A 56,937-nucleotide genomic window follows, 5' to 3' on the forward strand; every position below is an offset into this window, starting at 1 on the left:
GGCCTCCGTGGCGTCGACTTGAGTGTGGTAACCCAATCGATACCGGAGGTCCTCACCTTTTTAGCTCACGCCACGCACACAACCTCCGTGGGAAGAACACCTAGTTCGGACAAAAGTGCGTGATAAGTCCTCGCATTGCCACGAAACCTCGCTCTCGAGCCCGGATTGGTTGCATCTGGCTTTAGACCGAAGCGCAAGCCAGTGAAACCCAATCACGGACTCTGACTGGTTCGTCAGCGCACCTGTTATCGCAAAAACAACTACCGCTGCCCCGTCTGCTCCACACGCACCGTCCGCCCCGGGGTGAACTGCCTACTGATCACCCACCCCGAGCAGGCGGCCATGTGGGCCGACGAGTGGTCCGAACGCCGCTCCCCCACGTCACTGAACGGAAGCCTCACACCCGCCCACGTAACCCACGGCGAACGACGGGAAGTGTGGCGGCTCTGTGAAGGTAGCCACGAGTATCGGGCAAGACTCGACAAGGCCACCACCGGCCAGCGCTGCAACATCTGCACCAGCCGAAAGTTCAGCACCGGCGACAACGACCTCGCCACCGTCGAACCACTTCTGGTCTTGGAATTCCGCCCCGAGCGCAACCCGACGGACGTAAGCGACACGTTCGCCAGCGACCACGTCTTCTGGTGGAAGTGCCTGATAAACAAGCAGACCACCCACAAACCGTCCAGAATCGTCGCCAATCCAAGAGCTGCCCTCAATGCCCGAAGAAGACCGAGTGCTCGTCTACCTCCACGCTGCGTAGTGAAAAAAGCATTGCATTGAGGCACTGGGAACCGGCCGTCTGGTTACGAATGGACGCCGATGCACGGAATGGTTGGCCACCCGCGTCTCGCGATATCACTGCCGGAGCTAGCACTATCTCCTCTGCCCTCACAGACCCCGTGATCATATGTTCAAGCTATGAGCATATGATTGACCAATCGCTCGCCCGCTCCTACGCTTGGGAACCGAAGCATGCTTATCCCCTCGGGAGTGAGCAGCCCTCTTCCGGTTCTCAAAGGAGCGACAGATGACGTCATACCCCAACAAGATCGGGGCCCATGGCCTCGTCTGGGCCGGAGGCTGGTCTGAGCCTGAAGCTCGTTTCTCGATTGAATCGACGAAACAGGCTGGCTACGACATCATCGAGATCCTGCTTATGAACCCGGCAAGCATCGATACCAGAATGACGCGCGGGTTGCTCGACGAATTCGACGTGGAAGCGACAGCTTCTCTCGGTCTGGCTCTCGAAACCGATGTCAGCAGTGAGAACCCGGACCGTGTCGCTGCCGGGCGCGCCAAGCTCAGCGAAGCCTTCAAAGTTGCTCGTGATTTCGGTGCCACTTACGTTGGCGGGGTACTTTACGGTGCCCTCGCCAAGTATGCGGCGCCCGTCACGGAGAAGGGGCGTGAGAATTCGATCGACGCTGTTCGCGGACTTTGCGACGAGGCGGCGGATTCAGGAGTCACGCTCGGGCTGGAGATCGTGAACCGCTACGAGTCGAACCTGCTCAATACCGCTCGCCAGGCCGTGGACTATGTGCGTGAGGTCGATCGCCCAAACCTCGTCATACACCTCGACACTTACCACATGAACATCGAGGAACCCGATAACTACAGCGCTGTGCTCGCGTGCGCAGATCTACTCGGATACGTCCACGTCGGAGAGAGCCACCGGGGCTACCTGGGCAGCGGCAGCGTTGATTTCGGCGGCCTGTTCCGTGGCCTCTCGGCCATCGGTTACTCCGGTCCGATCACCTTCGAGAGTTTCTCGTCGAAAGTCGTCATGCCGGAGCTGTCGACGACTCTAGCGATCTGGCGTGATCTCTGGGACGACAGCATGGATCTCGCGACGCAGGCCAGAGCGTTTATCGACGCGCAATTGCGCGGTGTCGCATCGATCGCTCAGCACTGATCTCACCGCTCTCACAGGAAGCCTCGCATGACCGACTCGCAGCACACTTCTGTCTCCGACCTGCTTAGGCGGAGCCATGCGCTTGGCGCAGATCCGCGCTACACCAACTACGGGGGTGGCAACACGTCGGCCAAGGGTACGGTGACCGATCCAGCGACCGGGGAGCAGGTCGAACTGCTCTGGGTCAAGGGCTCCGGAGGCGACCTTGCCACCCTCGAGGAGAAGGGCCTTGCGGTGCTTCGGCGAGACCGTGTGCTCAAGATGAAAGCGGTCTACCCCGGGCCGGATCGTGAAGATGAGATGGTGGCAGCCTTCGACTTCTGCATGTACGGCAAGGGCGGGGCCGCACCATCGATCGACACTTCGATGCACGCGCTGGTTGAGGCGGCCCACGTCGACCACCTGCATCCGGATGCCGGGATCGCGATTGCGACATCCACCGACGGCGAGGCGCTCACTAACACGATCTACGGAGACGCTGTGGTCTGGGTGCCGTGGCGCCGGCCCGGTTTTCAGCTCGGGCTCGACATCGCGGCGATCAAGGAAGCGAATCCCGCAGCGATCGGCTGCATCCTTGGGGGGCACGGTATCAGTGCGTGGGGCGACACGTCAGCAGAGTGCGAGCGCAACTCACTGACCATCATCGAGGCGGCCGAGGCCTACATCGCCAAGCACCGAACCGCGATGCCGTTTGGCGGCGCGCGTGAGGAATTCGGTCCTCTCGATGCAGACGCGCGGCGCACTCGCGCCATCGAACTCGCCCCGACCCTTCGCGCCATAGCGTCAACCGACCGACCGATGGTGGGCCATTTCCATCAGACCGACGAACTCTTCGAATTCATGTCCTCGGTGAAGTTCGAGGAGCTATCTGCTCTTGGCACGAGTTGCCCCGACCACTTCCTTCGCACAAAAGTACGTCCCCTCGTTCTCGACCTCGCCCCGACAGCCGGTCTCGATGAAACCGTCGCACGCCTCAGCGAATTGCATGAAGAATACCGGGAAGAATACCGTCGGTACTACGAGGCCTATGCAACGCCCGAGTCTCCCGCTATGCGCGGGGCCGACCCAGCAATCGTGCTCATACCCGGCGTGGGCATGTTCAGCTACGGCAAAGACAAGCAGACCGCTCGCGTCGCCGGCGAGTACTTTCTCAACACCATCAACGTCATGCGTGGAGCTGAAGCCCTCTCAAGCTACAAGCCGATCCCCGACTCGGAGAAGTTCCGGATCGAGTACTGGTCACTCGAGGAAGCGAAGCTCGCGCGAATGCCCAAACCCAAGCCGCTCGCAACGCGCATTGCGCTCGTCACCGGGGGCGGTCACGGCATCGGCCGGGCGATCGCCCTGCGACTCGCAGCAGAAGGCGCGTGCGTGGTCATCGGCGACCTCAACTACGAAAATGCGGTGTCCGTGTGTGACGAAATCGCCGCCGCCACTGGAGCCACGCAGGTCTCAGATGTCGCCATCCCCATTCGCATGGACGTAAGCGATGTGAGCGAGATCACCACCGGTGTAGGCGACGCGCTTCTCGCGTTCGGAGGGCTGGACCTGATTATCAACAACGCGGGTCTCTCGAAAAGCGCCTCGCTGTTCGAGACCACAACTGCAGACTGGGATCTAATGCACGACGTCATGGCGCGCGGTGCCTTCCTGGTCTCGCGAGAAGCCGCGAAGGTGATGGTGCCGCAGTCGCTTGGAGGCGACATTGTCTATATCTCCTCGAAGAACTCAGTGTTCGCCGGGCCGAATAACGTCGCATACTCCGCCGCCAAGGCAGACCAGGCCCATCAGGTTCGGCTGCTCGCCGCAGAACTGGGTGGGCACGGCATACGGGTCAACGGAATCAACCCGGATGGAGTCGTGCGAGGTTCTGGCATCTTCTCGAGCGGCTGGGGAGCGAGCCGCGCAAAGGTCTACGGTGTGGCAGAGGAGGATCTGGGCGAGTACTACGCGCAGCGCACGCTGCTCAAGCTCGAGGTCGTGCCCGAAGACGTAGCGGCCGCCGTCGTCGCGATCGTAGGTGGGGACCTCGCGAAGACCACGGGCCTCAACATCCCGGTGGACTCGGGTGTCGCAGCGGCTTTCCTCCGCTGACGCCACAACGGGAGTCTCAGTCACCGCAGTCGACCTCGGAGCCAGCAGCGGCCGGCATCTGATTGAGCTACGCGACGAGCACTCGCGCTGAGTTCAGTCGACGAAAAGGCTGCCCTGGGGCTCTTGGCCGTAAACGTTCTGATACCGGTTGAACAGCGTGTCGATTGCCGCGGCGGGTATTGCCAGAGGTGTACCAAGCTGGCGGGAAATGTGCACCGTGCGCGCGACGTCTTCGACCATCACAGCCGCCTTGACCGCATCCCTCGGATCCTTGCCGATCGTGAACGGCCCGTGGTTCTGCATGAGGACCGCTCGCGAGCGGTGCCCGCGGAGAGTCGCGACGATCCCCTCCCCAATCGACTCGTCGCCGATGATGGCGAACGGACCGACCGGAATCGGGCCGCCGAACTCATCGGCCATGCCCGTGATGACGCAGGGAATCTCCTCACCCCGCGCCGCCCAAGCGGTCGCATAGCTCGAATGTGTGTGCACTACGCCGCCTACCTCGTGCATGTGGCGGTAGACGTAGGCGTGGGCTGCAGTGTCACTTGACGGTCTACCGTCGCTGCCTGAGCTACCTTCGACGACCGTGCCGTCACGGTTGCACAGGATCAGGTTGTTGGGAGTGAGGTTCTGGTAGTCAATTCCACTCGCTTTGATGACGAACTGATCGGTCCCGGGGACGCGACCAGAAATGTTGCCTCCCGTCCACATCACGAGGCCGTAACGCACGAGTTCGGAATGAAGTGCCGCGACTGTCGATCGGGTCTCTGTGATGATCGTCGACTCCGTCATGAGGTCGCAATCCCTCTCAGACTCTTGTCGCGCAGATCGAGCAAAGACTTCATAACGCTGCCGAGCGCGCCGTCTGCCGCGAAGCTATCGTGCAAGCTGACAAACTGCTCGTACAGGCGGTCATAGCTTGCAGCGCGGTCGGCATCGGGTCGGTAGACGAGGTCGGTGAAATGCACGAGGACGTCTTGGGCGGCCTCTATGGACGGGAATTCTCCGGCTGCGACGGCGGAGACGATTGCGGCGCCGAGGGCGCTGCCCTGCGTCGTTCTTGTTGTAATCACTTGGCGGCCGAAGATGTCCGCGTATGTCTGCATTATCCAGGGCGCGTGGCTCGGCAACCCGCCAGCCGCGACGATTCGATCGAGCGGTGCGCCGGCATCCTCGATGGACTGCACGATGCGGCGCGCACCGAACGCGGTCGCTTCGACGAGCGCCTTCAGGATGTGGTGCTGTTCTGTGTGAAGCGTCAGGCCGACGATCAATCCAGAAAGCCTCTGATCGATGAGGATCGATCGGTTGCCGTTGAACCAGTCGAGGGCGAGCAGACCGTGTTCGCCTGGGGCGAGCGCGGCCGCTTGAGCGCCGAGGTCGGAGAGTGCTACGTCGACGTTCGGGCGGCCCGCAAGTTTGTCGGCGAACCAGTTGAAGATGTCTCCGACAGCAGACTGGCCGGCCTCGACGGTAATCTTGCCTGGCAGCATCGAGTCATCGAATAGCCCGCACATGCCCTCGATCACCGGGTACACACCGTTCGCAGGTTCGTCGATGACGGTGACGTCGCAAGTGGAGGTGCCCATGACCTTGACGAAGGTGCCGACTCTGGCACCGCCCGCAACACCTGCGGCATGCGCATCGAAGTGTCCAACGGCGACCGGCGTACCGGCCTGAAGTCCTGTGAGTTCCGCCCACTCCGGCGTCACCCGTCCGGCAAGTTCTGTCGTCGGGTAGGCGACGTCGTAAAGGCGCGACCGAACCTCTGCAAGCTCGGGAGCGAGTGCCGTAAGAAACTCGATGTCCGGAAGGCCTCCCCAGCGGTCCGCATAAAGCGCTTTGTGCCCGGCAGCAGTGATGCTGCGCTTCAAGACCGCGGGGCTCGATGTTCCGGTGAGCTCGCCAGCGAGAAAGTCACACAGTTCTACCCAGGATTCCGCGGCAGCGAAGACGTCAGGTGCGATGTTGAGACAGTGCCAGATCTTGGCCCAGAACCACTCGGCCGAATAAGTCCCACCACAGGCTGCGATCATGTCGGGACGCATCCGCCGTGCGGTCGCCGTGATGGCGCTCGCTTCGACATGTGAGGTGTGGTCCTTCCACAGCCATGCATATGCTGCCAGGTTTCCGGCGAAGTTCGGGTGGAACGCTAATGGCTGGCCGTCAGAGTCGACGGGAAGAGGGGTGGAGCCGGTGGTGGCGAAGCCGATGGAGACCACGTCCGATGGATCAAAACCCTCGATCTTCGCGGCGGCCGAAGCGAGTGCGTCGGAAATGGTAATTCTGAGCCCATCGAGGTAGTCGCGGGGGTCCTGCCGTGCAACGTTTGGATCTGTCGCTGAGATGATGACGCCACCCTCACCTGAGCGGTAGTGATACACCGCTTCGACGACTTCGTCACCGTTCTCGAGGTCGACAAGAATGCTGCGGCATGAGCTCGTGCCATAGTCGATCCCCAACGAGTAGCGAGCCATTTCGATCCGTTCATGTTTCGAGAAAGGAGCAGCGAGCGCCGTACTGCGGCGCCCGCTGCTCCGGATATCACCTAGAAGTTGTACTTGCTGATGTTGTCCTTGGTGAAGATCAACGGCTTGTTGTAGTCCACTTCACCATCCTTGCCGACTGTGTACTTGCCGTGCTTTCCTGCATCGACAACCTGGCCTTCTTTTGCCGTGATCTTGCCAGTCGCAAGCTGATACGCGGCAGTCGTTGCGATGTATCCGAGCTCGGCAGGATCCCACATGGCGAATGCCTTCGCGTCGCCCTTGTTGATGAAGTCCTTCACGGAACTCGGAAGGGCAAATCCGGTCGCGAAGACCTTCTTCTGCAGACCGGCGTTGACGATCGCTTGCTCCGCCGCGGGGGCGGATACCGCCGATGACGAAATGATGACCTTGAGGCTCGGGTTCGCCTGGATCAGGTTCAGCGCGATGTCCTGGCTCTTCTGGGCGTCGTCACCCGCGAACTGCACGGTGTCGATGTACTTGAACTTCGAGTACTTCGGGTCCGTATCGATCAGGTGCTTCATGATCTTCACGTGGGCTGCGTGGTTCACAGCCGTCGGCGCTGCCGAGATGAAGGCAACGAGGCCGCCATCCGGCGAGTCAAGCAGCGCCGCGTTGAGCATCGTCTCTGCGGCGAGTTGGTAATCAAGCTGGTTGACGAACAGGTCACGAGCATCGACGGCAGAGTCGGCATCGTAGGTGACGACCTTGATACCTGCTGCGCGAGCCGATTTGAGCGAGGGAGCGACGGCGTCGCCGTCAATGGCACTCACGACGAGCGCTGCCGGCTTCTGCGGGATCGCATTGGTGAGCGTCGAAATCTGATCGGTAGCGGTCGGCTTATCGGATCCGATGTAGTTGAAAGTGAAGCCCTCGTCCTTGGCTGCTGCCTCACCGCCCTTGCGCGCCACCTCGAAGTAAGCGAGGCCAGTGAACTTGGGAGCCATGAATATCTTGATGTCTTTACCGGTGGGGGTTCCACCAGACCCGCTGGTAGGCGCGGTGGAGGAACATCCGGCCATGACGATGATGGTTGCGACGGCAGCGGCGATCCCAATTGCCGTGCGACGTCCTTGTCGAGTACGTGTAAACATGTTGACCTCTCTGTGGTGATACACCGCGTATGCAGCGCTTGGGTTTTCCTGCAGGTACTGAATTGACGAATCGGGCTAGTGCACTGCCTCTTCTCGCACTACGTCCGGTTCGACGCCTACCGCAGGTCTTGATGCCGCGATCTTCTTGCGGACGATGTCGATGACGCGCGGAACCCCGATACTGCACACGAGCAGCGCGCCGATTACGAGGGTCTGGCTGGTGCCAGAGACATTCGCGAGCTTCATCCCGATCTGAATTGTTCCCAGCAGCACAATTGCGAGGAAGACGCCAAGCGCGCGCCCGGAGCCGCCCTTGATGGAGACACCACCCAGAACAACGGCGGTAAGCACAAAGAGGATGCTTCCATCGGCGTTGTCACCGCGTGCGGACTGGTATTGAGCCAACCAGACATAGCCGGCGAGTCCACTCGCCACTCCCGCGAGGGTATAGGCGCCGACGCGCGAGGCAGAGACGGAAAGCCCGGCCATCCGGGATGCGCTGGCGTTGTTGCCGATGGCATAGCTGTTGCGACCAAATCGCGTCGCCACGGTAAGCACAGCGAAGACAACACCGACCACGAGGGCGAGGACGACTGTCATCGGCACGATGCCTACCCATGTTGAACCAAGCGAAACGTAGCTCGGTGGGATGCCGGTCACACCGGCATCCCCGGCAAAGAGATAAGCGATGCCCCGGTATGCGCCCATTGTGCCGAGAGTGACCGCCAGCGACGGAAGTCCAACGACGGCCACCAGTACTCCGTTGAGTGCGCCGAGGAGCCCACAGATCACGAGAACGAGTGGTAGCGCCACTGCGAGTGGTATTCCCAGCTGTGAAAATCGCCCGAGAAGCACGCTTCCGACAGCGAGGGTCGACGCGAGCGAGATGTCGATCTCGCCCTGCAGGATGATTGGGAACAGTCCGAAAGCCATGAGCGCAAAGATCACGAAGAACCCTGCCGAACTCAGCAGGTTTACCGGATCGAGGAAGTACGGCGAAAGGAAGCTCGACCAGATACCGGCGAGCACGATGAGGACGACAAGCAGAAGTTCCCAGCTATACCGGCGGATATTGGACCTCATGACTCGACCTCCATGATGCGGCGACGGGTGCCGCTCCCGACGACCCTGCGCTGCACTATCGCGTCGACCCACACGGCCGCGATGATCGCCGCGCCCTGGATGAGCAATCGGTAGAATTCCTGCACCTCGAGGAGCACGAGGCCGTTATTTATGGTGGCAAGCACAACAGCTCCGATGGCCGCGCCGATGACGCTTCCCGAACCGCCCCAGATGCTGACACCGCCGATAACGACGGCCGCGAGCACCTGCAACTCGATTCCATTGGCAAGCAGGGAGTTAATATTTCCTACCTGGGCGCCAAGCAGGAGTCCTGCAACGGCAGCGATGATACCCGCGCCCATGTATGCGCCGATTACGATACGGGTGCTGTTCAGGCCGTAGAACCGTGCTGCTTTCGGATTCGATCCGTAGGCATAAAGCTTGCGCCCCCATGGTAGCTTCGCCAAAGCGATCGCGATTATGGCGATGATAACGGCAGAGATCCAGACATACGCGGGTAGTCCGAGCCAGATCGTTTTTGCCAGCGTGCTCATCCAAGGCGGCAAGGTGCCGCTCGTGACCTCGGTTGCGTTGGCATAGACAGAAACGAATCCGCGGTAGATCGAGAGTGTTCCGAGCGTGGCAACGATCGACGGGATCTGCAAAACGGTGACGAGGATCCCGTTGATGAACCCGAGGAGCGCCCCGATCACAATTGCCATGAACACGACGAAGGGCTGCAGGCCGTCGTTCTTGCCAGCCAAGTCATAGACGACATAGGCGGTGAGGCCCATGATCGAACCGACCGACAGATCGAGGTTACCGGTCAGGACGACGAGCGATTGGCCGGCCACGGCGATCGCAAGAATCGCTGCGGTGAACAGCACGCTGCGGCCATTCCCAAGCGTGAAGAAGCTCGGCGACAGGACGCTGAAGACGACAACGAGTATCACGAGAAAGACAACGACGCCGAGGAAGCGCACACGAAGCGCTGCACTGCCGCCGGAGAGGCTGAACCTCCTCCTCACGGGGGTAAAAGCGGTCATGAGGTGACTTCAGCTTTCCTGCTGGTCGCCGCGGCGAGAACGTTCTCTTGGTTTGCATCGGCAATGTCGATGTCGGCGACGAGGCGACCGCGCGAGATGACGAGGATGCGATCGCTCACAGCAAGAATTTCGGGCAGGTCAGAGGAGATCATGAGGATCGCGAGTCGCTCTTTGCGAGCAAGGTCGCGCATGATGGTGTGCACTTGGGCCTTCGTGCCGACATCAATGCCGTGCGTCGGCTCATCGAGCAGAAGAACCTTCGGGTTGGTAGCAAGCCAACGGGCAAGTGCCACCTTCTGGCGATTCCCTCCCGAAAGCGAACTCACGAGATCCGAGATGAGTCCCTTGATGCTGAGATCGGTGCGCTGCCGGACCGCAAGCTCGCGCTCACGGGACGGGCGCATGAATCCGAAGCGCGTGAGCCCCTTGAGGCTAGGCAGGGCTACGTTTTCAACGATGGACATGGTCGAGATCACCCCGTCGGCGTCCCGGTCCTCGGGAAGGTACGCGACGCCCAGCGCGCTCATCTGTCCCGGACTCTTCGGTGAGACGAGCTTGCCGTCCACACGCACTTTTCCGGATGGGTGTGCGCCCATCCCGAAAATGGCCTGGGCGATCTCCGAGCGTCCTGATCCGACAAGTCCAGCGACTCCGACGATCTCGCCTTCATACACATCAAAGCTGATGTCATCGAAGGTGCCCGCAAGGCTGAGGCCCGAGACCGAGAGCCGAGCGGAGCCGAGTGCGTCTTCGCGAGCGACGGCTTCGAGCGTGACGGAGCGCCCAACCATCAGTTTGATCATGCTCACGTCGTCGAGTTCGTTCGCAGGCGAGGTCTGCACGTGCTGTCCGTCACGCAACACGGTGATCGTGTCGGCGAGGATGCGCACCTCCTCCATCCGATGCGAGATCCAGACGACCGTCGTGCCTTCCGACTTGAGGCGGCGTACGACCTCATAGAGTTTGCTCGCTTCCCCAGGAGTGAGGGCACTCGTTGGTTCGTCCAGGATGAGGAGTCGAAGATCCGACGAGAGAGCGCGTGCAATCTCGACGTATTGCGATTCCGCAACCGTTAATCCAGCGACGAGAGCGTCAACATCAAGCTCGAAATCGAGACGCTTAAGAAGTTCTCGCGCTTTGTCACGCATGGTCGAAGCACGGACAAAGCCAGACCGCGTCGGGTACTGGCCGGTAAAAATGTTCTCCGCGATCGACAGATGCGGGAAGAGATTGGGATCTTGGTAGACAGCGGCCACCCCAGCAGCACGAGCCTCCAGCGGGCTACGGAAGCGCACGACCTCGCCGTCGAGCAGCAGGTCGCCTGTGTCGGGTTCGAGTAGACCCGTGATGATGCCGACCAGGGTCGACTTACCAGCACCGTTCTCTCCGACGAGGGCATGAATCTCGCCAGGCGCGAGGTCGAAGCTGACATTTGTGAGGGCGTGGACGGCTTCGAAACTCTTGGAGACGCCATTGATCCTGAGTCGCGGAGAACATCCCGCGTTGCGATTACTTTCGCTGTTCGTCACTGTTGAACAGGCCCTTCTGCTGACAGCCGGTTGGTCCTGCTGGACACGGCGAACCATCGTCATCGACAGGCTGACGCTAACAAGATCTTCGCAGACAGTCAAACATCTGCTCAGAGAATGAACATATGTTCACACGGAGACAATGGCCCTACCTGCGGAAGCGACGAAAGTTACATCTCTGCGAGTCTGCGCGCGACGTCTTCGGTGGTGATGAGGACGTTCACGTACCCACCCGCGAGGGCGCCGAAGATGGCTTCTGTCTTATCCGAACCCCCGGCGACCGCGATGACGTTCTTCATCGAGCGAAGTTCCCTGATTTCAATGCCCACCCGCACTTTCTGCAGGTCTGTTGCAAGCACGCGCCCCGACTGGTCGTAAAACTCCCCGATAATGTCTCCGACTGCACCGTCCGCTTGGTAACTTCGAATCTGCTCTTCTTTAACTATGCCATTCTGCATAATCGTTGCGCTTGCGAGTGCGGCGCCCACCCCGATGATGGTGGCGTCCGCCCGGCGAGCCGCTTCAAGCACGCTCGTGACGGCCTGTTCCGATCGCAACGCTGTCGCGACCCTTGGGGTCGATGCCATAAGCGGTGCAGGAATGAACTGGATAAAATCCGAGATGCCATTATTGGTCGCGCCGCTCACCTGGCGCGTGTAGGCCTCGATGCCGCCGGTAAGTGTTGCGAACGTCACTCCGTTGAGGCTTGCCCGCGTCAGGGCGAGCAGGCTTCGGAGCACAGTGTCGCCCCAGCCGACTCCGATGATCGCCCCCGGCGTCAGATAACGTCGCAGATATTGCGCGCCTTCGTGGCCCAGTCGCGAGTTCGTGATCTCGCCAGAGAGCGCCTCGCCCGGCTGAGGGAGGATAACCACCTCGTCGAGACTGAATCGATCCCTGATCGATTGGGACAACTCCAGTCCGCCGATTCCCGAGGTCGCGATCTCGATGGTCACAATTCCCGTCGATCGAGCCCGCTCGAGCAAACGGGCGACCGTCGGACGAGAAACGTGAAGGCGAGCAGCAATCTGCGCTTGGGTCAGATTGTCACGGTAGTAATACCAGGCAACTCTGACGAGTTTCTCGCGTTCGGCGTCCGCTACGTCGCGGGATGCTCCATAAATCTGGGCCAATGAGGTTTCCTTCGTCTCTTGCACTGAATCATAAGGGAATCAAGGCCGTGAGCATATGCTCATGCCCTGAACCGATGTGTGTATAGACTGCTGTTTGCCCCAGGAGGAGACACAGATGTCGAAAGCAGCTCTTGTCATCGGGGACGGCTACATGACCGTCGACGCGATGGCCCCACTCAATGCGCTCGCACCCGACCTCGAACTGCGGTTCCGCGCCGTCAACCCGGATGACCGGCCGGAACTCACGGGAATCCGCGAATATCAAGGCTCCCCCGACGTCATCAGCTCGTGGCTGACAGACGAAAGCGTGCTTGTCGTGCATGCAGCCCCCGTTACGCGAGCCCTGCTCGAAGCCCATCCACACGTGCGGATGGTTGCTTGTCTGCGCGGTGGCCCGGTGAACATCGACGTTGCAGCAGCCCGAGAACTCGGCGTAGTCGTCACGAACACCCCCGGCAAGAACGCAGAGTCCGTAACCGACCTGACTCTGGTCTACATTCATGCCCTCCTCCGCGGGGTCATGGCAGCCCAGAACTCGGTCAAGGAGCGCGCTCGCCTCGGGGAGACCCACCTTGATTCCACATTCGAAGGCGGCAAATGGATTGCGCGCGAGCCGCGCGGCCTCACGATCGGACTGGTGGGTTACGGAGCAATCGGCAAGCTCGTCGCGCGCGAAGCAGAATCTGTCGGAATGACCGTCGTCGCCCACGACCCGTACTTCCTCGGCGAGACAGGCACAGTCGAACTGGTCGATCTCCCAGACCTGGCTGCGCGCAGCGACGTAGTGAGCATCCATGCCAAATACACGCCGGAGACGCACCACCTCATCGACTCCGACTTCGTCATGGCGATGAAGCCGGGCGCGGTGTTCATCAACACCGCACGCGAAGGCCTCGTCGACGAGCAGGCACTCGTTGACGGATTGACGAGCGGTCGCATCTCCGGTCTCGCTCTCGACGTATGCGAGCCGAACGGGCTATGGCCGGTGCTTGCAGTGCTGCCCAACGTGATTCTCACACCGCATCTGGGCGGGGCGACCGTGCAGACACAGCATCGAGGCATCGCGATGGCAATGGCAGACATCCAGTCGTTCCTTGCAGGAGAGCCAGTCGCCCACTTAGTCAGCTGACCCCCGCCGAGCCCATTTATTGCTCGAGTCGTGCGCTATTCGAGATTCCCCTGCCATTCGAAGGGTGATTCCGCGCCACCTCGGGTGAGATCGCCACCCGCTGGGCGTAGAGGACGGAGACCTCGCGCGGATCGGGGTGAGCGGCTGATGGTTTGCACACTCGCCATCGACCTCGTACCCAGAGGCGAGCCGTATATGTATCGCTGGTGACAACTCTGAATGGTGCCGCAGTCTCCGCCCGTAAACATTGTCGGGCAATTCCTGACCAGCTATGATCCTTAACTGAGGTATCCCCATGTTTTCTGCGTTGCGTTCTTGCGTTATCGTTGCGGCGGCGATGGCGCTCTCGCTGAGTGGATGCGCGCCGAACAACGTGAAGCAAGGAGAATCCGGCGCGCTGCCGATAGCAACCGTAACGATTCCTGACGCGATCGGGTTCGTGGCATCGACTGCACTCGAACTCATCGAGGTGACCGGACTGCACGCTCAACTGTTGGCGTCGGATGCGACAACTGTCGACTTGAGCAATCCGGAGACTCTGGAAGTAAAACGGGAGGTTCCCGCTCCAGGAAGTGAAGCTCAGCGCGGCAGCATCGTCACGCTATATGTGCAAGGAAGCCCGTCTATGACCGCATCTGTCTCAGCGCCATCGCTGCGACCGCTGCCTGCACCTAAGCGCACCGCCGCCCCTGAGCCTCCCCCGCCAGCGCCAGCGCCAGCATGCCCAACCGGCCAAGTGGTGTTCAGCGTCCTATCCGGGTGGTTCGCAAACGTCAGCGGGGACCCGCACTCACCCGCCTATTTCGGCTTCGCAGCTGGACTAGTCACAAACCATAGCAATCTGACGGTTCAGATTAGCTTCCCACCAGGCGGCTGGGCTACGGACGACAAAGGGCACAGGCTGGTTCCATTTGCTGGAACCTGGAAGAACGGCACGCCGAACGCTATTCCTCCAGGCGGAAGAGCAACATTCACCTTGAATACCAGCATCGGTTACCCCTTGGATCTCGCTCAGTCCGCTTCGCAGTTCACGACGAACGAAAATGGAGCCAACCTGGCGACGTTCACCTCCGCCGTCCCGGGCGGGTGCTCACATCAGGCATCGATCGTCGACAGCCCACCGGTCGCGGCCGTCGCGCTTGAGTAAGCGGCTGCGACATTTCTTCTGATGCCTCCAACAGCCCACCAACGTTGGTCCGGCAACGAACGCGACGGCCCTGTCCACCGAACGTCGTGTGGCTAATAGTGAGATCGGGAGCCGCTTGTCCGAAGTATGTTGGCAAAACTCGCCCCCACTTCAAACTGGAAATCCGCGTGATTCCGCCTGTCCGGCGATGACAATTTGTCCGAACTAGATTGTCACGTCACACTTTTTGTCACGTGACACCCTAGTTCGGACTTGTGCCACCTAGTTCGGACAAATGATTCTGTTAGGGCCTGTCATGGTCGGCGCACCGCGACGCTGTTCAGTTTGTCCATGAAGCGTTAGCGCCGTCCCCGTGCCTGTTCCGGTCAGAGCGCTCCGGGGGAGCACACAAAGTCTTCATCCTCATTCACCTGCGCCCTCGACCTACTCTCCAACTCAATGTGTGCAGAGGTGGACGATCCTTCGAAACTCTCAGTGACCATCGACACCACTAGCAGCGATTGATGCGACGAGTTGTGTCCTCAGCCGGTGCCGCTGGCGCAGGTTTCCGTCGCAGCGGTTTGACCGTGGATCGAGTCCGGCAGTTGCACGGTCGGCGGCTGGCTCGAACTGGGTTTGGATGTGCTCGTCTTCCCACTGGTTGGCATCGACGATGGCGTCGACGTCGGGCTGGGCGTCTTCACTATGGATCCCTGGTCACCGGCGCCGGTCCCGCCAGTGATGGCGATGGGCTGATCTTTGGCGATCGCCTCGAACAGTACGGACGCCGCAGCGGTATCCGGCACCACGCGATTGGGGTTGTCCGGATCCTCGAGCGACGGGTATTGCAAGAAAGCCACATTGTTCATGTTGATGTCCTTCACCGCCATCGCGATCTGATACATAGTGGTGAGGTTACTCAACTGGTCAGAGAGAAAGACATTCTGGGTCGCTGCCTTCGCCAGTCCCCAGACCTTTGCAGGGTTCGTGAGTGTGCCCGAGCTCCTGATGGTGCGCAGGAGGGCGGAGAAGAACACCATCTGGTTGCTGATCCGGCCAAGATCGCTTCCGTCCCCAACTCCTTCACGGGTGCGGAGAAAATTTGCCGCCTGCTGGCCTTGAAGCGTATGTATGCCCGGGGCGAGATGCAGATTGTCCGAAGCTGGGTCGTCGATGCCTTTACCGCCGATGCACACGGGCACTCCGCCGATCGCGTTCGACATCGCTACGACCCCATTGAACTTGAGCACACCGGCAAACGGGATGCTCTTGATGCCAGTGAGGTCCTGGATCGTCAGCACCGTGCAGGGCAGCCCGCCTGTCGCGAGCGTGGTATTGATCTGTTGCTTCGATTGCGCATATGTCGAACCACCCCCAGGGATTGGGCACGACGGAATATGGATCATCAAGTCGCGCGGGAAACTCACGACGGTCATATTCGAGTGGTCTTGCGCTAGGTGCAGCAGCAGGGTCGTGTCGTTGTTGCCTTCCCCGGAGCTGTCCGTCAAGGGGCCGTAGACGCCGCCCTGTCCGGAACGGGTATCCGTGGCGGTGACCAGAATGTTCACCCCACCCTTGAGCGCGCCAATATCCGGAATCTGCTGCTTCGACTCTCCGACAAGGTGCACCGACTTGTTCGCGCCCTTCGCCAAGTCGAATACGGCGTATGCACCAACCAAGACCGTGCTGACCATAGCGACAGCCGCAACAGAAGCGATGAGCTTCCCGAGTGTCCGCCATGGGTTACGGCGCGGGAGTCGTCCGTGTCGGGCGATCCCAGGTGAGCCGCGCCTCGATCGGGGACGCAATTCGTTCATCAGAGAACTCCAACCATCGAGTCTCGGGGTCTTTCGTGACACGCAACTCCACGCGCAGACTCCGCAACAGCATGGCTACCCGATTCTAACCAGCCGCGCATCCTGCTCGGTGTCATTTCCCGTGGAAGACAAGATGTTCTAGTCTCGCGCGGTGTATCACTGCGCGTACGTCATCACGACGATCTTGCGGCCCTCGTGCAGACCCTGGTCGAAGCGTCGGTGCGCGTCGACGATGTGCTCGAGAAGCCGCGATAGTCGACGACGCTGACTCGGTCGCCGGGGGCGACCGTCGCCGATCGCGGGTCGAGGAAGCCCGCTGCCACCAGAATTCCGCCGGTGCGTGTCGCAGCCAGCAGATCTCTCTGCCCGGGACCGCGGACGAGATCGAGCACGATGTCGACGCCCGCACCGGCGATCCGCTGCTGAAGGGCGGGGCCGTGATCGCCGCGGGCAGTCACGATAACATCCGCAGCGCCGGCGGCACGCAGCGCATCGCTCTTCGAGGCATCCCGTGTGATGGCGATTGGAACCGCACCGATACGGTGGGCGATCTGGAGTGCCGCGCGCCCGACGCTGCCGGATGCCCCGGCGATGAGCACGCGATCGCCGGCGCGCATCCTTGCGGTCTTGACGAGCGCTCCGTACGCCGTGGAAAACCCGACCCAGATCGCCGCCGCCTGCGTGACATCCAGCCCCGCGGGTCGGGGCAGCAGCGCCGTGGCAGGCAACGTGGTGTGCTCGGCGTAGCTGCCGTGGGCAACGGCATCCGGAATCGCCGTGATGATGACAGGGTCGCCCACCTGCAGCGCGGTCACGCCGGGGCCGACGGCGTCGATGACGCCCGTACCTTCGACGCCGATGCGGGAGCGGGTCGGCGAGCCAGGCGTCGGCAGGCGTCGGCAGGCGACCCGAGCGCATCATCGCATCAACGGGATTAACCGCGAACGCCTCGATTCTCACTCGCACCTCGCCCGCGGCAGGATCCGTGAGCGGCTCCCTGATGATCTGCAGGACCTCCACCGCGCCGAGAGATGTCAACCCAAGGTCGTGCCGGGTATGGAGCTATTCGGTCAGGGCGCGCTCGTCCACGTCGAGGCCCAGCCATGTTGCCAACTCGGTGATCTCTGCGTGCACGGCGGCCGTCGCATCCGGCGTGAATGGCGTGTCTTCGTGGATCGCGTTGATACGCAGCACGCCGGCCTTGCGGTCGGCTACCGCGTCGAGCTTTCCGATCAAGCGATCCCCGTGCAGGATCGGCAGCGCGAAATAACCCCACCGACGGGCCGGGACGGGCTTGTACATCTCCAGCAGATATTCGAAGTCGAAGAGATCCTGCGAGCGGATGCGATCGTGGATGAGCCTGTCGAACGGGGACAGCAGCGCGGTGCGCCCCTGAAAGCCCGCGGCCGTCGCATCCGGATCGACGCGCCACTCGAACGTGCTGCCCTCCACGCGCGCGGGCTCACCGGCCTCGCCGACGTCGCCGGGGCGGGCAATGCCGAGCGCGCGCAGCCGACGTTCGTCGCGGATGAGCTTCGCCTGCGCCTCCGGCACCACCTCGATCGCCGCCGGATACACCCGCTCGGCGAGGTCCCACACACGCTGACGTGCGATTCGCCCGACAGCCGCGACCTCACCCCGGCCGTTCAGCAGTTCCAGCATCCTGGTGACATTCTGGTTGTCTGACCAGCCCGAGGTCGCCCACGGCTGCACGCTCGTATCGGCGATGTCCCGCGAAAGCAGGGGGCCCGCCTGCCGCAGTCGGTCGAGCACGTCGCGCCGGAAGGGCTCGTTCACCTCGAGCCATCGACGGTGCGCCGCGAAGGGCGGCCACGTCGACATCGAATCGAGGAGAAGCCCCAGATCGGATGTCGGTCGGATCATCGCGAACGGCGGCTGCCTCGGGTCGTCCTGTGCCTTCAGTTCGAACAGGGTGTGATCGCGCTCGATGGCCTGCTGCAGATGCTCGGGCTGGTGCGACGGGCCCAGCCTGGCGAAAGCAATCAGATCGGCGCTCGGCGCGACGGCGGCGGTCGGGTCCAACTGCAGAAACGTCAGGTGCCTCACGAGCTCGAGCAGATCCGTCGGACGATCGGCGTCGAGCCGTTGCGCGCGGATGGCGATGCGGCGAGCCTCCTGCCGCTTCAGCTGCCGTACTGTCATGAATCCACGCTAGCCGCCCGGCCAATCCCCAGCATGTGCGACAACGAAACAGTTATGATCCGTCTCGTCACTGTGGGCATCCGGCCCGCCTGAATGAGGGAGGTACCGATGTCTGCCTCGCTCGTTCTCGACATCGTTCTTCTGCTCATTCTGGTCGGCTATCTGCTGCACGGGCTGCGCCGCGGCCTGCTGCTGAGCCTCGGCGGAATTCTCGGCATAGCCGCGGGGGCGGTCGCCGCCTTCTTCGTGGTGCCGCTGGTGGTGGCGGGGGTGGCCGACGACGCCTGGCGGGTTCCGCTCGTGCTGCTCGTCGCGCTCATACTGCTGGGGGTCGGCCACGCGCTCGGAAGCGCGGTGGGGCGCATCCTGCGACGCGGGGTCGACCGCACCCCGCTGCGCATCGTCGACCGCATCGCCGGGGGCGTCATCGACGTCGTGGTGGCCGCGCTGCTCATGTCGATGCTGGCGTTCGGTCTGGGTTCGCTCGGCGTTCCGATTCTCTCCACGGCGATCGGATCATCCGCCGTGCTGCAAAGCATCAATCGACTGACGCCGCAGCCGGTGCAGCTGGGGCTCGCGCAGTTGCGTGCTTTGGTGGTTCAGGATGCCAGCGGCCGCGTGCTCGACGTCGCCTCGCCGTACGCGCCCAGCACCCCACCGAACATCAACACCGGCTCGCCGCAACTCATCGCTGCCGCGCAGTCTGTGGTGAAGGTCACGGGCGTCGCGTACGCGTGCAGCCAGACCCAGTCCGGCAGCGGCTTCGTGGTGGCGCCGGGGCGCATCATCACGAATGCACACGTCGTGGCCGGCGTGACGCAGCCTGTTGTGCAGGCATCCGACGGCAGCACCGTGACCGGCGAGGTCGTGTACTTCGACCCGGCGCACGACCTGGCCGTGATCAAGGCCGACGCCCTGACAACACGGCCCCTGGCGCTGGCCGGGAGTCTCAAGGAGGGCGATAAGGCGGTGTTCGACGGCTACCCGCTCGGCGGGCCGTTCCAGTCCAACCCGGCGGCGGTGCGCGGCGTTGCCACCGCGGCCGTGCAAGACATCTACAAGCAGTCCGCCACCCCCCTGCAGATCTACAGCCTGGCCGCCCGCGTGCAGCAGGGAAATTCGGGAGGACCGCTGCTGACGCTCTCCGGAAAGGTTGCGGGTGTGATCTTTGCGAAATCCGCCGACGGTAAGGCGATAGGTTATGCGCTCACGAACCAGGAGCTCGCGCCCGTGGCGGCGAAGGCCAGGGCTGCGACCACGCCTGTCGCCGCGGGGCACTGCACGCGAGGCTAAAAGCAGAGCGGCTGCGCGTCGAGGGGTCGTCGGGCGCGCATCCGCTACCCAAATAAACCGCAGGATGATACTTTAAATAGCACCCACCGAGAGGTTTCCCGCCATGCACAACAACATCGTCCTCGCCGCGAACGGGGCCGATGCGGCCGCGGTCGATGCCCTCACCCAGCGCCACTCCGAGCTCTCCGGCGCGCTGGCGGTGAAGAGCATCCACCTTCTCGACGCCGTCACCGGCCAGGAGCAGACGGCCATCGAGAAGGCCAGGGCCGACCTGACGGCGTGGTGCCGTTCCACCCTGGTGCCCTACCTGCGCCGCGAGGCCGAGGTGCTCTACCCCGCCGTGCGTGTCACCGAGGAGAGCCGCCTGCTCGTGCAGGCCCTCTTCCAGCAGGTGCAGAAGCTGAGCGAGACCGCCGAGGCGATCGAAACGGCGGATGCCTCGCTCGAGCTCGGCGTCACCACCGTGTCACTGCGAGTCGAACTCGGCAGACACCTCGCGGCCGAGACCGAACAGCTGCTGCCGTACCTGGCATTCTCCACGAATGCCGGGCTGTCTGAGCTCTGGGCGCGCCTGACCGAAACGGATGCCGAGGGCGGCGCCGTCGCATCCGTCGGCCCGGGCACGGAGGCTCACGCCGGCGATCACCTGTGCACCTGCGGCATCGAGGACGACAGCGACTTTCCGACGCTCGACGTGCGCGAGGTTCCCCACGCCATTCGTCATGCGACCGTTTTCGGCGCGCTCGAGGCCATCGCGCCCGGCTCCGGTCTGGTACTCATCGCCCCTCACGACCCGTTACCGCTTCTCGCGCAGATCGAACAGCGCTCCCCCGGTCGCTTCAACGTCACGTACCTGATGCGCCAGCCCGACGAGTGCCGGCTGCAACTGCTGCGCCAGAGTTAAAGGCGTGAGCATTTCCTCTGCCTCCTCGGCCCCCGCGCTGCCGTTTCTCGTCATCGGCGGCGCCTGCATCGTCGCCGGCGGCCTCGTCTCGGCGGTTACCGGCCCGCTTGCGCTCTCTCACGGATCCTGGCTCGCCGCCTACCTGGTGCTCGTCGCCGGATGCGCACAGATCGCCCTCGGCGCCCTGCAACAACGCCTCGCGGTGAGCGGCGCCTCGCCGCGCGTGCGCGGTGCGCAACTCGGCCTCTTCAACCTCGGCAACGCCGCGGTGATCATCGGCACGCTTCTCGCCGCGCCCTTTGTCGTGGATGCAGGCGGCCTGCTGCTTGTGGCTGCTCTCGCGGCGTTCCTCATCGCGCTGCGCGGTTCGAGACCGGGCGTGGCCGTCTGGGTCTTTCGCGCACTCGTCATCGTGCTGCTCGCGAGCATCCCCATCGGATTGGTGCTCGCGCACCTGCGTGCCGGCTGACCACCATCATGCGCGGTCTTCCCTAGGATGAAGGCAGACCAAAGGAGCCCGAATGTCAGCAGGATCTGTCCTCTTCATCGGTGGCACGGGAACCATCAGTTCCGCCTGCGTAACCGAAGCCCTCGAACGCGGGCTCGAGGTCACGGTGCTCAACCGCGGCGAATCCAGCAAGCGACCGCTGCCGGCCGACGTCCAGATCGTGCGGGGCGACATCCGCTCACCTGACTCGGTTCGAGACGCTATCGGCGACCGCGAGTTCGACACCGTTGCCGAGTTCGTGGCCTTCACCCCCGAGCATGTCGCCACCGACCTACAACTCTTCGAGGGCCACACCGGGCAATACGTCTTCATCAGCTCGGCCTCGGCGTACCAGACCCCTCCGTCGCGCATGCCCGTGACCGAATCGACCCCGCTGCGCAACCCGTTCTGGCAGTATTCGCGCGACAAGATCGCCTGTGAAGACCTGCTGGTCGAGGCGTACCGCGAGCGCGGTTTTCCGGCCACCATCGTGCGGCCGTCACACACCTACGACCACACCTCCATACCCACCAGCGGCGGCTACACCGACATCGACCGGATGCTGCGCGGAGCCCCCGTCATCGTGCACGGTGACGGCACCACGCAGTGGACCATCACCCACAACACCGACTTCGCCGTGGCATTCACGGGCCTGCTCGGCCGCCCGGAGGCGCTCGGCGAGGCGTTCCACATCACCTCTGACGAGGCGCCCACCTGGGATCAGATCTACACCTGGCTCGCCCACGCAGCCGGGGTCGAGCCGAATCTCGTGCACGTGGCATCCGAGTCGATTGCGAAGGTTCTGCCTGAGATCGGGCCCGGGCTGGTGGGCGACAAGGCGCGCTCGATGGTCTTCGACAACGCCAAGATCAAGGCCCTCGTGCCCGAATACAGGGCGGCCGTGCCCTTCGTACGTGGCGCCCAGCAGATCGTCGACTGGTATCTGGCCGATGCCTCCCGCCAGGTCGTGAACCCCGAACTCGACGCGGCATTCGACCGCCTCGCCGCCCACGCCGCCGCCTTCTGACAGCCCCGGTCGCTGAGCCGCGCTACCGCGGTGAGACGACGTGAATCGACCTTCGCCGACCGCGGGAGGGTCGATTCACGCCGCCTCACCGGAAGATGGCCAGCGGGATGCGAACGGATGCGACGGGTCGGGAACACGAGACGGGCATCCGCGGTTAGAACCAACATGACAACCATCGGACTCATCGGAGCAGGACACATCGGCAGCCAACTCGCACGGCTTGCCATCGCACAGGGGCACGAGGTGGTGCTCAGCAACTCGCGTGGGCCCGAGACTCTTGCCGAGCTCATTGCGGAACTGGGCGAGAACGCCCGCGCGGCGACCGCAGAAGAGGCCGCGCGCGACGGCGAGATAGTGGTCGTCACGATTCCGCTGAAGAACATCGACGCGGTTCCGGTGGAGCCGCTCGCAGGCAAGATCGTCATCGACACGAACAACTACTACCCGCAGCGCGACGGCCAGATCGCCGCGCTCGATGACGAGAGCAGCACGACGGCTGAGCTGCTGCAGGCGCACCTGCCGACCTCCCGCGTCGTCAAGGCGTTCAACCACATCTTCGCGGCAGATCTGACCACGGATGCCACCCCCGCCGGCACACCGGGCCGACGCGCGCTCATCGTGGCCGGCAACGACGCCGAGGCGAAGACCACCGTCGCCTCGCTCATCGACAGCTTCGGCTTCGATGTCGTCGACATCGGCGAGCTCTCCGAGGGCTGGCGCATCCAGCGCGAAACTCCCGGATACACGGGCGCGTTCGACGCCGTCGGGTTGCGCGAGGCGGTCGCCGCCGCCAAACGTTACCGGGACATGTAGCCTCGCGGCACGCTCCCGACCATACTGGAACTCGTGCCAGCTACCTTTCTCGTCGTGCCCCAGTGGCAGGGATCCGGCTCCTCGCGGGCCATGCGCCTCATCGATGGTGCCGAGGCCATTCGCGGTGATCTGCCACGCTCGGCCACCCAGCTTGTCGATGTGCCCCTGGGGGCGGGCGAATCGCTCGATACGGGCATCCGCCGGTTCTCGTCGATCGTGGCGATTCGCGAGCTGGCGGCCGCGAGACTGCACGAGACCAGTGGAGACGTTGTCACCATCGGTGGCGACTGCGGCGCCGACCTGGCAAGCGTTGCCCACGCCGTCGCGGCCCGCGAGCCGGGCAGCGTGGCACTGCTCTGGTTCGATGCGCACGGTGACCTGAATGATGCCGCGTCGTCGACATCCGGGGCATTCGGCGGAATGGCGCTGCGGGCTCTTCTCGGGGACGCTCCCGACGGACTCGCCGCCACACCCCGCGAACGGCTTGCGGCCGAGGCCGTGATTCTGGCAGGCACACGGTCGCTCGACGACGCCGAGAGCGCCTTCATCGACGAGCGCGGCATCCGCATGGTGTCGGTCGACGAGCTCGCCGAACCGGATGCGCTGCTCGCCGCCGTCGCATCCACCGGCGCGACCTCGGTCTACATTCACGTCGACCTCGATGTGCTCGATCCGGCGACCATCTCGGGCGTCGGCTACCCCGAGCCGTTCGGGCTGCAGCCCGAACTGTTGTGCGAGTTGCTGCGGAGTCTGCGAAGCCGTTTCGAACTGGCCGGGGCGTGCGTTGCCGGCTTCGCACCCGAATCACCGGATGCCGCTGCCCGCGATCTGCCTGTCATTCTGCGCGTGCTCGGCGCCCTCACCGCGCCGCTCGGCTGAGCGGCACTGACCGCCTGTAGCCTCGAGGGCATGAGCGAATCGAAGATTCTCACCGAGCGACGCGGCCAGCTGTTTCTCATCGGATTCAACAGGCCCGAGAAGCGCAACGCCGCAGATTATGAGCTACTCACCCAGCTCTCCCTGGCCTATGGCGAGTTCGAGCGCGACGCCGAACTGCGGGTTGCCGTCGTCTACGCGGTCGGCGATCACTTCACGGGCGGACTCGACCTCGCCGATGTCGTGCCTCATGTTGGCCCCGATGGCCTCGACGTCGTTCCGGAGGGCGGCATCAACCCGTGGCAGGTCGACGGCGTACAGCTGTCGAAACCGGTGGTGATGGCTGTTCAGGGCACCTGCCTCACGCTCGGCATCGAGCTCATGCTGGCCAGCGACATCGTGGTGGCCGCCGACTCGGCGACGTTCGGGCAGGTGGAGGTTGCCCGGGGCATCCTGCCGTTCGGCGGCGCCACGATTCGCTTCGCCCGCGCGGCCGGCTGGGGCAATGCGATGCGCTGGATTCTCACGGGCGATACTTTCGATGCCTCCGAGGCGCTGCGCATGGGACTCGTGCAGGAGATTGTGCCACACGGGCAGCAACTCGAGCGTGCCGTGGCTCTCGCCGAGCGCATAGCGGCGCGGGCCCCGCTCGCCGTGCAGGCGACACTCGCCAACGCCCGCCTGGCCGTACGTGAGGGCGACGAGGCCGCAGAGAATGCGCTCGGGCCTGAACTCGTGCGCCTCATGCAGAGCGAGGACGCCCGCATCGGCGTCGAGGCCTTCCTCACCCGCAGCGAGCCCCGCTTCGTCGGCCGCTGAGCCGCCGCGCCGGCGCCCGAGGCGGTAAGCGGATGCCCGGCATACGATGGCGGGAGGGGGAAGCGAAGTCTCTCCCAACCGACAAGAGCACCGTGGGAGCGATGATGACGGCATCCGAATATGACGTGATAGTTATAGGCGCAGGCGCCGTCGGCGAGAACGTGGCCGACCGCGCGGTGCAGGGCGGAATGCGCACGGTCATCGTGGAGAGCGAACTCGTCGGTGGCGAGTGCTCGTACTGGGCCTGCATGCCGTCGAAGGCCCTGTTGCGCAGTGCGGCCCTGTTGCGCGCAGCCGAGAAGGTCGGGGGCGCGCGCGAGGCCGTCACCGGTGAGCTGGACGTGGCCGCAGTGCTCAAGCGGCGCGACACGATGACCAGTAACTGGAAGGACGACGGGCAGGTCGAGTGGCTGAACGGCGCGGGCATCGATCTCGTGCGTGGCCATGCCAGAATCACGGCCCCACGGGAGGTCACCGTGACCGGCGCCGACGGCTCGGTCACGGTGCTGACCGCGAAACACGCCGTCTCGGTGTGCACCGGTTCCGCCTCGCTCCTGCCCGACATCCCGGGCCTCGCCGACGCGCAGCCCTGGACCAGCCGCGACGCCACGAGCGTGAAGGGCGTTCCGACGACGCTGGCCATCATCGGCGGCGGGGTGGTCGCGGCGGAGATGGCAACCGCGTACGCGGGCTTCGGCACCGTCGTGCACCTGATCGCCCGCGGCGCCCTGCTGGCCAACAACGAGCCGTTCGCGGGAGAGCTCGTCGCCGACTCCCTCGAGAAGCTTGGCGTGCACCTGCATCTGGGGGTCTCTCCCACCGAGGTGCATCGCACGCCCGGCCAGACCGTGGCCCTCACCCTCAGTGACGGTGAGGAACTCGTCACCGAAGAGGTGCTGGTGGCAACGGGTCGGGTGCCCCAGACCGGCGATCTGGGCCTCGAAAACATCGGGTTGGCCGCCAATGAGTGGCTGCACGTCGACGACAGCATGCTCGTGCATGGCGCGGACAACAGCGCGCTCGAAGGCGACTGGCTCTATGCCGTCGGAGACGTGAACCATCGTGCGCTGCTCACCCATCAGGGCAAATACCAGGCCCGCATCGCCGGGGACGCGATAGCCGCACGCGCCAAGGGAGTGCGGGTCTCGGGCGATCCGTGGTCGGCGTGCACCGCAACGGCCGACCACCAGTCGGTGCCGCAGGTGACGTTCACCGACCCGGAGGTCGCATCCGTGGGTCTCACGGCGGCGCAGGCCGAGAAGGCCGGCTATCGCACCCGTGTTGTCGACTATGCGATCAGCAACGTGGCGGGCGCCAGCATCAACGCCGACGGCTATGTGGGCCAGGCGCGCATGGTGGTCGACGAGGATCGGCACGTGTTGCTCGGCGTGACCTTCGTGGGGACGGATGTCGGTGAGCTGTTGCACTCGGCGACCATCGCTATCGTCGGCGAGGTGACGATCGACCGGTTGTGGCACGCGGTGCCGTCGTATCCGACGCTCAGCGAAGTGTGGCTGCGGCTGCTCGAAAGCTATGGTCGGCCCACTCCGTGATCCGTGGGGTTCTGAGGGACTCGACGCGCGCGCTCACCCAGCTCGTGTTCGACTCCCCGCTCAGCCGGGCGGGGTACCTGTATGCCACGCTTGTCGGTCTGACGTGGGGATTCATCTGGAGTACCGGTCGCGTCGAGCGCCGGGCCGGCCTCTTCGTGTTTCGCGGCATGCCCAGCTGGGCGTTCGGTCGTGGCGGATCCTGTGTGGGCGCCTGCTACCTGACCGCGCAGAACGTCAGCGACGATGTGCTTGAGCACGAGGCCGTGCACAAGCGACAGTGGCAGCGCTACGGCATGATCTTTCCGCTGCTGTATTTTGTGGCCGGGCGTAATCCGCTGAAGAATCGGTATGAGATCGAGGCGGGCCTCGAGAAGGGCGGATACCTGTGAGCGGCGCACGACGCACCATCGTGATCACCGGTGCGAGCTCGGGAATCGGCGCCATCGCCGCCGCGCGGCTGGCCGATGAGGGGGCGGATGTCGCCGTCGTCGGTCGCAACGCGGAGCGCACGCGGGCCGTCGCCGATCGCGTGAACGGCACGGCGTTCCTCGCCGACTACGACCACCTCGACGATGTGCACGCACTCGCCGCAGCACTGCTGGCGCGCTACGAGCGCATTGACGTGCTGGCCAACAATGCTGGCGGCATCGTGCCGAGGCGCGCCCTCACGGTAGACGGTAACGAGCGCATCATTCAGGCGAATCACCTGGCGCCGTTTCTGCTGACGAATCTGCTGCTGCCGCGGTTGATCGAGTCGGCCACGGCGACGGATGCGCCGGTGCGCGTGGTTTCGACGGCGAGCATGGCGAACCGGTTCGGCCATCTGCGACTCGACGATCTCAACTGGGCGAAGCGAGCCTGGCTGGGCGGATGGCGCGCGTACGGAACCTCGAAGCTCGCGACGATCCTGTTCATCCGCGAACTCGCGGAGCGGATGACGGGCACAGGCGTCTCGGCATATTCGGTACACCCCGGCATCGTGGCCACGAGCTTCGGCATGGGCATCGCGGCGATGCGCGCGGCGAACGCGCTCACGGCCGGGCGTTACGGCATTTCGGCCGCGGAGGGTGCCGCGCCACTGGTGGCGCTGGCGGCATCCGCCCCCGTCGGCGCCCCGAGCGGAACCTACTTCGATCGCCTGAGCGCCAACGGCCGTGTGGTCGCGCAGGCGCACGATGCTCAGCTCGGCCGCGACCTCTGGCGCCTCTCGGCCCAACTCGTCGGCCTCCCCGCCGACTAGCCCCGCCTGTCCGCTCGCCCGCCCCTCCGCCTCTCCTGTCCGAACCAAAACGACGGAGATTGTGGCCCTCTGGGTAGCAAAGGAGCTGTTTCGTGCCCGAACGAGGTGTTTCTCCGTCGTTGTGGCTCGGGGCGCGCGGGGAAGGGTCGGCTGTGGCATGGCCAAGCCGGGATGCGGGTCGGGCGAGCGCGGGGCGCTAGTGGGCGGTGCGCAGGCCGAAGGCAGCGGGGGTGGCCACGGCATCCGGAGCCATACCGACGGTGTCGATGAGGTGGTCGTAGACCGCCGACACCGTGCGGTAGTCGCCCGTGAGCAACGCCCGAGTCGCCCCGGGGCCATCGCACAGCATCTCGGCCGTCCAGGCACGCACGGCGCGGCCGACGGCCTCACCGGGTGCACACGCGGATGCCGTTCCAGGCCTGCCGCTGCGGGCGGCGCGGGGCAACCACGTGATGGTCATGCGCATCGGCGCGGCGAGCAGGGCGACGTCGGACACCCCGTCGGTCTCGATGAACACGCGACCGCGCGCGCACAGCGGAAGCATCGCCAGCTCGGCCTCCAACTCGCTCAGCGACGACTCGTCACCGACGACGAGATACTGCACCCGGTCGTCGTGATGCGCGGTCTGTCCGGTGTGCGCGGCATGGTCTGGCTGATACATATCTTCTTCAGTATAGGCAAGCCTTACCTCAGCTAAAAGACAGCGGCCGATGCTCCCGCCAAACACCCAGCAACGCCGCACCCAGCGACACAGCGCCCAGCGCCACCGGCGCCGCTCACCAGCACGACGGATGCCGCTGCTGCCACCGCACCCGCCGCTCCAGCTGCGCGCCCAGCGCCAGCAGCGTCGCCTCGCCGCCGGGCCGACCGATCAACTGAACCCCCATGGGCAGCCCCTCCTCGGTCATCGAGATCGGCAGGGTGATCGCCGGCACCCCGCTCACATTCACCATTGAGGTGAACGGCGTGTACTGCACCTGCTGCTCGAAGTTGTGCTCGCCATCCTCGGCATCGAAGAAGCCGAGTGGTCGCGGCGTCATCGCCATCGCGGGAGTGAGCACGGCGTCGAAGCGTGAGAGCTGATGAATGAACGAGCGCTCATACGCGGTCAACGCCCCCAGCGACTCGGCCAACTGCCGCGCCGACAGCTCGCGCCCGCGGTGCAGGAGCCATTGCGTCAGCGGCTCAAGCAGGCGCTCCGCCTCGCCCTCCGCCGGGATGTTCGCCGCACCCGCCTGCCAAATGGTGCGGAACGCCGGCGCGTACGTCGCATCCGGCTCGAGCGCGGTCTCTTCCATGCCGTGTCCCATGGCAGTGAACGCCGAGACGGCCTCGTCCAGGGCGGCCCGCGCCTCGGGTGCGATGCGGATGTCGTAAGCATCGTCCCACGCGGAAGTGGTCATCACGCCGAGCTGGTATCGGCCCTCCCCGCGCACCGCCGCCGCGAGCAACGGAGCGCCGTCGCCCGGCGCCCGCAGCGTGTAGTGGTGGTCGATGCGACCGCCCACCCGCGCGATCATGCCGTCGAGCAGTAGCGCGGCATCCGCCACCGTGCGCGCGAGCGGGCCCGCGACCGGAAGCCCCGCGAGCGCGGCAATGCCGCTGCCCCCGGGAACCAGCCCGCGCGACGGCTTCAGGCCGACAAGCCCACATGCCGCTGCGGGAATACGTATGGATCCACCGCCGTCGCTGCCCGGAGCGAACGGCAGCATTCCGGATGCGACGGCCGTCGCAGCCCCGCCGCTGGACCCGCCGGAGCCCCGCGTCACATCCCACGGGTTGCGCGCCGGTGGCGCCGCGAGGCTCTCGGTGTACGCGGGCAGGCCGAACTCGGGGGTGTTGGTCTTGCCCAGGCTCACTCCCCCGGCGGCGTCGAGCGTCTCGACGATCTCGTCGGAGGTGTCGGGCACGAAGTCGGCGAACAGGCGTGACCCGAAGCCGGCGTGTACTCCGGCGCGGAGCCACAGGTCTTTGTCCCCGAACGGCAGCCCCCACAGCGGCGCGGTCTTCGCCACGTCGCGCCGCACGGTGCGCGCACGCTCGCGCGCAGCATCCGGTGTCACCGTCACGAAGGCGCCAAACTCGGGGTTCAGCCGCTCGATGCGGGCGAGATAGTGCTCGGTGAGTTGGACGGGATCGATCTCACCGCGCTGCAGCGCCAGCCATTGTTCGTGGGCGCTCAAGTCATGGAGTTCAGCCATTCTTTGAGGCTACTTGACATCCGGGGGCCAACATGATTGGTTAGTTACATAAGTAACTAACCGACGCACCTTCCGAGGTGCGCAACCGAACCGCACACGAAAGAGGCAACCATGATCGAAGAGGGCAAGCCGATCTTCGTTCAGATTGCGGAGCAGATCGAGAACGACATCATCGGCGGCACCTACCCGGCTGAGACCCAAGTGCCTTCCACCAACGAGTTCGCGGCGTTTCACCGCATCAACCCGGCGACGGCCGGCAAGGGCGTGAATCTGCTCGTGGACGACGGAATCCTCTACAAGAAACGAGGCATCGGCATGTTCGTCGCCGAGGGCGCCCGCGAGCGCCTCATCGCCAAACGCAGCGAAAGCTTCCGCCACGAATTCCTGCAGCCCCTCCTCACCGAGGCGGCAAAGCTCGGAATCACCGCGGAGCAATTGACCGACATGATTCGAAAGGACATCAGCGCATGACCATCACCACAAGCACTCCCGCCGTCGCCGTGCGCGGGCTCACCAAACAATTCGGCAGCTTCACCGCCCTCGACGACATCAGCTTCAGCCTGCAGCCGAACATGATCCACGGGCTGCTGGGCCGCAACGGCGCCGGCAAGACCACCATCATGCAGCTGCTCACCGGCCAGGACTTCATCACGCACGGCGAAGTGAGCGTCTTCGGCGACAAGCCGACCGAGAACGCCCGGGTGCTGCAGCACATCTGCTTCATCAAGGAGAGCCAGAAGTACCCCGACGACTTCAAGCCGAAGCACGTCTTCGCCAGTGCCCCCTGGTTCTTCGAGAACTGGGACGCTGAGTTCGCTGAGCAGCTCGTCAAGGATTTTCGGCTGCCGCTGAATCGCCGCATCAAGAAGCTCTCCCGCGGCCAGCTCTCCGCCGTCGGCGTGATAGTCGGCCTCGCCTCACGGGCGCCACTCACCTTCTTCGACGAGCCCTACCTGGGGCTGGATGCCGTTGCCCGGCAGATCTTCTACGACCGCCTTCTTGCCGACTACGCCGAGCATCCGCGCACCGTGGTCCTTTCGACGCACCTGATCGATGAGGTGGCCAACATGCTCGAGCACGTCATCGTCATCGACGAGGGGCGCATCATTCTCGACGAGGAAGCGGAGGAGCTGCGCGGCTCGGCCACCTCAGTCGTGGGCAAGGCTGCGGCCGTTGACGAGTTCGTGGCCTCTCGCGAGGTCATTCATCGCGAGGCGATCGGAGGGCTGGCATCCGTTACCGTCGGCCGCCTCGATGCCGACGAGCGCCGTGCCGCGGTCGCTGCGGGGCTGGAGCTCTCCCCCGTGTCGCTGCAACAGCTCATCGTGCACATGACCCAGGTCTCGAGCAAGGAATTCGAGGAAAAAGCATGACCACCATCACCGAAACACGACCATTCACCGCGGATGCCCCGCACAGCACGCCGGCCGCCCGCGTCTGGCGGGTGGTGCGGCTGCAGCTGACCAACAAATGGAACACCATCGCCCTGCCGTGGGTGGTTCTCGGCGCCGTCTTCCTGATGAACTACGCGATCTGGCTGCTCATCGCTCAGTCGGCGAGCGCCAATGACAAGTCCGACGCGCTCGAGGGCACCCAATGGTCGGGATCGACGTTCTTCATCTTCATCTACATGATGGTGGTGGCCATCCAGGCCATCAACGTGACGTTCTCGTTCGCGCTGGGATTCAGTGTGACCAGACGGGACTACTACCTGGGCACGGCGCTCACGTGGATTATTCTTTCTGCGGCACTGAGCATCGGCTTCGCCCTGCTCACCTACATCGAGCAGTGGACCGGCGGCTGGGGTCTCGGCGGTCATTTCTTCACGGCCATCTACTTCGACAACCAGAATCCGCTGCTGCGTGTCTTCACGCTCTTCGCCATGTTCCTGTTCTTCTTCTTCGTGGGCACGGCGAGCGCCACGATCTATGTTCGCTGGAAGATCAACGGGATGCTGGTGGCCGGTGCCGTCACGGCGATCCTGCTCATCGGGGCGATGGCCCTGATCGGCCTCACGCACAGCTGGGGTGCCGTGGGCGACTGGTTCGCGACGGTTGGACCGGCTGGCGTGGTGGCGTGGAGCCTGGTGATCACGGTCATCGCGGCCGTCGCGGGTTTCTTCATTCTGCGCAGGGCCACCCCGAAGAGCTAGCCGCTACGCCGCGGCCCGCCCGAATCATCGTGAGACGACGTGGGGGCTACTTCAGGGAGCGCTGCATCAGGATGGTGCCGAGCCAGCGATCGAACTTGAAGCCAACCCGGCCCATGCGCCCGATCTCGACGAAGCCGAAGCGTTCGTGCATCGCAATCGAGGCCTCGGCACCGCGGTCGGCAATCACCGCGATCATCTCCTTGAGCCCCGCCGCCTTGGATCGCTCGATCAGCTCCGCCATGAGCACCGAGCCCAGGCCCTTGCCGGTCGCGGCCGCGCCGAGGTAGATCGAGTTCTCCACCGTGTAGCGGTAGGCCTTCTTCTGCTTCCACGGCGAGACAAGGGCATATCCCAGAATGTGGCCACGCGGCGAGACTGCCACGATGAACGGCATGTTCAGCTTGGCCAGGTAGGCGAACTTGGATCTCCACTCGCGCAGCGTCATCGCATCCTCGTCAAAGGTCACGGTGCTGTTGGCCACGTAGTGGTTGTAGATCTCGCGGATGTCGGGCAGGTCGCCCGCCGCCGCCTCACGAATGGCGTAGTCGAACTGCGGCTCCTCGGCCGGCGGCTTGCGCAGCTCGCGCGGCAGCTCGCGCCGGGGCTGGTATTCCTCTTCAAGCACCGCGGTTCACTTTCAGCACCGTCTTATTCAGCACCGTCTTATTCAGCACCGTCGAATTCTACGCGTGCCGAGCATCCGCTGAACGCGCTTTACGACGCGGGAGGCAGCGACCAGTCGACCGGCGGGGCGCCCTGGTCGGCCAGCAGTGCGTTCGCCCTGCTGTATGGGCGCGAGCCGAAGAACCCCCTGCTGGCAGACAGCGGGCTCGGATGCGCGGACTCGATGATCGGCGTCGCACCCAGCAGCGGCTTCAGCGTGCCCGCATCCCGCCCCCACAGAATGGCCACGAGAGGGCCGTCCCGCTCGACGAGGGTGCGGATCGCGTGCTCGGTCACGGCCTCCCAGCCCTTGCCCCGGTGCGAGGCCGGGGCGCCGGGCCGCACCGTGAGCACCCTGTTCAGGAGCATGACACCGTGCTCGGCCCATCCGGTGAGGTCCCCGTGCACAGGGGTCTCGACCCCGAGATCGCTGCGCAGCTCGGTGTACATATTCGCGAGACTGCGCGGCACCGGCCGCACATGCCTCTCGACAGCGAACGACAGTCCTATCGCGTGCCCCGGCGTCGGGTACGGATCCTGCCCGACGATCAGTACGCGCACGGCCTCGAGCGGGTAGCCGAAGGCCCGCAACACGTTCGCGCCGGCGGGAAGGTATCCGTGCCCTGCGGCCGTCTCGGCACGCAGGAATTCCCCCATCTCATGGATGCGCGCCTCCACCGGAGCGAGTGCGCGCGCCCACCCGGCATCCATCGATCCGTCGGCCGCGAGTTCGGCAAGGGATTTCGGCATCGCGCGGCGCTAGGCGTCGAGCCTGGTCTGCACGGGCGGCAGCGCCGACCAGGGAAAGGTAATCCACTGCGACGTCTTGCGCCAGGTGAAGTCGGGTTCGATCACGCTCTGCGGCTTGCCGTAGAGACATACCGTGCGCACCTCGGCCCCACCGGCGCGCACCAGCTCGACGACCATGGCAAGGGTGCGGCCGGAGTCGGCAACATCGTCGACGAGCAGCACCCGTTTCGAGTGCAGCGCCGCCTCCTCCAGGAGCGGCGGAAGCAGCACGGGTTCCGGCAGCCGCTCGTCGATGCCGGTGTAGAACTCGACGTTCACGGCGCCGCAGCTCTTGACCCCCAGGGCGTACGACATCGCCCCGGCCAGCAGCAGGCCGCCGCGTGCGATGGCGAGAACGACATCCGGTTCGTAGCCGCTTTCGAGAACGGCGGATGCGAGATGCCTGGCCGCCTCGCCGAACTCCAGCCATCCGAGAACCTCTCGGTCACTCTCCGCAATGGTGTCTATTCCGGAGTCGTCAACGTCGAAGGCCATGCACGTTAACGTACTCGCCCGAGGGGCGCGCGCGGGAGGGGAATTAGTGCTCCTTACGAGCTCAGCCCGTTGTACGATCCGAGCATGACGTCAACGAAGACGGGCGTGGCCTCGGGCGCACGCGGCGCGATAGGCATCACCGCGGGCCTGATCGGCTGGCTGTTCCTGGTGGAGATCACCAGCGGCATCCTGCAGGGGTACTACGTGCCGCTCATTCCCGATCTGGTGAAGCATCTCGGCATCCACGACGCCGACTTCAACTGGTTCGAGGCGGCACAGCTGCTGCTCTCCGCGCTGGTGGTTCCGGTCATGGCAAAGCTCGGCGACATGTACGGACACAAGCGCATCCTGCTCGTCTCCACGGTGTTCACTGCCGCGGCGAGTTGGTGGCTGACGATCGCCGGCGATTTCACCACCTTTCTCATCGCCTGGGCCTTGCAGGGCTTCTACGTGGTGTGGCTGCCGCTGGAGGTGGCGCTGATCTTCGAGCGCGGGAGACGCACGAAGATGGGAGCCTCCCGCACCCGCCGCGCGGCCGGGCTGCTCGTGGTGGCGCTGGAGGCGGGGGCGATCATCGGCGCGCTCAGCAGCGGGCGGCTGTTCGGTGCGCTCGGTCACAACGTGACGCTCACGATGATGCTGCCAGCGATCGCCGTCACGCTCGTATTCTTCGCGATTCTGTTCGGAGTGCCCGAGTCGGAACCGCTGCCGGGGCGTCGCCTCGATCTCGTGGGCTTCGTGATTCTCACGCTCGCTCTGCTGCTCATCACATCGGGGCTCACCTTCCTGCGGTTGAACGGTCCCGGTGCCTGGTTCGTGTGGGCGCTCATCGTGGCGGGGCTCCTCATGCTCATCCCGTTCGGCCGGTATGAGCTGAAGCAGGATGATCCGGCCATCGATCTGCGGGTGCTGCGCCAGCCATCCATGTGGCCGGTTCAGCTCACCGCGGGGCTCATCGGCATCAGCCTGCTGGGGGCGCAGGCGCCGCTGAGCACCTATGCGGGTACCAGCCGCTCCACTGGTTACGGGCTGGGACTGGATGCCTCGAGCATCTCGACGCTGATCGGTGCGTACCTGATCTCGATGATCGTCGGCGCGCTGCTGTTCCCGCTCGTCTCGCGACGGGCGAGCCCGCGGGTGGCGCTCATCATCGCCTCATTCCTGGTCGCGGCCGGCTACCTGCTCTTCATCCCGTTCCATCTGGAGACGTGGCAGGTGTTCGTCAATATGGCCATCGCGGGCATCGGATCGGGCGCCCTCGTCGGTGCGCTGCCCGCCGCAGCCGCCGCGGCCGCCCCGCGGGGACAAACCGGCATTGCCGCCGCACTCACGAACACGACCAAGACGGTGGGAGGCTCGTTTGCCTCGGCCGTCTTCGGGGTGGTTCTGGCCTCGGGCGCGCTCGCCGTCACGACCACCGCCGCGAGCCTCGTCGGCTACATGACGGTCTGGATCATCTGCGGCGTTGGCGCACTCGTGGCCGCGGTGCTGCTGTTCTTCGTGCCGAAACTCGCCTTCGCCGACGTAGACGCGGCTCCCGACCTCACTTGACGGCGAGCGGGCCCTTGTGCAGGCGGTATGAGGCGGCCTGGGCCACGGGCTTGACCACGATGAGATCGAGGTCAACGTGTGCGGGGCGCTCGAGCGCGCCCACGATCGTCTCGGCCACGTCCTCGGCCGTCAACGGGTTCTGCACGCCGTCATAGACGGCATCCGCCCGCTGCCTGTCGCCGCCGAACCGCACCAGCGAGAACTCCTCAGTGGCCACCATGCCCGGCGCAACCTCCATCACGCGGATCGGCTCGCCGTTCAGTTCCAGCCGCAGCACCTCGGTGAGTGCGTGCGCCGCGAACTTGGCCGCGTTGTAGCCGCCGCCTCCCGGGTAGGCGGTGAGGCCGGCGGTGGAGGTGACGTTCACGATGTCGGCATGAGCGGCATCCGCGGATGCTGCCTCCCGCAGCAGCGGGAGCAGCGCACTCACCACGCGTTTGACGGCAAGAACATTGATCTCGTACATCCAGCGCCAGTCGTCGACCGAGGAGGCCTCGACGCTGTCGAGCCCGTGCGCACCGCCGGCGTTATTGACCACCGCGTGTATGGGGCCGGTCGCCGCCAGATGATCGCGCAACGCATCCACCTGCTCCTGGCTGGTGAGATCGGCGACGAAGACGGATGCCCCGGTCTCTTTCGCGAGCGCCTCCAGCTTTTCTGCGCGCCGGGCCACGGCCACGACGTCCCAGCCATGCCGACGTAGCAGTCGAGTGGTCGCGGCCCCGATTCCCGAGCTCGCGCCCGTCACTACCGCGCGCCGAGTGGTGGACGTGTTTTCGTGTGCCATCCCCCCATTATTTCGTTTCTTCGCATGGTTTCAGCGCGCTCGTGGGTGGTTACGTCATATTGCGCGAGTATTGCCTCGGCGGCCGCAAGTGCCTACTGTCGGTCTGAGGCGCCCATACCCGCGCGCCGAGACGCATCGAGAAAAAACCAGGAGAGAATCCATGACCGACGCAGCTTCGTGGAAGTTCGAAACCAAGCAGATTCACACCGGGGCCGCACCGGACCCGACCACCAACTCCCGGGCGACGCCGATCTACCAGACCACCTCCTACGTGTTCAACAGTGCCGAGCACGCGCAGAACCTCTTTGCGCTGGCCGAATTCGGCAACATCTACACGCGCATCCAGAACCCGACGACGGCCGTCGTGGAGGACCGCGTCGCGGCGCTCGAGGGCGGCACCGGTGGTCTCGTGCTCTCCTCCGGCATGTCCGCAACGACGTTCTCGGTGCTGAACATCGCCCAGGCCGGCGACCACATCGTCTCCTCGGCTGCCGTCTACGGCGGCACATACAATCTGTTCAAGTACACGCTGGCCAAGCTGGGCATCGAGACCACGTTCATCGAGGACCAGGACAGCGCCGATGAGTGGGCCGCGGCCATCCGCCCGAACACGAAGCTGCTCTTCGCCGAGACCATCGGCAACCCGAAGATCAACGTGCTCGACATCGAGACGGTTGCCGATATCGCGCACTCACACGGCATTCCGCTCATCGTGGACAACACGATCGCCACGCCGTACCTGATCCGCCCGCTCGAGCATGGCGCCGACATCGTCGTGCACGCCGCGACGAAGTTCCTCGGCGGCCACGGCACCGTGATCGCCGGCGTGATTGTCGACGGCGGAAAGTTCGAGTGGTCGAAGAACGTCGAGAAGTTCCCCGGCCTCACGCTGCCCGACCCCTCGTACCACGGCGCCAGCTATACGGCCGCGGTCGGCGACGGCCTGGCCTACATCATCAAGGCCCGTGTGCAGTTGCTGCGCGACCTGGGCTCGGCCATCGCCCCGGCCAGCTCGTGGCAGCTCATCCAGGGCATCGAGACCCTGTCGCTGCGCATCGAACGCCACGTGCAGAACGCGCAGGAGATCGCGGAGTGGCTCGAGAGCCACGACGATGTCGCGAGCGTCTCCTACGCAGGCCTGCCGTCGAGCCCGTGGTACGCGCTGGCTAACAAGTACGCCCCCAAGGGCGTCGGCGCTGTGCTCTCCTTTGAGCTCAAGGGCGGGGTGGATGCCGGCCGCTCGCTGGTCGACAACCTCACCCTGTTCAGCCACCTGGCCAACATCGGTGACGTGCGCAGCCTCGTGATCCACCCGGCCTCCACGACGCACTCGCAGCTCTCCCCCGAGCAGCAGCTCACGGCCGGCGTCACGCCCGGTCTGGTGCGCCTGTCCATCGGTCTGGAGAACATCGACGACCTCAAGGCCGACCTGGAGGCCGGCCTCGCCGCGGCCCGGGCGACCGTGCAGGCCGCGCGCGCCTAGCAACAGAACAACAGAGGGGGCGGATGCGTGCGCATCCGCCCCCTCTGTCGCCCCGCCCGTCCCGCCTCTGCCCCCTGCCCCCTGCCCCCTGCCCCCGGCTGGCATTCCACAACGACGGACTTTTGCAGTCATACGCTCCCGCGCAACAGCAAATTGGCCGGATTCGATGATTTTTCCGTCGTTTTGGATCTCGCCGGGGCGGAGGTGATGGGTTCGCGCGACGGGCGTTTAGACTCAGCGTGACGGCCCCCAGCACTGCAGCGGGTGCGACCGCCCAGAGCGGAGAAGTCTCGATGAGCGACGCGAGCCAAGCGGCACCACCCATGCTGAAGGTCGACGATCTGCGGGTGTCCTATGGCGATCACCTCGCTGTCAACGGCGTGAGTTTTCAGATCGAGCGCGGCGAGATCTTCGGCCTGCTCGGCCCCAACGGCGCCGGCAAGACGAGCACGCTCAGCGCCGTCGAGGGCTTGGTGACACCGCAGTCAGGGCGATCGCTGATAGACGGAATCGACACGGCACGGCATCCGTTGGCCGCGAAGGCCCGGATGGGCGTGCAACTGCAATCCTCCAGCTTCCAGTCGGAATTGACGATCCAGCAGATCGCCGGACTGTATGCGGGACTCTATGGTGTGCGACTCTCGAGCGATCAGATTCGCGAGAGCATGCGCACCATCGGACTCGAGACCGAGCTCGGCAAACGCTTCAAACAGCTCTCCGGGGGGCAACAGCAGCGACTCGCCCTGTTCATCGCCAGCATCCACGACCCGCTGCTGTTGCTGCTGGACGAGCCGACGGCGGGGCTGGATCCACAGTCGCGTCGCGCGCTGTGGCACCGCATCGAGCAATTGCGCGACGCGGGGCGCAGCATCCTGCTGACCACGCACTCGATGGAGGAGGCACAGGCGGTCTGCGATCGCGTCGCGATCATCGATCACGGCGCTGTGCTCACCATCGGAACCCCGGCCGGATTGATAGACAAACACAAAGACGATCCGCGAGTTCTCAAGGCTGCGCACGGCGCGGTCACCCTGGAAGACGTGTTCATCGGACTGACGGGAAGTGAGATTCGTGACTGAGGCAACGGCTTCGCCACCCACGCCTGTCGGCCGGAGAACGCTGGGCCTGGCACTGGGGTCACTTCTTCGTGCGGACGGCATCGTTCTGCTTCGCAACAGGGCATCCGGCTTTGTGGGCATCATTCTTCCGGTCATCATTGTCATCACCACGGGATTGACCGCGAAGAAGACTGCGGCCCTCGGCGGCCCCGAGCTGACCATCGGCCTTGCCCTGACCATCGGGCTGATCACCCCGAGCCTGCTGGGCTACGCCGTCAGCATGGCCCAGGATCGCCACGCCGGCGTTCTGCAGAGACTGCGCGTGACTCCTGCACCGAGTTGGATGATCATCACCAGCCGGCTCATCATCCAGTTGATCGCCAACCTGGTCATGGCCGTCATTGTCGTCATCGTCGGCGTCATCCTGCACGGCCTGAGCCTGAACGTCGGGCAGTACCTGTTGGTCTTTGCCGTCGCGATCCTCGGTGCCGCCGTCTTTCTGGCGATCGGACAAGCCATCGTCGGCCTGGTGAACTCGACGGGCGCCGTCAACGCCATCTGCCGCATCCTGTTTCCCCTGTTGCTGCTGCTCGGGCTGCTCGGCGGAACCGGTCTGCTCGGCGACACCCTCAAAACCATTGCGGATTGGTCCCCCGTCGGTGCTCTGATGACGCTCTTCGCCGACGCCATGATCACGCCGCCGTGGGGCAGCCAGGACACATACTCGCTCGTGGCCTGTGTCGCGTACATCATCGTGTTCGCCTTCGTGGGCATCCGCTGGTTCCGCTGGGACCCCCGCTAGGCCCAGGGCGCCCCCGTAACATGTCGAGGGCAGCCCTCCACTACAGGCAGTATTGACGTATGGATTGGCAGACATCCGCAGACACTGCGCCCTCGAGTTTCATCACGGACTCGCAGGTGCGTTCTCTGCTGGGCAAACCGCCCGTGAGCGGCGCGTGGCGCGAGTCCGACCCGGTCGGAGGGCGCCAGTTCGTGGGGCTCGGCGCCTTCGACTTCGAGGGCGGCGGCTCGTTGCAGTACGCCCGCGTCGCCTACGAGACCTTCGGTGAACTCTCCCTGGCCAAAGACAATGCCCTGCTGGTGCTGCACGCCCTGACCGGAGACAGTCATGTGCTCGGCGCAGCCGGGGCAGGGCATCCGACCCCCGGCTGGTGGAACGGCATCGTCGGCCCTGGCCTTGCCGTCGACACCGACCGCTGGTTCGTGATAGTTCCGAACATGCTCGGGGGGTGCCAGGGAACAACCGGGCCCGCCTCACTCGCTCCCGACGGCTCCGAGTGGGGGGCACGTTTTCCCTTCACGACCATCCGCGACCAGGTGCGCGCCCACGCGTTGCTGGCGGATGCGCTCGGCATCGAGCGCTGGGCGGCAGTAATCGGCGGCTCCATGGGCGGCATGCATGCGCTGGAATGGGCCGTCTCGTATCCGGAGCGGGTGGAACGGGTCGCCATCATCGCGGCTCCTCCGCTAACCACCGCAGACCAGATCGCCCTCAACTCGCTGCAGATCGAGGCGATTCAAACGGATCCGCTTTTTCGCGCCGGCCAGTACTACGAGGCCGAGGATGGCGACGGTCCGCACCGCGGGCTCGCCCTGGCCCGTCGAATGGCCCTGGTGAACTATCGCAGCCCTGCCGAACTCAACGAACGATTTGCGCGCAGTTGGCAGAGCGAGATCAGCCCGCTTGGGCGCGGCGGTCGCTTCGCCGTGGAGTCGTATCTCGACTTTCACGGCAACAAGTTCACGCGTCGCTTCGACGCCAACAGCTACATCACGCTCGTTCAGGCCATGAACTCGCACGACATCGGTCGTGACCGCGGCGGCGTCGAGGCGGCGCTCGGCCGCGCCACCGCCCGCGCCCTCATCGTGGGCATCGATAGCGACCGGTTGTTCCCCGTCGAGGGCCAGGTTGCCATTGCGGCTCAGTTGCGCGGCAATATCGACGGTTCCTCGGCGGTGGTAATAGAGTCAGGGTTCGGGCATGATGGCTTCCTGATCGAGAACGAATTGGTCGGGCGAGAACTGAGCCGTCTGCTGGAGTAAGTGACTGTCGAAGGGGGCCCATGCCGCGCATCCTCAAGGAGCGTGACCGCCTTCTCGCGCAGACGGCCCGCAATGTCGGCCTCATGGCGGTACTCGCCGCGGTGCTCTGCCTGAGCCTGCCCGAATCGCTGCCGCTCGAGCTCTACCTCATTTCCGTGGCGTGCCTGCTTGGCATCGCGCTCGCACTATGGCTGCTGCCGCGGGGGCACACGGTGTCTCTGGCTCTCGTAATCGGAGTGCTTGGCGTTGTCGTGGTGCTGCTTCCGATCCTCTCGCCCCAGGGCACAAATGTTGCGGTCTTTGGTGCCATGGCCGTCGTCTCGGGCGGCTGCGTCGCATCCGTCTCTATCGTGCTTCTCGCGAGCCCGCGCTACTACGGCGTCGCAGCGCTGCTCTTCGCGGCGTCAACATTTTCGCTCGTCGTCACGCAGTTGGAGACGAAAAGCTTTCCACCCGAACCCGTTGCCCTAACTATCGCGGGGTGGCTGGTCTGCGGCATCTGTGGCGTGTGGCTGGGGCGCACGGTCACGCAAACCCTCAAACGCATCGAGAGCGCGAGCCGTGCATACAACGCGGAACGTCGCGCCACCGAGACAGAGGCGCGTCGTCGCCAGGGCGCCCGACTTCTTCACGACACGGTGCTCGCGACGTTGACGCTGCTCGCCCATTCCGGCGTCGGTGTCAGCGCGAATGCCCTGCGCGAACAGGCTGCCGAGGATGCTGCCCTGCTGCGCCAATTGCGTCTCGGGTACACACCCACACCATCCTCCTCCGGGGATTACAAGCTTCAGCCCGTGGAGGAGTCGACCCTGGGCAACACGCTGCGCTCGGTCAAGGCGCGCTTCGAACGTCTCGGCCTCGAGGTCAACTGGCATGGCACCGGGCAGGTTCTGCTGCCCAGCGAAATTCTTGACGCCTTTCTCCTCGCCCTTGCCGAATGCCTCGAGAATGTACGCAGGCACGCCCGCGTCAACGAGGCGCACGTGACCATCACCGACGACGACACCACCGTGCGGGCCATGGTGACGGATGCCGGCATCGGCTTCACGCTGGACTCCATCGACGACGAACGGCTGGGATTCACGGAGTCGATCGTGGCACGGCTTCGCGATGTCGGCGGGAACGCCCGGCTCTTCTCATCACCGGGATCGGGAACGACAGTGGTGCTGGAGGTACCGAAGTGACCATCGCCTCCGACATCAGCCGCCGTCAGACCGCCGGGCGCCTGCGCCGCCTCGGCTTCGGATTCGGTCTTGCCGCGAGCGTTCTGGTTCTGTACCAGTTCGTCAGTTTTCTGCTGCACACGGATTCGTATCCACGGCTTCCGTACAGCATCGCCGCGTGGGCACTTCTTATCGCCGGCATGGTCATCGTCTATGCCACGAACAACCGACGCGCCAGCCAGCTTCCGGCCTGGGCTCTTCCCACGGTCATCTCGATGTGGGCCGCCGCCACCACGCTCGACCTGATCGGCTGCTGGGCGAGAGGCAGTTCCGCCGCGGCGCCGGCAGCGGCCATGGCCGTCGGCGCCGGCCTTCTGCAGGTCGTCACGCACGCCCAGGCGCGCACTATCGCGGTGGCTGCGAGCCTGCTCGGGGCGGCGATCGCCATTGCCTTCGCCCTGCACGGTCTCGACAACCCGCAGCAACTCGCGCTGGCTTATCTCATGATCGGTATTGCCGTTGCCCCGTCCATCCTCGCGGTTTTCTTCGTGCGCTCGCTCGGCATCGCGGCGCAGCTGGAGCTCGACCGCGCGCAGGTGCAAAGCACCGTCTCCTCCCCCGGATTCACCCTGGGGATGCTCGCATCCGAAGAACTCGCGCGACTCGATCTGGATGCCGAACGGCTGCTGGATGAGGTGGCAACCGGCCGTGCGGCGCTGCCGTTGAGACCCGAGACCGCATCGGTCGCCGCCTCGCTGGCAACGGAATTGCGGTTGCACCTGATCGAGGGCAGGCGCGAGACCTGGTTGCACCACGCCGTCTCGGAATCCGCCTTTCTCGGCCCGGCCGTGACCGTGAGCGACTCCGACGGTCTGGCCGGCCTACTCGACTCCGAGCAGCGGGATGGCCTGCTTGCCGCGGTCTGGCTGTTGTTGAGCGACCCGCCACGGCCGGGGCAGTGCGTGAACATCGTCGTGAGTGCACGCGAACGGCAGCTGCCGCACAGCTCCCATGCGTCGGTGAGGGTGCCGATTTCGATATCCGCAACCGGTGTGCCGCGAAGGGGGGTGGACCCCGCGACGTGGCAAGCTATAAGAAAAGTCGGCAGGTACGAGGAATCTATTCGAGACTCGGTTCTGCTCATAGAGATCGAATGTGAAGTCGACAACCCCGCCGACTACGAATCGGAGCCATTGGCGCCGAATGTGAATACGACGAAGGGCAGTCCGTGAACAACGCCGCCAACCCTATCCGCATCGCCATCGTCGACGACCATAAAATGCTCCTCGGAGCATTGACTGAATGGATCCGCAGTGCCGCGGATGACATCAGCATGGTCGCCGCCGTCACGACCTGGCCGGAGTTGCTGACGCATCCGGAATTTCCCGTCGACGTCGTGCTGCTCGACCTCGACCTCAAAGACAACCTGCCCATCTCCCTCAAGATCTCCACCCTGAAGACGACGGGCGTGAACACGGTGCTCATGAGCACGTACTCGGAACCGGCCGTGGTGCGTGAGGCACTCGCCGCCGGCGCCCTCGGCTACCTGGTGAAGAGCGAAGACGCCGAGATGATCGTCGAGGCGATTCGCGCCGCAAACAAGGGCGAATCATTCATCTCCAGCGAGCTCGACCTCGCGCTCAATGCCGGTGAGGTCGGCGGCTCGCCGAAGCTCAGCGCCCAGGAGCGCCGGGTGATGGCGCTGTACGGCGCCGGCGAGCCGGTGAAGTCGGTGGCCTTCCAACTGGGCATCTCCGACGAGACCGCCAAGAGCTACCTCAAGCGCATCCGCGAGAAGTACCGCGTAGCCGGCTACGACGTCGGAACCAAGGTGGCCCTGCGTAAGCGGGCCATTCAGGACGGCATCCTGCTGCAGGGCGACTGAGCCGCAGGCATCCGCTCGATGCCGCCCGCAGGCGGACACACGACGGATGCGGCTTATACCGCGGGCACCGACAGGGTTTCCGGCCGGGTGCCCTGCAGGATCTGGCGCCGACGGCGGCGGTCGATGGAGAAGGTGACCAGAGTCAGCACGATTCCGGCGACGCTGAGTGCACCACCGACCCACACCGGCGAAAGGTAGCCGAATCCCGCGGAGATGGTAAGACCGCCCAGGAACGCACCCGAGGCGTTGGCGATGTTGAGGGCCGAGTGATTGAGTGCCGCGGCGATCGACTGGCTGTCGTGCGCCACATCCATGAGCCGCGTCTGGATGGCCGGCGAGAGCGCCGAGCACGCCGCCGCTATCACGATGAGGAAGGCGAACAGGCCCACGACGGTATGCGCGGTGAGCGCGAGCCCCACCAGCCCGATGAGGAGGGTGATGAAGAAGCCGACGAGGGTCAGCCGCAGGTTGCGGTCGGCACTCCAGCCGCCGACCACGTTGCCGATGGTCATGCCGATGCCCACGACCACGAGGACCACCGGAACCATCGCCGCACCGAGCCCCGTCACATCGGTGACGATCGGCGCGACATAGGTGTAGACGGCGAAGAAGCCGCCGAAGCCGATGGCGCCGATGCCTAAGGCCATCCAGACCTGCAGCCGACGGAATGCACGCAATTCATTGCGCATCGTTGACTGCGGGTTTCCCCGCTGCCACGGCACCAGAGCCGCAACGGCCACGAAGGTGAGTGCGAAGATCGACGCGACCACGAAATAAGCGATGCGCCATCCCTGCACCTGGCCGAGCCAGGTGATGAGCGGAACACCGATGACATTGGCGATGGTGAGGCCGGAGAGCACCAGGGCCACCCCCTGGGCCCGCCTGCCCGGCCCCATGAGAGAGGCCGCGACGAGCGAGGCGATGCCGAAATAGGCGCCGTGAGGCAGCCCACTGAGAAAACGCGCGAGAAGCAGCACGCCAAAGTTCGGGGCCAGCGCCGAGAAGACCGTGCCGACCGTGAACGCCACCAGCAGCCACAGGAGCAGCTTTTTGCGCGGCAGTCGCGCGGCCATCGCGGCAATCGTCGGTGCGCCGACGACGACCCCCAGCGCGTATGCCGAGATCGCCCATCCTGCCTGCGCGTTCGCGTCAGCGGGAGCCGCGGCGTACAGCCGGGGCAGCATGTCGGCGGCAAGGTTGGGCAGCAGCCCCATGGCCACGAACTCGGTGGCGCCGATGCCGAAGCCGCCGAGGGCGAGCGCCAGCAGCGCCAGGCGCACGCGCGCGGCGCTCAGAGCCGGGGTCGGGATCTGGCCTTGGTTGGAGGCGGCGGCTGACGACCGGCTCGACGCGGGCGTGTCACCCGCATCGGCAGGAAAAGTCACTCCCCTACGATAATCGGATCTCGCCGCAAAATCGAATCGATTCGATTACGAATCTCTTAACTCTCGCGACGGGCCTCAAGCGCGGTCTCGAGACGCTGCACCTTGCTCGTGAGCTCACCGCTGTGGCCGGGGCGGATGTCTGCCTTGAGCACGAGCGAGACCCGCGGTCCGAACGCGCCGACGGCATCCGTGGCTCGACGGATCACGTCGAAGACCTCGTCCCACTCCCCCTCGATGGTCGTGAACATCGAGTCGGTGTGATTGGGCAGTCCGGATGCCCGCACGATCTCGACGGCGGCGGCCACCGCGTCGTGCACGGAGGCATCCGGATTGTCAGCGCCCGATGGGGCGACGGAAAACGCAACGAGCATGACTTACTCCCTTTCGTGGTGCCGTACGGCGCGAGAGCGCGCAGGCTTGGATCGAACAGCGGTGAATTGAGCAGCGATGGCAAACGGCCAGACGGATGCCTTCTCGGGGGTGAGCTCGTCGTCGCGTCGCAGCGTCGGCGCACGCCACAGCGCCCAGACGGCCCAGCCGAGCAGCACGAAGAACAGCACATTGCGCACCGTGAGCACGAACACCATGGCCGGGTTCAGCATCAGAATGGCATCGTAGAGGTAGGGGTAGAACGCCTGCGTCAGCGCGGCCATGACGGCAACGAGGATCGCTGGGGTGCGAAACGCCCGACCCTGGTAGGCAAGGCCGAGTACGATCGGCGCCGCGAGCCACACCATGTATTGCGGTGAGCCCACCTTGTTGAAGGCAATCAGCGCCGTCACGAGGGCGAGCGCGAGAGGCGGCAGCACGCGCGTCATGGCCTGCTGGCGCCGTGCAGCGCGGATGCCGATGAGCATGATCGCCACGACCGCGACGGCCTGCAGCGGGCTCATGAGGGCAATGGCCGTGTTGATGCCATCACCGGTGACCTCGAAGGTGTTCAGCGGCTCGTTGTAATAGACGTAGCTGCCCTGCCGGCCCCCGATGGACTCCCACATCCAGATCAGGCTCACCGGCGCCTCCACCTGCAGTCCGCGGTCGCCCTGGGCCGTGACGAAGCTGAACACGTTCGGCCCCGCCCCGAAGGTCAGCGCCAACACCGTGAAGACGGCGCTCGTGGCCACGGCCGCGGTCACGACGCGCCACCGATGGTGAGAGGCGATGACCAGGCTGGCAAGCACCGCCGCCGGCCAGACCTTGATCCAGGTGGCGATGGTGAGCAATACCGTTGCCAGACGCGGGCGCAGCCCCAGCCAGAGCAGGCCGACCATCACGATCGGCACCGACAGCGTGTCGAGACGCGAGAGGGCTATCGGGCCGAGCAGCAGGGTGAAGGCGAGCCACCACCACGCGGCCATCGCATTGCGGCGATGCCGACCGAAGACCAACACCGCGAAGGCCGCGGCGTTCAGAAGCAGCACGAGGGTGAGCCACGAGCCCACGTAGTTCTGCGCGCCGAAGACGAGGGGGATCATGATCGGCACTATCGCGACGATCGGGTACACCCACGGGGCGTCGACGCCCATGACGAAGCCGCCCTGCGCCTGCAGCGCCCACGGGCGGTAGACCGTGGTCACGTCTCCGAGGCGCGCACCCGGCGCCATCAACGCCAGGTAGCCGACGATGAGGTGCACGAGCAGAAACCCGATCCACAGCGTTATCGGATTGACCAGCAGCGCCGCTGCCCTGGCCCGGTCTGCGGGCGCCGCAACGCGGGGAGCGGAGTCGGTCGCCATGCTCGCCATGCTATCGCCCACGACGTAACAGAATGTGTCCCTGACCTTGGCATCAGCGCGGCGAACACGAGAAGCTGTGAAGGTTCACCAGGGAGTTCCTCGCCCGATTCGCCGGCGGCCTCTGAGCCGTCACCCCGCCAGCAGCGCGGCGATCGTCGACGGAAGCGTCTCGGCAATGTCGAGGGCTGCGATCGGGCCGCCCGCGGAGGCACGATCGGCGGCAAGACCGTGCAGCGTTGCCGCTGTCGCCGCAAGAGCGGCGAGGGTCTCGGGATCGCGAGCGATGGCATCCGCGTGCGTGGCCACCAAGGCCCCCAGAATGCCGCCGAGCACATCGCCGCTGCCTGCGGTGGCGAGCCAGCTCGGCCCCGTTGACGAACTGAGGCGTCGGCCTCCGGGCGAGGCGACGAACGTTGTGTGCCCCTTGAGCAGCACCGTCACGCCGAGCGTCTCGGCGGCACGCACCGCCCAGCCGGCCGGATCCGCCGCGATCGAGGAGGCATCGACATCCGTGCCGGCACCGCCCAGCGCCACCGAAAGTTCGCGAAAGTGCGGGGTGATGACCAGCGCCCCGGATGCCTCCCCCACGAGCTCGAGCGCCCCGGCATCCAGCACGGCCGGCACGCCCTCGGCGAGCGCCGAGCGGATGCGTGCGCTCTCCCGAGAAGTGCGGCTCGCGGCGTCCATGCCGGAGCCCGCGAGCCACGCCTGTACCCGCCCGCCCGCCGTGACGATCTCGGGGCGACGCTGCATCACCAGCCGGGTCGGCGTGCCCGCACCGAGATAACGCACCATGCCCACTCCCGTGCGCACGGCCGCCTCGACGCCGAGAACGGCGGCGCCCGGAAAACGGGAGGAGCCGGTGAGCACGCCGAGAACGCCGCGCGAATATTTGTCGTCGTCAGCTGCGGGAACGGCGATCCACTTTCGCGCGTCCTCAGCGCCCCATCGCTGCCATTGCTCGGCCTGCTCCTGTGCTGTCATTCCTTCACGATAGGTTGAAACGCACACGGAAGGTACAGCTATGGGCATCAGCATTCCCGGCAAGGTCGTCGTCTTCGACTATGGCGAGGTGATCTCCGAGGCGCCGAATGCCGCAGAACGGGGCACGCTTCTCGACCTGGCGGGCGTCGCATCCGGCACGGCCGACGAAGCGGCCTTCTGGAGCGCGTACGACCGTCATCGCGACGCGCTCGATCAGGGCACGCTCGGCATCCGCGAGTACTGGGGCGGCATCGCCGACGAACTTGGGGCGCAGTTCTCTCCCGCGCTGATCCATCGGCTGTGGGTCGTCGACTTTCGCAGCTGGCTGAGCATCGATGCCGCGACGCTGGCTGTGCTCACCGATCTCGCAGAGGGCGGCACCCGGCTGGCCCTGCTCTCGAACGCCGGTCGCGACTTCGGCAGCTATTTTCGCTTCGGCGCTCTCGGCGAGCTGTTCGAGGCGGTGTTCGTGAGCGGCGAGCTGGGCATCATCAAGCCTTCCGCCGCCATCTTCGAGCTGGCCATGCGCGAACTCGGAATAACCGCAGGGCAAACGATCTTCATTGATAACAAGGAGGTCAATGTGCGCGGCGCCGAGGCGCTGGGCATCACCGGCCACGTTTTCACCGGTGCGGATGCCTTGCGGGGCTTCCTGACGCGGCTCGCAGAATAGCGGTCGGTCGCGCCGCACCGGCGCATCCGATCCCCGGCAGCACCCGTTCACGTCACACGCTTTACGTCACACGCTTTCGTCACACGCTTTCGCCATCGAGGAGTTCCATGTCCGCCCTGTTCCAGCCGCTCACGATTCGCGGAACCACCTTTCGCAACCGACTCTGGACGGCGCCGATGTGCCAGTACTCCGTGCTCGAGAAGAACGGCGTGCCCACCAATTGGCATCTCGTGCACCTCGGCTCCATCGCTCGCGGCGGAAGCGCCCTCGTGATGGCCGAGGCCACAGCCGTGAGCGCCGAGGGACGCATCTCCGACCAGGACACGGGCCTGTGGAACGACGAGCAGCGCGACGCATGGGCTCCCATCGTTGAGTTCATCCACTCGCAGGGTGCTGCGGCGGGCGTGCAGCTCGCGCACGCCGGTCGCAAGGCCTCCACGTGGCCGGGCTGGGGATTCGAGCGGCACGACACCATGCCCGTCGCCGACGGCGGCTGGCAGACGGTGTCTGCGTCGGCGGATGCCTTCACCGGCTACGACACGCCGCTCGCCCTGGACGCAGCGGGCATCGATGCCGTCGTTGCCGATTTCGAGGCCGCAGCACGGCGTGCAATTGACGCCGGATTCGACGTGATAGAACTTCACGCGGCGCACGGCTATCTGCTGCACCAGTTCCTGTCACCGCTCAGCAACCATCGCGAGGACGAGTATGGCGGCAGCCTGGAGAACCGGGCCCGCCTGCTGTTGCGTCTCGTCGCATCCGTTCGGGGCGTCATCGGCGACGACGTGCCGCTGTTCGTGCGCTTCTCGGCCACCGACTATTCCAGCGGCGGCTGGAACGAGGAGCAGACGGCCATCGTCGCCGGCTGGGCCCATGAGGCCGGCGCCGACCTGTTCGACATCTCCTCCGGCGGCAATGTGGCCGAGGCGACGATTCCGCTCGGCCCCGGATACCAGGTACCGTTCGCCGCGTACGTTCGCAACGAGGCCCACGTGCCGGTGAGCGCTGTCGGCCTGATTACCAGCCCGCAGCAGGCCGAGCAGATCGTGGCCGGCGGGCAGGCGGATGCCGTGAGTCTCGGCCGCGAACTGCTGCGTGACCCGCACTTCGCACTGCGTGCCGCTCACGAACTCGGCGCCGAGATCGAGTGGCCGCCGCAGTACGAGCGGGCGCGCCCCCGCTAGCGGCACACACGGCTGGTTGAGGAGGCGCGCTATCGGCGGCGCGTCGCATCCTGCACCTCACCGACGAGTTCTTCGATGATGTCCTCGAGAAACAACACGCCGACCGTCTCGCCTTCGGCGTCGAAGGCACGGGCCAGGTGCAGCCCCGAGCGACGCATGATGGCCAGGGCATCTTCGAGGTCGCTCTCGGCGAACACCGGCACGAGCTTGCGGATGCGTTTGGCCGGCACCGGCAGCTCGTACCCGGTGTCTTCCAGGTCGAGCACATCCTTGAGGTGCAGATAGCCGGTCGGCGCACCGGCCTCGTCGAGCGTGACGTAGCGCGAGAAACCATAACGTGTCACCTGGCGCTCGACGTCGGCTGGGGTGGCCCGCGCAGCCAGCGTCACCAGCTTGTGCACGTCGACCGCAACGTCGCGCACCTTCTTTTCGGAGAATTCGAACGCCGCAGTGAGGGCGCCGCTACGGTCGGTGAGCACGCCCTCGCGGGTGGACCGATCGACTATCGTGGCCACCTCGTCAAGGGTGAAAGTGCTTGCCGCCTCGTTCTTGGGCTGCACCCGGAACAGCCGCAGCACGCCGTTCGCCGAGGCGTTCAGGGCCACGATGACGGGCTTGACGATGCGCGCGAACCACACCAGCGGCGTGGCGAGAATGAGCGCGGCCCGGTCGGGAACCGAGAACGAGATGTTCTTGGGCACCATCTCGCCGAAGACCACGTGCAGGAACGACACCAGCAGCAGGGCAACGATGAAGGAGATGACCCCTATCGCTGCCGGCGGCAGGCCGGTGAGATTCAGCGGCGCCTCCAACAGGTGGTGAATCGCCGGCTCTGAGACGTTGAGAATCAGCAGCGAGCAGATGGTGATGCCCAGTTGCGTCGTGGCGAGCATGAGTGTCGCGTGCTCCATCGCCCACAGCGCCGTCTTCGCGCTGCGCTTGCCACGCTCGGCGAGCGGTTCGATCTGCGAGCGCCGGGCCGAGATGACGGCGAATTCGGATGCGACGAAGAAGGCGTTGACGAGCAGCAGCACGACAAGCCAGGCGATTCCTGCCCAGTCACTCATGACGCACCCCCTTGATTTCGGAGGCCGGGCCGCCGGCATCCGGGGTATCGGCATCCACGCTGGGGGTGTACCTCAGCCGGTCGATGCGCCGGCCGTCGAGGCGCTCGACGCGCAGGGTGCCGTCGCCGAGGGCCACCTCGTCACCGATCACGGGAAGGCGGCCGAGTTCGTTCATGACGAAGCCCGCGACGGTCTCATACGGGCCGTCGTCTGGAACGGCGACGCCGGCGCGATCGGCGAGCTCGTCGGGGCGCAGCATGCCCGGAAAGGTCATGGAGTCCCGGCCGCGCACGACGCCGGCGCGGCTGCGGTCGTGTTCGTCGGCCACCTCGCCCACGAGTTCCTCGACGAGGTCTTCGAGCGTGGCGACGCCCGAGGTGCCGCCGTATTCGTCTATCACGACGGCCATCTGGTAGCCGCGGCCGCGCAGCTCGCCCAGAAGCGTGTCGAGCGGCATCGTCTCGGGCACGCGCAGCGCCTCGGTCTGCAGTGCGGAGACCGGCACGCTCGCGCGGCGATCACGGGGAACGGCGATGGCCTGCTTGACATGCACGACGCCCACGACATCGTCGACGTCCTCATCCACGACGGGAAAACGGGAGTAGCCGGTTCGTCTGGCCAGGTCGATCACGGTCTGCGCGGGCTCGCCGCGTTTGACGCTGGTCACGCGCGGCCGGGGCGTCATGACATCGGATGCGTCGTGCCCGGCGAACTGCAGGGTGCGGTCCAGGAGCGTGGCGGTATCGGCCTCGAGCAGGCCCGCGCTGGCGGATCGGCGCACCAGGGAAGAGAGTTCCTCGGCGGTGCGCGCCCCGGAGAGCTCCTCTTTCGGCTCAATACCGAGGAGGCGCAGAACGCCGTTGGCGCTGCCGTTGAGCACGGCCACGGTTGGCCGGAAGACGAGAGTAAAGACGGTCTGGAACGGGATGGCGAGCTTCGCCGTTGCCAGGGGCAGCGCCAGCGCGAAGTTCTTGGGTACCAGCTCACCGATGATCATGGAGACCAGGGTGGCGATGACGATGGCTGCCGTCGTTGCCACGACCGGAATCGCGTCGACGGGCAGGCCTGCCGCGCGCAGCGGCGGTGAAAGCAGGGTGCCGATGGCCGGCTCCATGGTGTAGCCGGTGAGCAGCGTGGTCAGGGTGATGCCGAGTTGCGCGCTGGAGAGGTGGGTCGAGGTGATCTTGAGCGCGGCGATGGTCATGCCCAGCCGGGTTTCGCCGCGGTCGCGCCGAGCCTCGAGGTCTGCGCGGTCGAGGTTGACCAGGGAGAACTCGGATGCGACGAAGAGCCCGGTTCCGACGGTCAGAACGAGGCCGACGCCAAGCATGAGCCACTCAAAGAGCACAGCGACCGTCCCGCACGTGGGCCGGGGAGGCTTCGGACGCTTCCGGGGCTAACGATCTATGGGCAGGTGGGGGGTCGTCCATTGTGGCGCCAGTATACCGGCGCACCCTGTGCGTGCGCCGCTGCCAGTCGCGCGTTCCCCCGTGGCCGTGCGGCTTGCCGGGGTGATGAGCGCGTCGAGTACAGACGTTTGCGGCTTCTGCTCGGCGCGGGCCGCCATCACCCAGGAATCGTCTCTCATGTCGACGCCGCGCAGACCGCGACGAGAGGGCCGTCTCGGCGGATTCGTCAACGCCGCTCGCGAGAACCTCGACGATTCGCCGACGGACCGGTTCGCCCAGAAGTTCAAAGGGATGCATGACCTCGACGGTACGGTGCCCACCGTGGCCGCACCGCTACGCAGCACCAATCTGTGGACAATGCAGACGATCGCTCGACGGTGAAGGAGCAGCGCCTCTTTCTCTTCGGGTCAATTGACTGCCAACTCACGAGCGGCCGAGCCGGACGCCGACCCACGACCCACGCGCGCTCCTAGCGGCCTGCTCCCGGCCTCCCATCAGCCGGTCAGGCCTTCTACCAGCTGGCCGGGAGCGGCTTGCCTTCCTCGTAGCCGGCGGCCGACTGGATGCCGACGAGCGCGCGATCCCGGAATTCGGCCAGCGAGCGAGCGCCCGCGTAGGTGAACGAGCTGCGCAGCCCTGTCGTGATCATGTCGAGCAGGTCTTCGACAGACGGCCGCAGCGGGTCAAGGTAGATGGTCGAGCTCGAGATGCCCTCGGCGAAGAGCGTCTTCCTGGCCAGTTCGTACGCGTCCAGGCGGCCGAAACGCTCGCGCACGGCCTTGGTACTCGCCATGCCCCAGCTCTCCTTATAGAGACGACCCGTCGCATCCGTGTTCAACTCGCCGGGTGCCTCGATGGTGCCGGCGAACCAGGAACCGACCATGACCGATGACGCACCGGCGGCCAGCGCGAGAGCCACATCACGCGGGTAGCGCACCCCGCCGTCAGCCCAGACGTGCGCGCCGAGCTCGCGCGCCGCATCCGCCGTCTCGAGCACAGCCGAGAACTGTGGGCGCCCGACGGCCGTCATCATGCGCGTCGTGCACATTGCCCCGGGGCCGACACCGACCTTGAGGATGTCCGCGCCGGCCTCGACGAGGTCACGCACGGCCTGGTCGGTCACCACGTTGCCCGCGACGATCGGCAGCCCGAGACTCAACCCCTTGACCGCGCGGATCGCCTCACGCATCGAATCCTGGTCCCCGTGCGCCGTGTCGAGCACGAGCACGTCCACACCCGCCGACGCGAGCGCCTTCGCTTTGCCTGCGACATCGCCGTTGATGCCGACCGCGGCGGCGACACGAAGCCGACCATTCGCGTCGACGGCCGGGGCATAGATCGTGGCGCGTAGTGCACTGCGTCGACTCAGCGTGCCGATGACCTGACCATGGTGCAGCACGGGGGCGAAGTCGATATCCGCCTCGTGCATGACATCGAAGGCCGCGCGCGCATCCGGAATGTCGTCCGCGTCGAGTGAGGTGATGGCGCCGTGCAGCAGGTCGCCGAGGCGCGCATCGACAAGTGCCGTCGCAAGCCGGGCCGAGGGGATACAGCCCAGATAGCCACCGTCACCGTCCCGAACGACGATCCCGTGGCCCTCCACGGCGGGCACCTGGCGCAGCGCGTCGGCAACCGTCGCATCGGGGTCGAGGATGAACGGCGTGTCGTATGCGACAGGCTGATCCTTCACCCAGCGGATGGCCGCATCCAGATCCTGCAGCGGCATGTCCTGCGGCAGCACGCCGAGGCCACCCCGCCGGGCCATCGTGGCAGCCAGGCGCGGGCCGGTCACCGAGTTCATATTCGCCGAGACCAGCGGCATGGTCATGCCGGTGCCGTCATCGGGCGCGAGCGCCACGTCGAGCCTGCTCGTCACTGTTGAGCGGCTGGGCACGAGGAAGACGTCGGAGTAGGTCAGATCGTGGCGCGGTGTCGTTCCATAGAACTGCATAACGATAACGCTATCCCTCCGTCGTAACGACCGCAGCCCGACGCCGATGGATTAGGCTTGATCACTGGACAGAGCACCTTTATGAAGGTCTCGTCCGAGGCAAAAGCGAATCAGACGAATCAATGGAGAGAGTGGGCGATCGGCTGTGTCGAGCCAGTTGACCGGAGTGGGAACCGACGAGGGATCATCGGGCGAGTTTGGGGCCAATGAATGGCTCGTCGACGAGCTGTACGAGCAATTCATCGTCGACAAGAACTCGGTGGACAAGTCGTGGTGGCCGATTCTCGAAAACTACAAGCCGACGGTAGCCGACGACTCGGTCGCTGAGCCCTCTTCGAACGCCGAGACGCCTTCGAACGCCGAGCCTGCCCAAGCGCGCACCGCATCCGCTACGACACCCGCTGCCGAAGCGCCAGCCGCCACGCCCGCCGAGGCGCATCCGGCCACCGCACCGACACCCGTGCTCGGCACACAGCCCGTCGCACGCACGACCTCCGTCGCCCCGAAGCCTCAGCCGGTGCCCGCCGACGCCCCCATCACGGCACCGCAGCCGGTCGTGAAAGACACCGCCGCCGAGGTCGAAGAACCCCAGGACAAGGCGACCCCGCTACGGGGCATGGCCAAATCCCTCGCCTCGAACATGGATGCCAGCCTCACGGTTCCGACCGCGACGAGCGTGCGCACCATTCCGGCCAAGCTCATGATCGACAACCGCATCGTCATCAACAACCACCTCAAGAGGGCACGCGGCGGCAAGATCTCCTTCACCCACCTCATCGGCTGGGCGCTCGTGCAGGCGCTCAAGCAGTTCCCGAGCCAGAACGTCTTCTACGCCGAGGTCGATGGCAAGCCATCCACCGTCGCTCCGGCGCACGTCAACCTGGGCATCGCCATCGACCTTCCCAAGCCGGATGGCACCCGGGCGCTTCTGGTGCCGAGCATCAAGCGTGCAGACACCATGGAGTTCGGTGAGTTCCTCGCCGCCTACGAAGATCTGGTGGCACGCGCGAGGGCCAACAAGCTCACGGCCACAGATTTCGCCGGTACCACCATCTCGCTCACGAACCCAGGCGGCATCGGAACGGTGCACTCGGTTCCGCGCCTGATGAAGGGCCAGGGCTGCATCATCGGTGCCGGCGCTCTCGAGTACCCGGCAGAGTTCCAGGGCGCGAGCGACCACACCCTCACGGGCCTCGCCATCGGCAAGACCATCACGCTCACCTCCACCTACGACCACCGGGTCATCCAGGGCGCGGGCAGCGGCGAGTTCCTCAAGATCGTGCACGAACTGCTCATCGGCCAGCGTGGCTTCTACGAGAGCATCTTTGCCGCGCTCCGGCTGCCGTACGAGCCGATCCACTGGGCGCCCGACATCAGCGTCGACCTGGCCAGCGCCGTCGACAAGACCGCACGCGTTCAGGAGCTGATCAACTCGTTCCGGGTTCGCGGCCACCTCATGGCCGACATCGACCCGCTCGAGTACGTGCAGCGCTCGCACCCCGACCTGGACATCGCCACCCACGGCCTCACCTTCTGGGATCTGGACCGCGAGTTCGTCACGGGCGGATTCGGCGACAAGCGCCAGATGCTGCTGCGCGATATCCTCGGCGTGCTTCGCGACGCGTACTGCCGCACCATCGGTGTCGAGTACATGCACATTCAGGACCCGGCGCAGCGACGCTGGTTCCAGCAGAAGGTCGAACGCGGCTACCAGAAGCCCACTCACGACGAACAACTGCGCATCCTCGGCAAGCTCAACGAGGCCGAGGCCTTCGAGACGTTCCTGCAGACCAAGTACGTCGGCCAGAAGCGCTTCAGCCTTGAGGGCGGCGAATCCACCATCGCGCTGCTCGACACGATTCTGCAGGGCGCGGCCGAAGCCGAGCTCGACGGGGTTGCCATCGGTATGGCCCACCGCGGCCGGCTCAACGTGCTCACCAACATCGCAGGCAAGACCTACGGCCAGATCTTCCGCGAGTTCGAGGGAACGCAGGATCCGCGCACCATTCAGGGCTCGGGCGACGTCAAGTACCACCTGGGCACCGAGGGCACCTTCAAAGGCGCAAACGGCGAGGAGATTCCGGTCTATCTGGCCGCGAACCCGTCGCACCTCGAGGCGGCCGACGGCGTGCTCGAGGGGATCGTGCGCGCCAAGCAGGATCGCAGACCCGCAGGCACCTTCCTCACCCTGCCGATCCTCATTCACGGCGACGCGGCCCTGGCCGGCCAGGGCATCGTGGTCGAGACCCTGCAGATGTCGCAGCTGCGTGCATACCGCACCGGCGGCACCATCCACGTGAACATCAACAACCAGGTCGGCTTCACGACACCGCCGTCTGAGGCGCGCACCTCGGTCTACTCGACCGATGTCGCCAAGACGATCCAGGCACCGATCTTCCACGTGAACGGCGATGACCCCGAGGCGGTGGTGCGGGTGGCGCAACTCGCCTTCGAGTATCGCCAGGAGTTCAAGAAGGATGTCTTCATCGACTTGGTCTGCTATCGCCGACGCGGGCACAACGAGGGCGACGACCCGTCGATGACGCAGCCGCTCATGTACAACCTCATCGAAGCCAAGCGCAGCGTTCGCAAGCTGTACACGGAGGCGCTCGTCGGTCGTGGCGACA

Annotated in this window: 53 protein-coding genes (1 of these 53 only partly in view); 30 read left to right on the top strand and 23 right to left on the bottom strand. The window is 65.2% G+C overall.

Annotation, left to right across the window (positions count from 1 at the left end):
- Positions 1-342 precede the first annotated feature (342 nt).
- The 3 genes from ASC63_RS15920 (at position 343) to ASC63_RS00015 (ending at position 4,009) form a co-directional block, all read left to right on the top strand.
- The gene (locus tag ASC63_RS15920; RefSeq protein ID WP_082486917.1) at positions 343-783 is read left to right on the top strand and encodes a zinc-ribbon domain-containing protein; all 441 of its coding nucleotides are present in this window, start codon (positions 343-345) and stop codon (positions 781-783) included.
- A 247-nt stretch (positions 784-1,030) separates the two neighbouring features.
- Positions 1,031-1,915 carry a sugar phosphate isomerase/epimerase family protein gene (locus tag ASC63_RS00010; RefSeq protein ID WP_055808561.1) on the top strand — a complete coding sequence of 295 codons (885 nt, stop codon included), beginning with the start codon at positions 1,031-1,033 and terminating at the stop codon, positions 1,913-1,915.
- Positions 1,916-1,942: 27 nt separating this feature from the next.
- Positions 1,943-4,009: a bifunctional rhamnulose-1-phosphate aldolase/short-chain dehydrogenase gene (locus ASC63_RS00015; RefSeq protein ID WP_055808563.1), complete on the top strand. Its 2,067-nt coding sequence runs from the start codon at positions 1,943-1,945 to the stop codon at positions 4,007-4,009.
- 93 nt (positions 4,010-4,102) lie between these two features.
- Here the strand turns inward: ASC63_RS00015 and ASC63_RS00020 are convergent, their stop codons facing one another.
- The 7 genes from ASC63_RS00020 to ASC63_RS00050 form a co-directional block, all read right to left on the bottom strand.
- The gene (locus ASC63_RS00020; protein ID WP_055808565.1) at positions 4,103-4,804 is read right to left on the bottom strand and encodes an L-ribulose-5-phosphate 4-epimerase; all 702 of its coding nucleotides are present in this window, start codon (positions 4,802-4,804) and stop codon (positions 4,103-4,105) included.
- Positions 4,801-6,489: a ribulokinase gene (locus ASC63_RS00025; protein WP_055808567.1), complete on the bottom strand. Its 1,689-nt coding sequence runs from the start codon at positions 6,487-6,489 to the stop codon at positions 4,801-4,803. Before ASC63_RS00025 ends, ASC63_RS00020 begins: the two co-directional genes overlap by 4 nt.
- A gap of 71 nt (positions 6,490-6,560) precedes the next feature.
- Positions 6,561-7,613 (bottom strand): autoinducer 2 ABC transporter substrate-binding protein, encoded by a 1,053-nt coding sequence (locus tag ASC63_RS00030; protein WP_055814507.1) that lies wholly within the window; start codon positions 7,611-7,613, stop codon positions 6,561-6,563.
- Between the two features lie 75 nt (positions 7,614-7,688).
- Positions 7,689-8,696, bottom strand: coding sequence for an ABC transporter permease (locus tag ASC63_RS00035; RefSeq protein ID WP_055808569.1), 1,008 nt, complete (start codon positions 8,694-8,696; stop codon positions 7,689-7,691).
- Positions 8,693-9,721 carry an ABC transporter permease gene (locus ASC63_RS00040; RefSeq protein ID WP_082486920.1) on the bottom strand — a complete coding sequence of 343 codons (1,029 nt, stop codon included), beginning with the start codon at positions 9,719-9,721 and terminating at the stop codon, positions 8,693-8,695. The genes ASC63_RS00035 and ASC63_RS00040 overlap by 4 nt, the downstream gene beginning before the upstream one ends.
- Positions 9,718-11,313 carry a sugar ABC transporter ATP-binding protein gene (locus tag ASC63_RS00045; RefSeq protein WP_200936689.1) on the bottom strand — a complete coding sequence of 532 codons (1,596 nt, stop codon included), beginning with the start codon at positions 11,311-11,313 and terminating at the stop codon, positions 9,718-9,720. The genes ASC63_RS00040 and ASC63_RS00045 overlap by 4 nt, the downstream gene beginning before the upstream one ends.
- A 107-nt stretch (positions 11,314-11,420) precedes the next feature.
- Complete coding sequence (locus ASC63_RS00050; protein ID WP_162242857.1) at positions 11,421-12,383, bottom strand: sugar-binding transcriptional regulator; 963 nt, start codon at positions 12,381-12,383, stop codon at positions 11,421-11,423.
- A gap of 115 nt (positions 12,384-12,498) precedes the next feature.
- Between ASC63_RS00050 and ASC63_RS00055 the strand changes: the two genes are divergently transcribed.
- Both ASC63_RS00055 and ASC63_RS16155 read left to right on the top strand, forming a co-directional pair.
- Complete coding sequence (locus tag ASC63_RS00055; protein ID WP_055808576.1) at positions 12,499-13,512, top strand: NAD(P)-dependent oxidoreductase; 1,014 nt, start codon at positions 12,499-12,501, stop codon at positions 13,510-13,512.
- Positions 13,513-13,807: 295 nt separating this feature from the next.
- On the top strand, positions 13,808-14,659 hold the full coding sequence (locus ASC63_RS16155) for a hypothetical protein (RefSeq protein ID WP_157487523.1): 852 nt from the start codon (positions 13,808-13,810) through the stop codon (positions 14,657-14,659).
- 521 nt (positions 14,660-15,180) lie between these two features.
- Here ASC63_RS16155 and ASC63_RS00060 read toward each other — a convergent pair.
- The 3 genes from ASC63_RS00060 to ASC63_RS00070 all read right to left on the bottom strand — a co-directional run bounded on the left by ASC63_RS00060 (position 15,181) and on the right by ASC63_RS00070 (position 18,618).
- Complete coding sequence (locus ASC63_RS00060) at positions 15,181-16,332, bottom strand: LCP family protein (protein WP_235491677.1); 1,152 nt, start codon at positions 16,330-16,332, stop codon at positions 15,181-15,183.
- 296 nt (positions 16,333-16,628) lie between these two features.
- A complete protein-coding gene (locus ASC63_RS00065) occupies positions 16,629-17,270 on the bottom strand; it encodes a zinc-binding dehydrogenase (RefSeq protein ID WP_200936692.1) in 642 nt (213 codons plus the stop codon).
- Between the two features lie 247 nt (positions 17,271-17,517).
- The gene (locus ASC63_RS00070; protein ID WP_055808580.1) at positions 17,518-18,618 is read right to left on the bottom strand and encodes a DNA glycosylase AlkZ-like family protein; all 1,101 of its coding nucleotides are present in this window, start codon (positions 18,616-18,618) and stop codon (positions 17,518-17,520) included.
- A gap of 108 nt (positions 18,619-18,726) precedes the next feature.
- Between ASC63_RS00070 and ASC63_RS00075 the strand changes: the two genes are divergently transcribed.
- The 10 genes from ASC63_RS00075 (at position 18,727) to ASC63_RS00120 (ending at position 27,630) form a co-directional block, all read left to right on the top strand.
- Entirely contained in the window at positions 18,727-19,911 is a 1,185-nt protein-coding gene (locus ASC63_RS00075) for a MarP family serine protease (protein ID WP_055808582.1), read from the top strand.
- A 103-nt stretch (positions 19,912-20,014) separates the two neighbouring features.
- A complete protein-coding gene (locus ASC63_RS00080) occupies positions 20,015-20,815 on the top strand; it encodes a DUF2249 domain-containing protein (RefSeq protein WP_055808583.1) in 801 nt (266 codons plus the stop codon).
- A gap of 4 nt (positions 20,816-20,819) precedes the next feature.
- Positions 20,820-21,284, top strand: a complete 465-nt coding sequence (locus ASC63_RS00085; RefSeq protein ID WP_055808585.1) for a hypothetical protein — start codon at positions 20,820-20,822, stop codon at positions 21,282-21,284.
- Between the two features lie 52 nt (positions 21,285-21,336).
- Positions 21,337-22,329: an SDR family oxidoreductase gene (locus tag ASC63_RS00090; protein WP_055808588.1), complete on the top strand. Its 993-nt coding sequence runs from the start codon at positions 21,337-21,339 to the stop codon at positions 22,327-22,329.
- 117 nt (positions 22,330-22,446) lie between these two features.
- Positions 22,447-23,142 (top strand): NADPH-dependent F420 reductase, encoded by a 696-nt coding sequence (locus ASC63_RS00095; RefSeq protein ID WP_157487524.1) that lies wholly within the window; start codon positions 22,447-22,449, stop codon positions 23,140-23,142.
- A 33-nt stretch (positions 23,143-23,175) separates the two neighbouring features.
- Positions 23,176-24,021: an arginase family protein gene (locus ASC63_RS00100; protein ID WP_235491678.1), complete on the top strand. Its 846-nt coding sequence runs from the start codon at positions 23,176-23,178 to the stop codon at positions 24,019-24,021.
- Positions 24,022-24,051: 30 nt separating this feature from the next.
- Positions 24,052-24,837: a crotonase/enoyl-CoA hydratase family protein gene (locus ASC63_RS00105; protein WP_055808594.1), complete on the top strand. Its 786-nt coding sequence runs from the start codon at positions 24,052-24,054 to the stop codon at positions 24,835-24,837.
- Between the two features lie 101 nt (positions 24,838-24,938).
- The gene (locus ASC63_RS00110; RefSeq protein WP_055808596.1) at positions 24,939-26,390 is read left to right on the top strand and encodes a dihydrolipoyl dehydrogenase family protein; all 1,452 of its coding nucleotides are present in this window, start codon (positions 24,939-24,941) and stop codon (positions 26,388-26,390) included.
- Positions 26,387-26,779: a hypothetical protein gene (locus tag ASC63_RS00115; RefSeq protein ID WP_055808598.1), complete on the top strand. Its 393-nt coding sequence runs from the start codon at positions 26,387-26,389 to the stop codon at positions 26,777-26,779. The genes ASC63_RS00110 and ASC63_RS00115 overlap by 4 nt, the downstream gene beginning before the upstream one ends.
- A complete protein-coding gene (locus tag ASC63_RS00120) occupies positions 26,776-27,630 on the top strand; it encodes an SDR family NAD(P)-dependent oxidoreductase (protein WP_055808599.1) in 855 nt (284 codons plus the stop codon). The genes ASC63_RS00115 and ASC63_RS00120 overlap by 4 nt, the downstream gene beginning before the upstream one ends.
- Before the next feature lie 196 nt (positions 27,631-27,826).
- Here ASC63_RS00120 and ASC63_RS00125 read toward each other — a convergent pair whose 3' ends face one another.
- The gene (locus ASC63_RS00125; RefSeq protein WP_055808601.1) at positions 27,827-28,291 is read right to left on the bottom strand and encodes an SIP domain-containing protein; all 465 of its coding nucleotides are present in this window, start codon (positions 28,289-28,291) and stop codon (positions 27,827-27,829) included.
- 115 nt (positions 28,292-28,406) lie between these two features.
- The gene (locus tag ASC63_RS00130) at positions 28,407-29,831 is read right to left on the bottom strand and encodes an amidase (RefSeq protein WP_055808603.1); all 1,425 of its coding nucleotides are present in this window, start codon (positions 29,829-29,831) and stop codon (positions 28,407-28,409) included.
- 111 nt (positions 29,832-29,942) lie between these two features.
- Here ASC63_RS00130 and ASC63_RS00135 point away from each other — a divergent pair, with 111 nt between their 5' ends.
- Genes ASC63_RS00135 through ASC63_RS00145 form a run of 3 tightly spaced genes read left to right on the top strand, consistent with a single transcriptional unit; the run spans position 29,943 to position 31,983 of the window.
- Complete coding sequence (locus ASC63_RS00135) at positions 29,943-30,302, top strand: GntR family transcriptional regulator (protein WP_055808605.1); 360 nt, start codon at positions 29,943-29,945, stop codon at positions 30,300-30,302.
- Positions 30,299-31,204 carry an ABC transporter ATP-binding protein gene (locus ASC63_RS00140; protein WP_055808607.1) on the top strand — a complete coding sequence of 302 codons (906 nt, stop codon included), beginning with the start codon at positions 30,299-30,301 and terminating at the stop codon, positions 31,202-31,204. The genes ASC63_RS00135 and ASC63_RS00140 overlap by 4 nt, the downstream gene beginning before the upstream one ends.
- A complete protein-coding gene (locus ASC63_RS00145) occupies positions 31,201-31,983 on the top strand; it encodes a hypothetical protein (RefSeq protein WP_235491679.1) in 783 nt (260 codons plus the stop codon). Before ASC63_RS00140 ends, ASC63_RS00145 begins: the two co-directional genes overlap by 4 nt.
- A 46-nt stretch (positions 31,984-32,029) precedes the next feature.
- Here the strand turns inward: ASC63_RS00145 and ASC63_RS00150 are convergent, their stop codons facing one another.
- The 3 genes from ASC63_RS00150 to ASC63_RS00160 all read right to left on the bottom strand — a co-directional run bounded on the left by ASC63_RS00150 (position 32,030) and on the right by ASC63_RS00160 (position 33,930).
- Positions 32,030-32,608 carry a GNAT family N-acetyltransferase gene (locus tag ASC63_RS00150; protein WP_055808609.1) on the bottom strand — a complete coding sequence of 193 codons (579 nt, stop codon included), beginning with the start codon at positions 32,606-32,608 and terminating at the stop codon, positions 32,030-32,032.
- Positions 32,609-32,697: 89 nt separating this feature from the next.
- Positions 32,698-33,396: a uracil-DNA glycosylase gene (locus ASC63_RS00155; protein ID WP_055808610.1), complete on the bottom strand. Its 699-nt coding sequence runs from the start codon at positions 33,394-33,396 to the stop codon at positions 32,698-32,700.
- Between the two features lie 9 nt (positions 33,397-33,405).
- Positions 33,406-33,930, bottom strand: a complete 525-nt coding sequence (locus ASC63_RS00160; RefSeq protein ID WP_055808612.1) for a phosphoribosyltransferase — start codon at positions 33,928-33,930, stop codon at positions 33,406-33,408.
- Between the two features lie 84 nt (positions 33,931-34,014).
- On the opposite strand from ASC63_RS00160, the gene ASC63_RS00165 reads away from it, so the two are divergent.
- A complete protein-coding gene (locus tag ASC63_RS00165) occupies positions 34,015-35,481 on the top strand; it encodes an MFS transporter (protein WP_055814512.1) in 1,467 nt (488 codons plus the stop codon).
- On the opposite strand, the gene ASC63_RS00170 is transcribed toward ASC63_RS00165, so the two are convergent.
- Positions 35,474-36,268 carry an SDR family oxidoreductase gene (locus ASC63_RS00170; RefSeq protein WP_055808614.1) on the bottom strand — a complete coding sequence of 265 codons (795 nt, stop codon included), beginning with the start codon at positions 36,266-36,268 and terminating at the stop codon, positions 35,474-35,476. The two genes, ASC63_RS00165 and ASC63_RS00170, sit on opposite strands and share 8 nt — an antisense overlap.
- A gap of 160 nt (positions 36,269-36,428) precedes the next feature.
- Here ASC63_RS00170 and ASC63_RS00175 point away from each other — a divergent pair, with 160 nt between their 5' ends.
- The 7 genes from ASC63_RS00175 to ASC63_RS00205 all read left to right on the top strand — a co-directional run bounded on the left by ASC63_RS00175 (position 36,429) and on the right by ASC63_RS00205 (position 43,921).
- Entirely contained in the window at positions 36,429-37,751 is a 1,323-nt protein-coding gene (locus ASC63_RS00175; RefSeq protein WP_055808615.1) for a bifunctional o-acetylhomoserine/o-acetylserine sulfhydrylase, read from the top strand.
- A 239-nt stretch (positions 37,752-37,990) separates the two neighbouring features.
- Positions 37,991-38,830 carry an ABC transporter ATP-binding protein gene (locus ASC63_RS00180; RefSeq protein WP_162242858.1) on the top strand — a complete coding sequence of 280 codons (840 nt, stop codon included), beginning with the start codon at positions 37,991-37,993 and terminating at the stop codon, positions 38,828-38,830.
- The gene (locus tag ASC63_RS00185; protein ID WP_055808619.1) at positions 38,823-39,611 is read left to right on the top strand and encodes an ABC transporter permease; all 789 of its coding nucleotides are present in this window, start codon (positions 38,823-38,825) and stop codon (positions 39,609-39,611) included. The genes ASC63_RS00180 and ASC63_RS00185 overlap by 8 nt, the downstream gene beginning before the upstream one ends.
- 59 nt (positions 39,612-39,670) lie before the next feature.
- Positions 39,671-40,873 carry a homoserine O-acetyltransferase MetX gene (gene metX / locus ASC63_RS00190; protein WP_055808621.1) on the top strand — a complete coding sequence of 401 codons (1,203 nt, stop codon included), beginning with the start codon at positions 39,671-39,673 and terminating at the stop codon, positions 40,871-40,873.
- A 20-nt stretch (positions 40,874-40,893) separates the two neighbouring features.
- Positions 40,894-42,057, top strand: coding sequence for a sensor histidine kinase (locus tag ASC63_RS00195; RefSeq protein ID WP_055808623.1), 1,164 nt, complete (start codon positions 40,894-40,896; stop codon positions 42,055-42,057).
- A complete protein-coding gene (locus ASC63_RS00200; RefSeq protein ID WP_055808625.1) occupies positions 42,054-43,268 on the top strand; it encodes a hypothetical protein in 1,215 nt (404 codons plus the stop codon). The genes ASC63_RS00195 and ASC63_RS00200 overlap by 4 nt, the downstream gene beginning before the upstream one ends.
- Positions 43,265-43,921, top strand: a complete 657-nt coding sequence (locus ASC63_RS00205) for a response regulator transcription factor (protein WP_268765124.1) — start codon at positions 43,265-43,267, stop codon at positions 43,919-43,921. The genes ASC63_RS00200 and ASC63_RS00205 overlap by 4 nt, the downstream gene beginning before the upstream one ends.
- A gap of 53 nt (positions 43,922-43,974) precedes the next feature.
- Here the strand turns inward: ASC63_RS00205 and ASC63_RS00210 are convergent, their stop codons facing one another.
- From ASC63_RS00210 to ASC63_RS00225, 4 genes are all read right to left on the bottom strand, one after another.
- Entirely contained in the window at positions 43,975-45,231 is a 1,257-nt protein-coding gene (locus ASC63_RS00210; protein ID WP_055814517.1) for an MFS transporter, read from the bottom strand.
- Positions 45,232-45,362: 131 nt separating this feature from the next.
- Positions 45,363-45,677: a thiamine-binding protein gene (locus ASC63_RS00215; RefSeq protein ID WP_055808627.1), complete on the bottom strand. Its 315-nt coding sequence runs from the start codon at positions 45,675-45,677 to the stop codon at positions 45,363-45,365.
- Positions 45,678-45,680: 3 nt separating this feature from the next.
- Positions 45,681-47,042 carry a glycosyltransferase family 87 protein gene (locus ASC63_RS00220; protein ID WP_082487624.1) on the bottom strand — a complete coding sequence of 454 codons (1,362 nt, stop codon included), beginning with the start codon at positions 47,040-47,042 and terminating at the stop codon, positions 45,681-45,683.
- Positions 47,043-47,171: 129 nt separating this feature from the next.
- Positions 47,172-48,026: an ADP-dependent NAD(P)H-hydrate dehydratase gene (locus tag ASC63_RS00225; protein ID WP_055808631.1), complete on the bottom strand. Its 855-nt coding sequence runs from the start codon at positions 48,024-48,026 to the stop codon at positions 47,172-47,174.
- A 40-nt stretch (positions 48,027-48,066) separates the two neighbouring features.
- On the opposite strand from ASC63_RS00225, the gene ASC63_RS00230 reads away from it, so the two are divergent.
- Both ASC63_RS00230 and ASC63_RS00235 read left to right on the top strand, forming a co-directional pair.
- Complete coding sequence (locus tag ASC63_RS00230) at positions 48,067-48,699, top strand: HAD family hydrolase (protein WP_055808633.1); 633 nt, start codon at positions 48,067-48,069, stop codon at positions 48,697-48,699.
- 107 nt (positions 48,700-48,806) lie between these two features.
- On the top strand, positions 48,807-49,883 hold the full coding sequence (locus ASC63_RS00235) for an NADH:flavin oxidoreductase/NADH oxidase (RefSeq protein ID WP_055808635.1): 1,077 nt from the start codon (positions 48,807-48,809) through the stop codon (positions 49,881-49,883).
- A 29-nt stretch (positions 49,884-49,912) separates the two neighbouring features.
- Here ASC63_RS00235 and ASC63_RS00240 read toward each other — a convergent pair whose 3' ends face one another.
- Together ASC63_RS00240 and ASC63_RS00245 are read right to left on the bottom strand one after the other, a co-directional pair.
- Complete coding sequence (locus ASC63_RS00240; protein ID WP_055808637.1) at positions 49,913-50,950, bottom strand: hemolysin family protein; 1,038 nt, start codon at positions 50,948-50,950, stop codon at positions 49,913-49,915.
- A complete protein-coding gene (locus ASC63_RS00245) occupies positions 50,943-52,280 on the bottom strand; it encodes a hemolysin family protein (protein WP_055814520.1) in 1,338 nt (445 codons plus the stop codon). The genes ASC63_RS00240 and ASC63_RS00245 overlap by 8 nt, the downstream gene beginning before the upstream one ends.
- A gap of 160 nt (positions 52,281-52,440) precedes the next feature.
- Between ASC63_RS00245 and ASC63_RS00250 the strand changes: the two genes are divergently transcribed.
- Entirely contained in the window at positions 52,441-52,740 is a 300-nt protein-coding gene (locus tag ASC63_RS00250) for a hypothetical protein (RefSeq protein WP_157487525.1), read from the top strand.
- Between the two features lie 130 nt (positions 52,741-52,870).
- Here ASC63_RS00250 and ASC63_RS00255 read toward each other — a convergent pair whose 3' ends face one another.
- Positions 52,871-54,310 (bottom strand): GuaB1 family IMP dehydrogenase-related protein, encoded by a 1,440-nt coding sequence (locus ASC63_RS00255; RefSeq protein WP_055808641.1) that lies wholly within the window; start codon positions 54,308-54,310, stop codon positions 52,871-52,873.
- A gap of 145 nt (positions 54,311-54,455) precedes the next feature.
- Here ASC63_RS00255 and ASC63_RS00260 point away from each other — a divergent pair, with 145 nt between their 5' ends.
- Positions 54,456-56,937 carry the 5' portion of a multifunctional oxoglutarate decarboxylase/oxoglutarate dehydrogenase thiamine pyrophosphate-binding subunit/dihydrolipoyllysine-residue succinyltransferase subunit gene (locus tag ASC63_RS00260; protein WP_082486931.1) on the top strand. The gene runs 1,334 nt beyond the window's last position, so the window shows 2,482 of its 3,816 coding nt (coding positions 1-2,482); the start codon lies at positions 54,456-54,458; the stop codon falls past the right edge of the window.

Origin of the sequence: Leifsonia sp. Root112D2, from assembly GCF_001424905.1 — a bacterium.
Classification (GTDB): Bacteria; Actinomycetota; Actinomycetes; order Actinomycetales; family Microbacteriaceae; genus Root112D2.

What these genes read in the sequence shown, in the direction of transcription:
- ASC63_RS00010 (WP_055808561.1), top strand. Translation starts at nt 1,031, where the DNA reads ATGACGTCATACCCCAACAAGATCGGGGCCCATGGCCTCGTCTGGGCC.
- ASC63_RS00240 (WP_055808637.1), bottom strand. Translation starts at nt 50,950, where the DNA reads ATGAGTGACTGGGCAGGAATCGCCTGGCTTGTCGTGCTGCTGCTCGTC.
- ASC63_RS15920 (WP_082486917.1), top strand. Translation starts at nt 343, where the DNA reads ATGTGGGCCGACGAGTGGTCCGAACGCCGCTCCCCCACGTCACTGAAC.
- ASC63_RS00145 (WP_235491679.1), top strand. Translation starts at nt 31,201, where the DNA reads ATGACCACCATCACCGAAACACGACCATTCACCGCGGATGCCCCGCAC.
- ASC63_RS00220 (WP_082487624.1), bottom strand. Translation starts at nt 47,042, where the DNA reads ATGGCGACCGACTCCGCTCCCCGCGTTGCGGCGCCCGCAGACCGGGCC.
- ASC63_RS00195 (WP_055808623.1), top strand. Translation starts at nt 40,894, where the DNA reads ATGCCGCGCATCCTCAAGGAGCGTGACCGCCTTCTCGCGCAGACGGCC.
- ASC63_RS00075 (WP_055808582.1), top strand. Translation starts at nt 18,727, where the DNA reads ATGTCTGCCTCGCTCGTTCTCGACATCGTTCTTCTGCTCATTCTGGTC.
- ASC63_RS00140 (WP_055808607.1), top strand. Translation starts at nt 30,299, where the DNA reads ATGACCATCACCACAAGCACTCCCGCCGTCGCCGTGCGCGGGCTCACC.
- ASC63_RS00225 (WP_055808631.1), bottom strand. Translation starts at nt 48,026, where the DNA reads ATGACAGCACAGGAGCAGGCCGAGCAATGGCAGCGATGGGGCGCTGAG.
- ASC63_RS00040 (WP_082486920.1), bottom strand. Translation starts at nt 9,721, where the DNA reads ATGACCGCTTTTACCCCCGTGAGGAGGAGGTTCAGCCTCTCCGGCGGC.
- ASC63_RS00055 (WP_055808576.1), top strand. Translation starts at nt 12,499, where the DNA reads ATGTCGAAAGCAGCTCTTGTCATCGGGGACGGCTACATGACCGTCGAC.
- ASC63_RS00255 (WP_055808641.1), bottom strand. Translation starts at nt 54,310, where the DNA reads ATGCAGTTCTATGGAACGACACCGCGCCACGATCTGACCTACTCCGAC.
- ASC63_RS00110 (WP_055808596.1), top strand. Translation starts at nt 24,939, where the DNA reads ATGATGACGGCATCCGAATATGACGTGATAGTTATAGGCGCAGGCGCC.
- ASC63_RS00130 (WP_055808603.1), bottom strand. Translation starts at nt 29,831, where the DNA reads ATGGCTGAACTCCATGACTTGAGCGCCCACGAACAATGGCTGGCGCTG.
- ASC63_RS00090 (WP_055808588.1), top strand. Translation starts at nt 21,337, where the DNA reads ATGTCAGCAGGATCTGTCCTCTTCATCGGTGGCACGGGAACCATCAGT.
- ASC63_RS00030 (WP_055814507.1), bottom strand. Translation starts at nt 7,613, where the DNA reads ATGTTTACACGTACTCGACAAGGACGTCGCACGGCAATTGGGATCGCC.
- ASC63_RS00160 (WP_055808612.1), bottom strand. Translation starts at nt 33,930, where the DNA reads ATGGCCTTCGACGTTGACGACTCCGGAATAGACACCATTGCGGAGAGT.
- ASC63_RS00035 (WP_055808569.1), bottom strand. Translation starts at nt 8,696, where the DNA reads ATGAGGTCCAATATCCGCCGGTATAGCTGGGAACTTCTGCTTGTCGTC.
- ASC63_RS00025 (WP_055808567.1), bottom strand. Translation starts at nt 6,489, where the DNA reads ATGGCTCGCTACTCGTTGGGGATCGACTATGGCACGAGCTCATGCCGC.
- ASC63_RS00245 (WP_055814520.1), bottom strand. Translation starts at nt 52,280, where the DNA reads ATGCTTGGCGTCGGCCTCGTTCTGACCGTCGGAACCGGGCTCTTCGTC.
- ASC63_RS00060 (WP_235491677.1), bottom strand. Translation starts at nt 16,332, where the DNA reads ATGGTCAGCACGGTCTTGGTTGGTGCATACGCCGTATTCGACTTGGCG.
- ASC63_RS00170 (WP_055808614.1), bottom strand. Translation starts at nt 36,268, where the DNA reads ATGGCACACGAAAACACGTCCACCACTCGGCGCGCGGTAGTGACGGGC.
- ASC63_RS00155 (WP_055808610.1), bottom strand. Translation starts at nt 33,396, where the DNA reads ATGCCGAAATCCCTTGCCGAACTCGCGGCCGACGGATCGATGGATGCC.
- ASC63_RS00230 (WP_055808633.1), top strand. Translation starts at nt 48,067, where the DNA reads ATGGGCATCAGCATTCCCGGCAAGGTCGTCGTCTTCGACTATGGCGAG.
- ASC63_RS00095 (WP_157487524.1), top strand. Translation starts at nt 22,447, where the DNA reads ATGCGACGGGTCGGGAACACGAGACGGGCATCCGCGGTTAGAACCAAC.
- metX (WP_055808621.1), top strand. Translation starts at nt 39,671, where the DNA reads ATGGATTGGCAGACATCCGCAGACACTGCGCCCTCGAGTTTCATCACG.
- ASC63_RS00165 (WP_055814512.1), top strand. Translation starts at nt 34,015, where the DNA reads ATGACGTCAACGAAGACGGGCGTGGCCTCGGGCGCACGCGGCGCGATA.
- ASC63_RS00020 (WP_055808565.1), bottom strand. Translation starts at nt 4,804, where the DNA reads ATGACGGAGTCGACGATCATCACAGAGACCCGATCGACAGTCGCGGCA.
- ASC63_RS00045 (WP_200936689.1), bottom strand. Translation starts at nt 11,313, where the DNA reads ATGACGATGGTTCGCCGTGTCCAGCAGGACCAACCGGCTGTCAGCAGA.
- ASC63_RS00135 (WP_055808605.1), top strand. Translation starts at nt 29,943, where the DNA reads ATGATCGAAGAGGGCAAGCCGATCTTCGTTCAGATTGCGGAGCAGATC.
- ASC63_RS00125 (WP_055808601.1), bottom strand. Translation starts at nt 28,291, where the DNA reads ATGTATCAGCCAGACCATGCCGCGCACACCGGACAGACCGCGCATCAC.
- ASC63_RS00215 (WP_055808627.1), bottom strand. Translation starts at nt 45,677, where the DNA reads ATGCTCGTTGCGTTTTCCGTCGCCCCATCGGGCGCTGACAATCCGGAT.
- ASC63_RS00175 (WP_055808615.1), top strand. Translation starts at nt 36,429, where the DNA reads ATGACCGACGCAGCTTCGTGGAAGTTCGAAACCAAGCAGATTCACACC.
- ASC63_RS00105 (WP_055808594.1), top strand. Translation starts at nt 24,052, where the DNA reads ATGAGCGAATCGAAGATTCTCACCGAGCGACGCGGCCAGCTGTTTCTC.
- ASC63_RS16155 (WP_157487523.1), top strand. Translation starts at nt 13,808, where the DNA reads ATGTTTTCTGCGTTGCGTTCTTGCGTTATCGTTGCGGCGGCGATGGCG.
- ASC63_RS00235 (WP_055808635.1), top strand. Translation starts at nt 48,807, where the DNA reads ATGTCCGCCCTGTTCCAGCCGCTCACGATTCGCGGAACCACCTTTCGC.
- ASC63_RS00080 (WP_055808583.1), top strand. Translation starts at nt 20,015, where the DNA reads ATGCACAACAACATCGTCCTCGCCGCGAACGGGGCCGATGCGGCCGCG.
- ASC63_RS00070 (WP_055808580.1), bottom strand. Translation starts at nt 18,618, where the DNA reads ATGACAGTACGGCAGCTGAAGCGGCAGGAGGCTCGCCGCATCGCCATC.
- ASC63_RS00015 (WP_055808563.1), top strand. Translation starts at nt 1,943, where the DNA reads ATGACCGACTCGCAGCACACTTCTGTCTCCGACCTGCTTAGGCGGAGC.